We start from the raw sequence: 50,269 nt of genomic DNA, 5'->3' as shown, positions 1-50,269 counted from the left end.
CCCCCTTGATGTCGGGTTACAAGGCAAGCCAAGCTTGTGAGCGACAGCGAGCTAGCGCAACTCGGAGGGGGGGCGTCGCACGCGCCGCGCCCAAGCCCCTTGACCCCAAGCCGCAAACTTCCGACTCATTCAGCCATGCTTGAGTCGCTCTTCGACACACCGCCTCGCGACCCCGCCGAAATCCTGCGCACCGTCTTCGGGCACCAGAGTTTTCGCGGCCAGCAGGAGGATGTTGTCCGCCACGTCACCGGTGGCGGCGACGCAGTGGTGCTGTTCCCGACCGGCGCCGGCAAATCGATGTGCTTCCAGGTTCCCGCGTTGGCGCGGAAGGGCGTCGGCATCGTCGTTTCGCCGCTCATCGCCCTGATGCGCGATCAGGTCGAGGCGCTGAAGCAGGCGGGTGTCAACGCCGCGACCCTCAACTCCTCGGTCAGCTCCGAAGACTCCTCGCGCACTTTCCGCGACCTCAAATCCGGCAAGCTCGACCTGCTCTACGTTGCTCCCGAGCGCCTGGTGCTCCCCGGCTTCAAGTCGATGATGCAGGGCGTCGAGATCTCGCTTATCGCCATCGATGAGGCGCATTGCGTCAGCCAATGGGGCCATGATTTCCGCCCCGAGTATCGTGAGCTCGCCTCGATCGCCGCCGATTATCCCGGCGTGCCGCGCATCGCGCTCACCGCCACGGCCGACCCCACCACCCGCGACGATATCGTCGAGCGGCTCGGCCTCAGCGACGCGCGCATCTTCACCACCAGCTTCGACCGGCCCAATATCAGCTACGCGATCGTCGAGCGCGACAATGCACGGGCCCAGCTGAAGAGCTTCCTCGCCCGCCATACCGGCAATTCCGGCATCGTCTATTGCCTCAGCCGCGCCAAGGTCGACTCGACCACCGAGTGGCTGAACAAGCAGGGGGTTCGCGCGCTCGCCTATCATGCCGGCATGAACGCCCGCGACCGCGCCGCCAACCAGGATGCCTTCCTCAAGGAAGAGTCGCTCTGCCTCGTTGCCACCGTCGCCTTCGGCATGGGTATCGACAAGCCCGACGTGCGCTATGTCGCTCACATGGATCTGCCCTCGTCCATCGAGGCCTATTACCAGGAGACCGGCCGTGCCGGCCGCGACGGCCTGCCGGCTGAAGCCTGGATGTGTTACGGCATGGCCGACGTGGCGCAGCGCCGCCGCATGATCGATGAGGGCAACGCCCCCGATGAGGTGAAGCGGGTCGAGCGGCTGAAGCTCACGGCGCTGCTCGCCGTCTGCGAAACTCCGGAATGCCGCCGCCGGGCCATCCTCGCGCATTTCGGCGAGGCGCATCCCGGCAGCTGCAACAACTGCGACACCTGCCTCGTGCCGGTCGAAACCTGGGACGGGTCCGATGCCGCGATCAAGGCGCTGGCCTGCGTCTACCGCACCGGCCAGCGCTTCGGCGCCGGGCACATCGTCGACGTGCTGCTCGGCAAGGTCACCGACAAGGTCACCCAGTTCAGCCACCAGGACCAGCCGGTGTTCGGCCAGGGCAAGGACATGGACCAGCGCTCCTGGCAATCGGTGATCCGCCAGCTCACCGCCATGGGTCTGATCACTGTCGACCACTCGTTCGGCGCCCTGCACCTCGGCGAAGGCTCGCGAGAAGTGTTCCGCGGCGAGCGCAAGATCACCCTCCGCCGCGACCGGCCGCGCAAAGCCACCGAGACCCGCCGTGCCCTACAGAACGCCGTGCAGTTGCCCCCGGCTGCGCAATCGCTGTTCGAAGCGCTGCGCTCCGAACGCGCCGCCCTCGCCAAATCCCAGGGCGTGCCGCCCTATGTGGTCTTCCACGACACGACGCTCCGCGCCATGGCGCTGGAACGACCACAGACCATGGCCGAACTCGGCACCATCAATGGCATCGGGGAGAGCAAACTGAAGCGCTACGGGGCGGAGTTTTTGGCTGTGCTGCGGGCGGCCGGGCCGGTTTAGCCATACTGATAGGGACGGCCCCCTCCCATCCTCCCCGATGAAGGGGGAGGTGCCCCGCCGGTGTATTTGGCACGATCGAAGACCGATACTCGACTCTTCACCTCCCCCTTCATGGGGGAGGCCGGGAGGGGGCCGTCTCTAACAGTGATCGCTCACGTCCCCCTTGGCTTCGCCCTTGCGGTCGCCGCCGCCTCCAGCGGGTTCTCCGGCCAATAGTGCCGCGGGTAGCGGCCTTTCAAATCCTTGGCCACGTCCTTCCAGCTGCCGCGCCAGAAGCCGGGCAGGTCGCGTGTCGTCTGGATCGGTCGATGCGCCGGCGAAAGCAGCACCAGCAGCAGCGGCACCTTGCCACCGGCGACGCTCGGATGCTTGTCGAGCCCGAACAGCTCCTGCACCCGCACCTCCAGCGCCGGCCCGTTCTCCGCCCCATAGTCGATCGGCAGGTGCGAGCCCGAGGGTGCGTCGAAATGGCTAGGCAGCAGGCGTTCGATCTCCTGCCGTCGCGCCCAGGGCAACAGCCCCTCGAGCGCCCCGCCCAGATCGTCGGCCCCGATCTCGCTCAGCGCGGTCTTGCCGGTGATGGCCGGCACCAGCCAGGCGATGTCCGCCGCGAGGCCGGCATCGGAGAGATCCGGCCACGCCTCGCCCAGCGTCGCTCGCAGGTAGCTCGTCCGCGCCCGCAGCGCCTGCTGCTCTTTGCTCCACGGCAGCACGCCAACCCCGAGCCCGGCGATACCTTCTGCCAGCGCCTGTGCCGCGCTCGCGGCATCGGCAATCGCCACCGGCGCTTCGTCGAGCCGCAATGCCCCGAGCCGTCGCACCCGCCGGGCCCGCACGCTGCGCGAACCGCGGTCGAACGCCATCGTCGCCTCGTCGACGATTTCGCCGGCGAACAGCTCTTCGATCGTTGCCCGCTCGATTGCCGCTGCGGCTCGGATCCGCCCGGTCGCCGCCGCGCCGGTGATATCGGTCACCACCAGGTAGGGCGCATTCGCCAGCCCGTCGCTGTCCTCGAGGCTCGCCTGCCGCCCGTTGGCCAGCCGGAACCGGCCGCGTGCTCCCGCCTGCTGCGCCACGCGGTCCGGATAGGCCCGCGCCAGGTGGCGTCCGACCTCGCCGCCTGAACCCGTATTGCCGACCATCCCGGCCCAGCGCCGTGCCAGCCCACGTGCTTCATCGGCCCGCTTGCCGCGCTCCCGCCCGAAGCGTTCGAGCCGGTGCACGAGGTCAGTGCCGTCGCCTCCGAGCCCGCGTTCGCCCAGCAGCACCGCCAGCTGCGCCGCCGTCAGCGCATCATCTTCCTCCGCCGCACGGTGGATCATGTGCCCCAGCCGCGGGTGCAGCGGCAGCCGCGCCAGCGCCTTGCCCTCGACGGTGATCCGCCCGCTGTCGTCCAGTGCCTCGAGCCCCTTGAGCAGGCCCACTGCCTCATTCCACGCCGGCGCCGGCGGTGGATCGAGGAATTGGAGCTGGCTCGGATCGCTCACCCCCCAGCCGGCGAGATCGAGCGCCAGTCCCGAAAGGTCCGCCTCCAGCATCTCCGGCGCGTCGAACGCCAGCAGCGCCGCGTTCTGGCCTTCGCCCCACAGCCGGTAACACACCCCCGGCTCGACACGCCCGGCGCGTCCGCGCCGCTGGTCTGCGGAGGCCCGCGACACTTTTCGTGTTTCGAGCACCGACAGGCCGGTCGCCGGCTCGTAGGCGGGCGCGCGCCTGAGGCCACTATCGACGACGATCCGCACCCCCTCGATGGTCAGCGAAGTCTCGGCGATCGAGGTTGCCAGCACCACCTTGCGCCGCCCGGGCCGTGCCGGCTGCACCGCACGATCCTGCTCCTCCGGTGTCAGCTGCCCGTAGAGCGGCGCGATATCGACATCGGCGGGGACGCGTCCCGCCAGCCGCTCCGCCACCCGTCCGATCTCCGCCTGTCCCGGCAGGAACACCAGCGCCGAGCCCGGTTGCTCGCGCAGCGCTTCGAGCACTACGCTCGTCACCTGGTCCTCGATTTTCACCAGCGGATCGCGGTCGCGCCAGATCGTCTCCACCGGAAACGCCCGCCCTTCGGAGACCACCACCGGCGCCCCATCGAGCAGCTCTGCTACCCGGGCTCCGTCGATCGTCGCCGACATCACCAGCACACGCAGGTCGTCGCGCAGCGCCGCCGCATCGAGCGCCAGCGCCAGCCCGAGATCGGCATCGAGGCTGCGCTCATGGAACTCGTCGAACAGCACTGCGGCGATGCCGGTGAGCTCCGGATCGTCGAGGATCATCCGGGTAAACACCCCTTCGGTCACCACCTCGATGCGCGTCCGCTTGCTGACCTTGGCGTCGAGCCGTACCCGATAGCCGACCACGCCGCCGACCTCGTCGTCGAGCGATTGCGCCATCCGCCTTGCTGCGGCCCGCGCTGCCAGCCGCCGCGGCTCCAGCATGACGATCTTGCCGTCGCCCCGCCATTTCGCCTCGAGCAATGCCAGCGGCACGCGCGTCGTCTTGCCCGCCCCGGGCGGCGCCACCAGCACCGCATAGGGGCCAGAAGCCAGCGCGGCCAGCAGCCGGGGCAGGGCTTCGTCGATCGGAAGGGGCGGCAGGTTCATGCCGCTTCAATCGGAGAAAAGCGCAGTGGATGCAAGCCAGCCCGGCTAGCTGACGTTCTTCAGCATGTCGAGCAGCGAGCCGTCGAAATCCTCGACTGGCGTTGGCGCCGGCGCTGCGCGTTTAGTGGTGGCGATTTCCGACCAGCCGACCACCACGGTGATGCCGCCCACCTTGCGGTCCGCGACATACCAGGGCGTCAGCACCGTCGCGAACTGGGTCGCCGCGCCGCTGGTCGGGCTGGCGAAGCTGCGGCGCGTCTTCACCGTCTGGCCCCGCAGCGCCGCCTCGTACTCGGCGATCTGCTCGGATGGCGTCTCAGGAAACAGCTGGCCGATGGTCTTGCCGATCACTTCGCGCCGCTCGACGAACCGGTGCGCCTTGAGCCAGTACAGCGAGCAGTCGAGCACGCGGAGCTTGTCGTCCAGCACCGCAATCGGCGCCGGCATGTCGCCGACCAGATCCTGTACCAGCTTCAGCCGGCCCTGCACCTGCAACTCGCGCTCCATCTCCGCGGTTACATCGCGGCTGGCGCCGAACAGTTCGATCACCCGCCCGTCGCGTACCCTGAGATCGGCGATCGACTCGATCATCCGCACACCGCCATCGCGCCGCTCGATCCGCAGCCGGCAGCGAAAGCCACGCCGGTCCTGCAGCGCCTGGGCGATCAGCGTCAGCAGCTTGCCGCGATCCTCGGCGACATAAAGCTTCACCAGGTCCTGCAGCGGCACCGGACTATCCGGTCCGAGGCCGTAGATTTCCGCGACGCGCGCCGACAGCACCACGGTGCCCGGAAAGATCACCTTCCATTGGCCATAGCCCTCGTGCAGTTCGTAGAGCTGCAGGGCACGGTCGGCATCGGTAAGCGCCGGAGTCGGCTCCACCTGGGCCAGGGATTCCGACGGCGTGGCGATCAACTGCTTGTCGAACATCGGGGTCCGTGACGGGGCAGGAGGCGGGGTTGTGGCGAACGCTAACCGCCGCCCAGTTAAGTATTGGTGTGTATCAGCCGTGTCGCTGCCGGCGGTCATTCGCCGAGCGTGAGGCGACCAGCCCCGCCTTGGCGAAGGCGCGCGCTTCTGCCCGCGGCAGCGGCGGGCTGAACAGGTAGCCCTGCGCCTCGTTGCAGCCTTCGGCCCTGAGCATCAGCAACTGCTCCCAGCTCTCGACGCCTTCGGCCGTCACGCGCGTCTTCAGCGAGCGGCCGAGCCCGATGATGGCGCGGACGATCGCTGCGGAGTCCTCGGCCCCAGGCAGGTCGGCGACGAACGAGCGGTCGATCTTGATCTTGTCGAAGGCGAAGCGCCTGAGATAGCTCAGCGACGAGTAGCCGGTGCCGAAATCGTCGAGCGCCACCCTTATGCCCATCCGGTGCAGTTCCTCGAGCGAGGCCAACGCCTCGGCGCTCTCGTCGAACAGCACCGACTCGGTGATCTCGAGCTCCAGCCGCGCCGGCGCAAAGCCGGTCTCCGCCAGTGCATCGGTGACGGTGCGCACCACGGCGCGGTTGCGGAACTGCGCCGGCGACAGGTTCACCGCCAGCGACAGCGTCTCGGGCCAATGCGTCGCCTCCGCGCAAGCCTCGCGTAAGACAAACGCGCCGATCGCGTCGATCAGCCCGCTCTCTTCGGCCAGCGGAATGAATACCATCGGCGACACCGCGCCATGCGCCGCGCACTCCCAGCGCAGCAGCGCCTCGAAGCCGACCAACTGGTTGCTGCCGATATCGATCTGCGGCTGGTACACCACGCTCAGCTCGCCCCGGCCCAGTGCCAGCGACAGGTCGCGCTTCATCTCGCGCCGCTCGCGCAGAGCCTGGTCCATCGCCGGCTCGAAGAAGCGGAAATCGCGGCCCTTGTCGCTCTTCACCCGATAGAGCGCCACATCGGCATATTGCAGCAGGCTCTCGGTGGTCAGCCCGTCGCGCGGCGCGATGGCGATGCCGATGCTGGCGCCGATACTCACCGTTTCGCCGTCGATTTCGAAGGGAATGGCCAGCGCTGCGAGGATCGCCTGCGCCGTCGTCGCGGCATCCTCGGGGCGCTCCACCGGCATCAGCAGTGCGAACTCGTCGCCCCCGAGCCGGGCCACCAGGTCGCGCTTGCTGGTGCAGCCATTGAGCCGACCCGCCACCTCGCGCAACAGCATGTCGCCGGCGAGGTGCCCGAGCGTGTCATTCACCAGCTTGAAGTCGTCGAGATCGATCGACAGTACGGCCAGCGTCCTCGTGGCGTTCAGCCCCAGCAATGCCGCGTCCATGCCCTCCTGGAACTGCATCCGGTTGGGCAGGCCCGTCAGCGTGTCGTGCCGCGCCAGGTATTCGAGCCGTTTCGCTCCGGCCACCACCTCGGCCTCGTTCTGCTTGGCCTCGGTCACATCGCGCGACAGCGCCAGGAGCCGCTCCACCTCGCCGTTAGCGCCGAGGATCGGCGACAGGCTGATATCCCACCAGCGCGCCTTGCCCTTGGCCGTCGGCCCGAACAGCGTATGGCGCACCGTCTGGCCCTGCTGCGCCGCAGCGATCGCCGCGCGGATCACCGCGCGCTGGTCTTGTGGCCAGAACTGCTCGAACGGCAGCCCCCGGATCGCCTCGAAGCTCTCGACCTCCATGATGCGGATACCGGGCCCGTTCATGAAGATCAGCCGGCCGGCGCCATCCAGCACTTCGATCGCCATGGTGCTGGCCTCGAGGATCGAACGGGCGAACGCCTCGCTTTCGCGCAAAGCCGCTTCCGCCACCCGCCGGTCATGGATATCCTCGAGCGTGCCGTACCAGCGGACGATCTGTCCGAGCTTGTCGCGCCGCGCCGCCGCCCGCGCCCGCATCCAGCGATAGTCGCCGTTCTTGAGCCGGATGCGATAGGTGATGTCGAGCGGCTCGCCGCTGTTGAGCGAGCTCGTCCAGTCGGCAATGGTCGGCTCGAGGTCGTCGGGGTGCACGACGCTCGCCCAGCCCTGGCCCAGCGTCTCCTCGGTGTTGAGTTCGACCATTTCGAGCCAGCGCGGCCCGAACTCGATGATGTTGCCCTCGGGGTCGGCGAGCCACATCACCTCGGGGTTGAGGTCGACGGCGGTGCGGTAATGGTCTTCGCTCTCGCGCAGCGCCCGCTCGGCCAGCGTGGTGCGCGTCACGTCCTGCACGATCACCTGCACTTCGTTCGGCCCGAGCGGGAAATGTGCCGCGCTGTATTCCCGGACCGTCCCGCCGGTTGGCAGGCTGCGGAAACGGAAGGCGCCGGATTTGCCGCTGCGCACTGCTGCATGCATCCGGCGGCGGACACGCGCCCGATCCGAGGCATGGAGCTTGGCCAGCATCGCAGCGAGCGGCACGCCCTGGTCGAGCGCTTCGCCGCGAATGGTGGTGGCCGAATGGTAGACCCGGTCGGTCAGCGCGTGCCAGGTCCACACCGAAATGCCGGTGGCGCTGCCGATCTGCCGCAGCGTCTCTGCGGCAGCCTCGGCCGGCGGTGTGCCCCTCGACACGGTGCCTGTGTTGCGCATGCGATCCTCAACCTCACGAGGATGCTACGCAGCCGAACGCGCCAAAACATTAATCGCATGTGTGAGACGGCGGCGAATGCTCGCCGCCGTGATGACAACTGTGCCGGTGGTTAAGGTTCGCTGAACGCGGAGCAGCGATCCCTCTCGATCAGGCCCACTCGCCCTTGCGCATCACCGGCACCTTCGAACCGTCAGCCTTGAGGCCGTCGATATCGATCTTGTCCGAACCGATCATCCAGTCGATGTGGATCAGGCTCTTGTTGCCGCCGCGCTTGGCGATCTCGTCCTGGCTCATCTTGGTGCCGTTGATGAAGCAGTCGGCGTAGCACTGGCCGAGCGCGATGTGGCTCGCGGCATTTTCATCGAACAGCGTATTGTAGAACAGCACACCGCTCTTCGAAATCGGCGACGAGTGCGGTACCAGCGCCACTTCGCCCAGCCGGCGCGAGCCCTCGTCGGTGTCGAGCACCTTCTGCAGCACGGCCTCGCCCTTCGAGGCCTTGGCCTCGACGATCCGCCCAGCCTCGAACTTCACCTCGATATCGGCGATCAGCGTGCCGTTATGGCTGAGCGGCTTGGTCGAGCGGACATAGCCCTCCACGCGCTGGCTATGCGGGGTGGTGAACACTTCTTCGGTCGGAATGTTCGGGTTGCAGGTGATGCCGTTCTTGGCCTCCGACGCGCCGCCCTTCCAGCGGTGCTCATCGGCAAGCCCAATCGTCAGGTCGGTGCCCGGCCCGGTATAGTGGAGCGAAGCGAATTGCTGGCCGTTGAGCCAGGTCCAGCGCTCCTTGAGCTTGGCGTTGTGTGCCTTCCAGGCGCCGATCGGATCCTCGACATCGACCCGGCTCGCCGCAAAGATCGCGTCGGCGAGCTTCTTGACGGCCACCTCTTCCGGATCGTTGGGGAACACCAGCCGGGCCCAGCTGGCATTGGGGTAGGAGACGATGTTCCAGTTGATGTCGAAGCCGGTGATCTTCTCCAGCGCCGGCTTATAGGCCATCGAGGTGGCGCGGTTGGCGCGCGCCACTTTGGCCGGGTCTTCGCCTGCCAGCATCATCGGGTTGTCGCCTGAAATGGCGAGCCGCGCCGCGTTGCCGTCGAAGGCCTTGGCCATGCCCTCGAACAGCCAGCCCGGCGCCTTGTCGAAGCTCGCGTCTGCCGCGTGGCGATAGCGGTTGAGGGTGATCTCCTCGTCCGAAAAGATCGGCTGCACGATGCCGGCGCCGGCTTTGTAGGCATGCTCGGTGATCTTGCGCACCAGCGGCAGCGCCGCCATCGGCGCGGTCAGGACCAGGTCCTGCCCGGGCTGGAGCTGGAGCCCCACCTTGATCGCGACTTCCGCGAGCTTGTCGAGTTTGACCGGATCGATAGGGGTGTTGCCCTGAGCCATTGGAAAACCTTCGCAAAAACGGGAACGAGAGGCATACCCCTGGTGCCCGCCTGCTTCAAGGCGGCGAGATGCCGTAACTCGTCATCGCCGCGCTCGATCCTCGTCCCGACCCCGAGCAGCCAGGCCCGCTTCGCCGCCAGCCGTTCCACCGACTCCTCGCTGCTCCAATCCACGCCCATCCGTGTCCAGTCCATTTCCATCTCCTGTGGTTGTCACAGGGATGGTCGAGCTGGTTTTGGGGGATTCGACATTTCAACGCGTCGAGCGCTTGGCTACCCCTCACCCCGACCCTCTCCCCAAAGGGGCGAGGGGGCGATGTGGCACGGCCGGTGCAAAGTGCGTCCCCTACCGGCGAGGGCTCTGCCCTCGTCCGGGGCCCCTCTGGGGAGAGGGCCAGGGTGAGGGGCGCCAAGTTCACTGCAGTTAGGACGTCACGGCAACCGGCGACATCCGGTTGAAGGCATCGAGCGCCGCGATCTTGTAGGCCTCGGCGAGGGTCGGGTAGTTGAAGGTGTTCTCGACGAAATAGTCGACCGTACCGCCGAGGTTCAGCACCGCCTGGCCGATATGCACCAGCTCGGTCGCCCCTTCGCCGATGATATGGCAGCCCATGAGCTTCCGGTCGTCGAGCGAGAATAGCAGCTTCATCATCCCCGATTGCAGGCCCATGATGTGGCCGCGCGAGGTCTCGCGAAACCGCGCTATGCCGCACTCGTACGGAATGCCCTTAGCCTTGAGCTGCTGCTCGGTCAGCCCGACCGTCGAGATTTCCGGCACCGCATAGATGCCGTAGGGAAAATATTCGGGAGCAGGGGGCATCGGCGCGCCGAACGCATGGCAGGCAGCGATCCGCCCCTGTTCCATCGAGGTCGAGGCGAGCGAGGGAAAACCGATCACATCGCCTGCGGCATAGATATGCGGCACTGCGGTCTGGAAGGTCCGCGGGTCCACCGTCAGCCGCCCACGATCGTCCGAAGTCAGCCCGCAGGCGTCGAGCTCCAGCGCCGCCGTCGCGCCGACCCGGCCGGCGCAGTAGAGCAGTGCTTCGGTGCGGATCTGCCGTCCGTCGCTCAGCGCGCTCACCGCAAAGCCGGCGGCGTCGACCTCGACCTTTTCCACCTTCACCCCGAGCCGCAGCTGCATGCCGCGCTTTCTGAGCTCGTGCACGAACTCGTCGATGATCTCGCGGTCGATGAACTCGAGGAAGTTCTCGCGCGGTTCCACCAGCGTCACCGGCACGTCGAGCGCCGAAAAGATCGTCGCATACTCGATGTCGATCACCCCGGCGCCCACCACTGTCAGGCTCCTGGGCACCCTGGGATCCGACGCGACGTCGTCGCTGTCGAACACATTGGTCTGGTTGAACGGGATATGGCTGGGCCGATAGGGCGCGGTGCCGACCGCGATGACGAAGCGTTCGGCCTCGTATTCGCTTTCCCCCTCGCTGCCGTTCTTGATGGCGATCCGGTGCGGGCTGACGAAGCGGGCCCGCCCGGCCACCGTCCGCACCCCGTTGCGGGCGAACTGGTGCTCCAGTACGTCGATCTCGTGGTCGAGCGTCATGCGCAGCCGCGCCCCGAGATCCTTGCCTTCGATCTCCTTTTTCACCCGATAGGCGAGCCCGTAAAAGCCGCGTTCACGCCAGCCCGAAAGGTTGAGCACCGTCTCGCGCAGCGTCTTGGACGGGATCGTGCCGGTATGCACCGATACCCCGCCCACCCGCAGCCGGTTCTCCACCACCAGCACCGACTTGCCGAGCTTGGCCGCCTGAATGGCCGCCCGCCGCCCTGCCCCCCCCGAGCCGATGACGATCAGATCGAAAGTGTCCATGGCGGACTCATGCACGGCGTAGATGAAGCTCAGATGGCAGTCGGCAGTAGGCAGTCGGCAGTAGCAGATTGGCGGTAGACGATCGGGATTTCGTCGGGAACATTCCGACTGCCGACTGCCGACTGCCGACTGCCGACTGCCGACTGCCGACTGCCCCTCAATAAACCTCCGGCACATAGAGCTCCGGCTTCACTGCGTGCCGCACGTAGTCGGCATGGCGCACGCGGGCCGGCAGTTCTACCTCCTGCTTGGGCACATCCTCGTAGTTCACCTGGCTCAACAGGTGGGAGATCATGTTCAGTCGCGCCCGCTTCTTGTCCACCGCCTGCACCACCCACCACGGGGCTTCGTCGGTATGGGTGCGGTCGAACATCTCTTCCTTGGCGCGGGTGTAGTCTTCCCAGTGCACCCGGCTCTCGAGGTCCATGGGGCTGAGCTTCCACTGCTTCAGCGGGTCGTGGATGCGCATCTTGAAGCGGAATTCCTGCTCCTCGTCGGTGATCGAGAACCAGTACTTGACGAGGATGATGCCCGAGCGGACCAGCATGCGCTCGAAGTCCGGCACGGTCTGGAAGAATTCTTCCAGCTGTTCGGGGTTGCAGAAGCCCATCACCCGCTCGACGCCAGCACGGTTGTACCAGGAGCGATCGAACAGCACCATTTCACCGGCCGACGGCAAATGCGGCACATAGCGCTGGAAGTACCACTGGCCCTGTTCCTTGTTGGTGGGAGCCGGTAACGCCACCACCCGGCAGGTGCGCGGGTTGAGCCGCTGCGTCACCCGCTTGATCGCGCCGCCCTTGCCGGCGGAATCGCGACCTTCGAAGATCACCAGCATCTTCAGCTTCTTGTACTGCACCCAGTCCTGCAGCTTCACCAGCTCGTGCTGCAGCCGGAACAGCTCGCGGAAATACGCCTTGCGGTCGATCGTCTCGTCCGCCGGGCCGGACATGCCCTCGGCGACCAGCTCATCGAGCCGGTCGTCTTCCAACTGCATTTCCAGCTCTTCGTCGAAATCGTCGGCGATCGCCTGCTTGATCCGCTCGAGTTCGGCCGGGGTCTTGGCTTCGTGATCGTTCATTGGTGCACCCATGGATAGCTGGTGGGGAGGGGTGCCCGTTCCATATGAACCTATTGTGACCGTTTGCCGGGCCGCGGCGATGCCGCCGCACGAGACCCATGTGCGCCACGTTGGGATCGTGCCCACCCACCGGGTCATTCCCGCGAAAGCGGGAACCTCTGTTTTCTTGGCCTGCGGCACGATCGCAAACGGAGTTCCCCGCTTTCGCGGGGATGACATCGCGTTGGGGGAGCGACTGGTGCAGACCGCTCGTGAAACGATCCCGCCCGATGCGATTACTGCTCGGCGACGCCCGCGAGCCGCAGCCCATCGAGGATCGCCTGCGTCCGCGAGGCATCCTTCTGCGGCTGTGCCGCCCAGACCTGGGCGATGGTGACGCCCGGCGACAGCCGCTTCAGCGTCACGAGGTGGCGCCTCGCTTCGTCCATCCGCCCCAGATGCGCATTTGCCGCGACCAGCATCCAGTAGGTGCATACGAAGCTCGGGTTGGCCGAGACCGAACGCTTGGCCCAGACCAGCGCCTCTTCGTAGTTTTCCTTGATCATCTGGGCATGCGAGATGGCCGTCAGCGGCCAATGCGCGCCGTCGAGGCTGGGGCTGAGCCGGATCGCGTGCTCGCTGAAGGCGATCGCATCATCGACATTGCCGATATGGAGGTGGGTGATGCCGGCAAAGATCATCACCGTCAGGTTGTTGGGGTTGGCCTCCACCGCCCGCTGCGTCAGCATCAAGCCGCGGTCGTAATCGCGGAGGTTATGGATCAGCATCATCGAGCTGAGCGACAGCGCCACCGCGTCATCGCGGGCATTGGCCAGCGCCCGCTCCACCAGCTCGATGCCATGCGCCGTGTCGTCAGTACCGATCGCCGGCCAGCCCATGGTCGAGCGGTGCAGCATGGCATTGCCGGCATAGACGAGGAAGGTCGGGTTGTTCGGCTCGAGCTCTATGGCCTTGAGCAGCAGGGCGATCGCCTCGGCATTGGCGTCGCGCGTCTGCGACAGGTGCATCGGCAGGGCGCGGAGGTAAAGGTCATAGGCTTCGACGCTGTCCGGCCGCTCGCGCCGCGAACGTTCGATCTCGGCCCAGCGGATCGTCGGCTCGGCCACCGAGGCGACCTTGAGCGTGATCTGGTCCTGGAACTCGAACACGTCGTCGAGCTTGCCGTCGAACTTGTCGGCCCACAGGTGGGCGCCGGTCATTGCGTCCACCAGCTGCGCGGTGATGCGCAGCCGGTCGCGGGCCCGCCGCACGCTGCCCTCGAGCACGTAGCGCACCCCCAATTCGCGCCCCACCTGCCGCACGTCGACGGCGCGGCCCTTGTAGACGAAGCTCGAATTGCGGGCGACCACCGCGAAATCGCGGAACCGGCTCAGCGCGGTGATGATGTCCTCCACCACCCCGTCGGCGAAATATTCCTGCTCGCTGTCGCCGCCCATATTGTCGAACGGCAGCACGGCGACCGTCGGCCGCCGCGGCGTCACCGGACCGAACTCCGGCGATCTGGTACTTCGGCCGACCCCGGTCACCACTTCGAACACCCGCACCGGCCGGGCGATGTTCTTCAGCTCGCGCTCGCCCAGGTCGCGGAACCCGGTCTTCATCCGGTCGCGGACTTCCTCGAACACCTTGCCCGAAACATAGACGCCGCCGGGCTCGCCGATCTGCTGCAGCCGGGCCGCGACATTGATGCCGTCGCCATAGATGTGGGAATCATCATGCACCACATCGCCCTGGTTGACGCCGACGCGGAACACCAGCCGCTTGTTGACCGGCACATCGGCATTGCGCTCGGCCATCAGCGCCTGCATGGCGACAGCGGCTTCAACGGCTGAGACCGTGCTGGAGAATTCCGCCACGATGCCGTCGCCGGCAAGGTCGACCACCCGCCCGCCATGCCGCTGCAGCAGCTGGAGCACGGCGGTCTGGTGTCCCTTCAGGGCAGCGACGGTGCCGGATTCGTCAGCGCCCACCAGGGCGCTGTATCCCGCTACGTCCGCACACAACACCGCCGCCAGGCGGCGCGACAAAACATGTTCCATTTCCGCTTCCTAGGCGGAGTCACCGCGCCCTGTCTCAGGGTAAAGCGTGGCGTTGTTACTTGGAAGTGGAAACGTAAGCTCACTCTGCTTTCGGGATGAGCCGAAAATCCGGCAGATCCCGCAATCCGAGCTCTGGTCCGGCGGGCGAATAGACCACGAACAGCTGCATCGGGCCGCTCCCGGTATTGAGCGTCGAGTGGAATCGGTCCTCCGGCACGAACACCGTGCAGCCCGGGCCGACCTTCTGCACCACCGGCACGCCCTCAGGCGTTTCGACCATCTGTTCGCCTTCGCCCGAGATGACGAAAATGATCTCCTCGGCGCCCGGGTGGTTGTGGCGACTATGGCCCTGGCCCGGCGGCAGATCCACCACTCCACCCGAAAACCGCTTCGCCCCATTCAGCTCCGGCGCCACCGTCAGCGCCAGCTGTCCCCAGTCGAACCCGAACGCACTGACATCGCGCGGATAGACGAAATTGTTCTCGGCCATTGTTTCTCCTCCTTATCGGCAGTCGGCAGTCGGCAATCGGCAGTCGGAGTAGGAAGCAGGTACTCGGCATTCGTCTGACACCTTGCGACTGCCGATTGCCGACTGCCTACTGCCGACCTACCCCCTCGTCCGCAACCCCTTGAAACTCTCAACCTGGTGCTTGATCGCCACCTCCACCGGCAGCCGCTCCATCGAGCTCGCCCCGTAAAAGCCGTGGCAGCCATTCACCCGGTTGAGGATGAACTTCGCATCGTCAGGCATCGAGATCGGTCCGCCATGGCAGAGGACGATGACGTCATCACGCACGCCGCGCGCCGCTGCGGCAATCGCCTCGATCTCGGTGGCACACTGCACCAGCGATTTCGCTGCCGTCGCGCCGATGGCGCCGCCGGTCGTCACCCCCATATGCGCGACGATGATGTCAGCGCCGGCCCTGGTCATCGCCACCGCTTCATCCGGGTTGAACACATAGGGTGTGGTGAGGAGGTCCAGCTTGTGCGCCTCGGCGATCATCTCGACCTCGAGGCCATAACCCATGCCGGTCTCCTCGAAGCTGACCCGCATCACCCCGTCGAACAGCCCGATGGTGGGGAAGTTCTGCACTCCCGAGAACCCCATGGCTTTGAGTTCGGCAAGGAACTGCGGCATCAGCACGAACGGATCGGTGCCATTCACTCCGGCCAGCACCGGGGTGCGCTTCACCACCGGCAGCACCTCGCGCGCCATGTCCTTGACGATCTCGTTGGCGTTGCCATAGGCGAGCAGCCCCGCGGCCGAGCCGCGTCCGGCCATGCGATAGCGCCCCGAATTGTAGATGATGATCAGGTCGATGCCGCCGGCTTCCTCGGCCTTGGCCGAGATGCCGGTACCGGCCCCGCCGCCGACGATCGGCTGTCCGCGGGCCACCATGTCGTGGAATTTTCTGAGGATGTCGGCGCGCGCGATGGCAGCCATGCTGTCTCCCAAAGGGTTATTATGAGGTGATTTCGTGAAAGGCGCGCATCGCCGCCTCGGCAAAACTGGGGTCGTTGATGTGGCAGTCGAGCCGGATCAGCTGCCGGTCGCCGGTCCATTGCACCGTCCGCTCGATCGCCTCAAACAGTTCGGCATCGGCCTCGGCGTCGCGAAACGCCCCGCCCTCGATATCGAGCGCCGAGACGCCGCGGAGCGGCAAGAGGAAGCGCACCGGGCCGGTTGCGGCATTGAGCTTGCCGCCGATCCATTCGCCGATCGCTCGGCACTCGTCGGCGCTGGTGCGCATCAGCGTCACATTGGCATTGTGCGCGTAGAACAGGCGGTCGGCGTAATGCGGCGGCACCGTCTCGGGCGCCCAGAAGTTGACCATGTCGCAGGCCCCGACCGAGCCGACATATGGCACCGGCCGTCGCGACAGGCAGTCGAGCCGCTCCGGCCCCGCCGGCAGCACGCCGCCCAGCAGGTAGTCGCAGACCTCGGTGGTGGTGACGTCGATCAACGCCCCGACCAGCCCGGAATCGACCAGCATTTCCATGGTCTTGCCGCCGGTGCCGGTGGCATGGAAAACCAGCGGCTCGACGGCTCCGGTGAGGAGTTCGACGATCTGCGTTACCGCTGGCGTGGTGACCCCGAACATGGTCAGACCCACGGCCAGCTTGGTGGCCGGTTCCACCATTGTCGGGTTGGCGCTCATCGCCACCACGGCCAGCGCGGCATTCGAGAGGATAACACGTGATATCCGGTTGAGCCCGGCGAGGTCGGTGACCGACGGCATCATCACGATATCGCTGACCCCGACATAGGGCCCGACATCGCCCGAGGCGAGCGTGGAGACCATGACTTTGGGCAGGCCGATCGGCAGTTTCCGCATCCCTGATGTGACGATCGAGGTGCCGCCACCGCCGCCGATGCCGACCATTCCGGCGATATCATCACGTGTTATGACAAACTGCGCGAAGGCCTCTGCCATGCCGGCCACGGCGACGCCACGGTCGGTGCCCTCGAGCAACCCCGGTGGACCGAACTTCGCTACGTCCGCCGCTCCGACTTCCGGCGGAATGGTCGGTGCGCGGATCCCCACATCGACCAGCAGCGGATCGGCGCCGAGCGCCCGGATTTTCTCGGCGAGGAAGGCCAGTTCCTCGCCTTTGGTGTCGGCAGTGCCGACCACGTAGATGCGCTTCATCGCACCCCTCCCGACACCGTTCGGGTGACCCCCGCCGGTGCTCTCGCCGCCATGTCATGGCAGAGGCCCGCCGCCATTGCAAAGCATTTTGAGATGTGCGTATCATTTCGATATGGACGTCTCACAACCCGATGAGCAGCAGGTTTCCGAGCCGAAAGGCGCCAGGGCGCGCACCCGCAAGCTCATGCTCGAAACCGCCATCGCGCTGATGCAGCAGGGCCAGACGCCCTCGGTCAGCGATGTGGCTGAAGCCGCTCAGGTGTCGCGCGCCACCGCCTACCGCTACTTCCCGAGCCAGGCGGCCCTGGTCCACGCCGTGGTTGATGAGGGCCTGGGGCCAATCCTCAACTGGCAGAGCGCCAGCGAGGATCCCGAGACCCGCGTCCTCGACCTCCTGTCGCTCACCATGCCCCGCGTTGCCGAGTTCGAGGCGACCTTCAAGGCGGCGCTGAAGCTGTCGCTCGAGCAATGGGCGCAGCGTCGCGCCGGCACGCTCGGGGCCGAGCCGCCCTTCAAGCGCGGCCATCGCGTCGAGCTGCTGCAAATGGCGATAGCGCCACTCAAGAATAAATTGCCCGAGGTTAAGTTCCAGCGCCTGGCCAAAGCTCTGTCGCTGGTCTACGGCCTGGAAGTTCTCATTGTTCTCAAAGACTTGTGGGGGCTTGAGTTCGAAGAGACTACCGAGATCGCGACCTGGGCGGCCACCGCGCTAGTCCGCGCGGCGGTAGCGGAGTCCGCTGCCTGATCCGGCATGGGAAACTATTTTCCTAAACTGGGTCACGACTTGCATAAATGCTAGCATGTTAGCTTGACGAGGCTGACAAAACGTTGAAATTGTAGAGTTGACGCACGTCGATCAAGGAGGAGATCAAGTGCGACGGGCGCTGAGGGGCGCCGCAGCTAGTCACCGCGCGAGGCCTTGGGAGAGGCTGCCGTTGTGGGGCTGGCGATGAGGGACATTTCCCGCACGTCGCGAGAGAACGACCGGCCGCCGAAGCTTGGGAGAGCTTTTGGCCGGTTCGCTGCTGTGAAGGCCCCCGGCAATGAGGAGGGGCTTCGGTCGGTGCCGCAAAACTGCCGGCCGTCGGAAGCGCTAGAGGGAGGACCATAATGCGCACTGCTACCAAGGGCATGCTGGCCGGTTTGGGCCTGATGCTTGCGTCGAGCACATCTGTGCTGGCGCAGGAACTGACGATCTTCTGGGCCGAATGGGATCCGGCCAACTACCTGCAGGAACTGGCCAACCAGTACGAAGCCGAGACCGGCGTGAAGGTCACGGTGGAAACCACGCCATGGGGCGATTTCCAGACCAAGGCGTTCACCGAGTTCAACGCCCAGGGTTCCGCCTACGATATGATCGTCGGCGACAGCCAGTGGCTCGGTGCTGCGTCGGAAGCCGGCCATTACGTCGACCTGACCGATTTCGTGAAAGAGAACGGCGTCCTCGACAAGATGGCTCCGGCCACCATGAAGTTCTACGCCGAGTACCCCGGCAACTCCGGCAAGTACTGGTCGATCCCGGCCGAAGGCGACGCCGTGGGCTGGGCCTATCGCAAGGACTGGTTCGAAGATCCGACCGAAATGGCCAACTTCAAGGCCAAGTACGGCTATGATCTGGCCGTTCCCAAGGACTGGAAGCAGCTCACCGACATCGCCGAGTTCTTCCATCGTCCGGACCAGAACCGCTACGGCGTGGCGATCTATACCGACAACTCCTATGACGCCATGGCCATGGGCTTCGAGAACGCGCTGTTCTCCTATGGTGGCGAGCTGGGCGACATGTCGACCTACAAGGTCGATGGCTTCATCAATGGCCCCAAGGCCGTTGCCGCCCTCGATGCCTACAAGAAGCTCTACAGCTTCACCCCTCCGGGCTGGGCCAAGACCTTCTTCGTCGAGAACAACCAGGCCATCACCGAAAATCTCGCGGCGATGTCCATGAACTACTTCGCCTTCTTCCCGGCGCTGATCAACGAAGCGTCCAATCCGAACGCCGCGAACACCGGCTTCTTTGCCAACCCGGCCGGTCCGGATGGCGATCAGTTCGCTGCCCTTGGCGGGCAGGGCATCTCGATCGTCAACTACAGCCAGAACAAGGACGAAGCCTTCAAGTTCCTGAAGTGGTTCATCCAGGACGACACGCAGCAGAAGTGGGCTGACCTCGGCGGCTATACCTGCTCGGCCGCCGTGCTCGAGAGCGAAGCCTTCCGCAACGCCACCCCGTATAACGAAGCCTTCTACCAGACCATGTTCAAGGTGAAGGACTTCTGGGCGGTGCCGGAATATGCGGAACTGCTGACCCAGCTGAACCAGCGCGTCTATCCGGCAATCGTCGGTGGCGAAGGCACCTCGCAGGAGACCCTCGACGCCCTGGCTGCCGACTGGAAGGCGACCTTCGCCAAGTACGGCCGCGGTTCGTAAATCGCGATTGCCCCGGGGAGCTTCGGCTCCCCGGGGGACCCGCAGTCAGAACGCGATGGAGCCTTCACCACCGGGTCATTCCCGCGCAAGCGGGAACCTCCGTTTCGGGACGATCAGCGCCCACCAGAACAGAGCGTCCCGCTTTTACGGGAATGACCCGGCGGAGATGGCGGCAAACGAGCCGGTGGCAGAGCACACCGTCAGGGGAATATCGCCTTGAACAACATGATCACTACGCTCGATCCGCATTCGCGGGCCGCCTACCGCGGCTGGAGCGACATCACGATACGCAACCTGTTCGTGATCCCGACGATCCTGTTCCTGATCGTCTTCAACATTTTTCCGCTGCTCTATTCGCTCGGCTACTCGTTCACCGACTTCCGCGCGTCGACGAAGGACCCGGTCAATTTCGTCGGCCTCAGGAACTACATGGAGCTGCTCAGTGATCCCAACATCTGGTCCAATTTCACCATCACCGCGCAATATGTGATCGTCTCGGTGTCGGGCCAGGTGATCGTCGGGTTCGGCCTGGCGCTGCTGCTGAACCGCAGCTTTCCGCTCAAGGGTCTCATCACCACGTTGCTGCTGCTGCCGATGATGCTTTCGATGGCGGTGGTCGGGCTGTTCTGGAAGCTGCTCTACGACCCCAACTTCGGCATCATCAACTATTCGCTGGGCCTGGGTAAGCTCGAGTGGCTCGGCGACCCCAACATCGCCCTCTATGCGGTGGCCCTCACCGATATCTGGATGTGGTCGCCCTTCGTCATGCTGCTGTCGCTGGCCGGGCTCTCGGCCGTGCCCAAGCACCTCTACGAGGCGGCATCGATCGATCGCGCCAGCCGGCTCTACACCTTCTTCCGCATCACCCTGCCGCTGGTCGCGCCGATCCTGCTGATCGCCATCATCTTCCGCACCATGGAGGCCTTCAAGACTTTCGACCTCGCCTATGTGATGTCGGGTCAGCCGACCACCGAGGTGGTGTCGATCCGGCTCTACAAGATGGCGTTCCAGGAGTGGCAGACCGGCAAGAGCTGTGCTCTCGCCTACATCGTGCTGATCATGGTGCTCTGCATCACCAACGTCTACGTCAAGTATCTCAACAAGGCGAAGGAGCGCTAGCCATGGCCGTCGTTTCATCACGCGGTCAGCGCATCGGCAACCTGCTCGCCATTGCAGCGGTGATCGTCGTCACCTTCATCATGCTGGCGCCGATCTACTGGATCGTGTCGACGTCGTTCAAGCCGCGCAACCTCGCCACCACCAACCCGCCGACCATTCTGTTCGAGCCCGAGGTGTCGCCCTTCGTGAAGCTGTTCACCAAGCGCGTGCAGCTCAAGCCCAAGGAAGTCGTCGATTATGAGAACGCGCCGTGGTTCGAGCGGCTGGTCTTCGATGGCGGCGAGCGCATCACCCGTTCGGGCAAGGGCGAGATTCAGCTCTCGGGTTACCCGGATCGTTTCATCAACTCGCTGATCGTCGCCATCACCTCGACGCTGCTGGCGGTGTCGATGGGCACTATCACCGCCTATGGCTTCTCGCGTTTCAAGGTGAAGGGCGAGGCGGACCTGCTGTTCTTCGTGCTCTCGACCCGAATGTTGCCACCCATCGTCGTCGCTATTCCGATGTTCCTGATGTACCGGGCGGCCGGGCTCAACGATTCACATCTGGGCCTGATCATTCTCTACACCGCCTTCAACGTCTCGTTCGCGGTGTGGCTGATGAAGGGGTTCATCGACGAAATTCCGAAGGAATACGAGGAGGCCGCGCTGGTCGACGGCTATACCCGTATCCAGGCCTTCTTCAAGATCGTGCTGCCCGAAGCGGCGACCGGCATCGCCGCCACTGCCGTGTTCTGCTTCATCACGGCGTGGAACGAGTATGCCTTCGCGCTGATCATGACCAACCGGCGCGCCCAGACCGCGCCGCCGTTCATTCCGAGCCAGATCGGCTCCGGCCTGCCCGACTGGACGGTGATCGCCGCAGGTACGTTCCTGTTCCTCCTGCCGGTCGCCATTTTCACCTTCCTTCTGCGCAACCATCTGTTGCGCGGCATGAGCTTCGGAGCGATCCGCAAATGAACCTGCGCGTCTTCAACCAGAAGTTCCTCGAGCCCGGTTCGATGATCCTGATGATCCTCGGCATCATCTTCCTCTGTCAGCCGTGGATCGAGGTTCTGCACCAGTACTCGGTCACCGTCATGTTGATCGGGCTCGTCGGCTTCAACGTCGCCGTCCATATCCCGGCGCCGGAAAAGCAGGTGATCGACGAGGACGATGCCGGCCCGGTCTCCGCCACGATGCACGGGGGCACCCATGGCTGAGATCGAACTGAGGCACATCGAAAAGCATTTCGGCCCCGTCCACGTCATCAAGGACGTGAACCTGACCGTCAAGGACAAGGAGTTCGTGGTTTTCCTCGGCCCCTCCGGCTGCGGCAAGACCACGACGCTGCGCGCCATTGCCGGCCTCGAGGAAATCGACTCGGGCGATATCCTCCTCGACGGCAAGCCGATCCAGGGCCTCCGCGCCGCCGACCGCGACATCGCCTTCGTGTTCCAGAACTACGCGCTCTACCCGCACTTCACCGTCTTCGAGAACCTGGCCTTTCCGCTGCGCGCCGTCGGCACCGCCAAGGATGTGGTCGATCGCACCGTGCGCTCGGTCGGCAAGTCGCTCGGCATCCTGCACCTCTTGAACGCCCGCCCGTCGGCACTGTCCGGCGGCGACATGCAGCGCGTCGCCATCGGCCGCGCCCTGGTGCGCCGCCCCAAGGCGCTGCTGCTCGACGAGCCGATCGGCTCGCTCGATGCCAAGCTCCGCGAAACCATGCGCATCGAGCTGAAACGCCTGCACTACGAGAACGGCTCGACCTCGATCTATGTCACCCACGACCAGGTCGAGGCCATGTCGCTGGCCGACCGCATCGTGGTGATGAACGATGGCGTGCTGCAGCAGGTCGGCACCCCCACCGAGGTCTACCTCTATCCGGCCAACCTGTTCGTCGCCCAGTTCATCGGCTCGCCGGTGATGAACATCGCCGCCACCAAGGTCAGCGAGGCCGACGGCAACGCCCGCATTGCGCTGGATGACGCGAGCTTCGACCTGCCGCGCGAACTGCTCGGCATGTTGGAGCAGAAGCAGGCCGCTCCCGATCTCTCGCTCGGCGTCCGCCCGGAAGGGGTCATCGTCAGCCGCGACGACAAACCGGGCTATCGTCCGGCCGAAGCCCATATCATCCAGCCCTTCGGCGGTTTCGACATCGTCGATCTGAAGTTCGGCGAAAAGACCCTGCGCGCCCGCACCAGCTCCGGCTACGTCGACAAGCCCGGCGCCACCGTGTTCGCCCGCATCGATCCCGCTCAGGCGCATTTCTTCGATACCCGCTCGGGCGCCTCGCTCGGCATCCGGCTAGGCAACTGACATGGCCCGCATCCGCCTCGAAAACATCACCAAGTCCTTCGGCCCGCACGTCGCGGTCGATAAGCTCGATCTCGACGTCGCCGATGGCGAGTTCTTCGTCCTGCTCGGGCCCACCGGCGCCGGCAAGACCACGACGCTGAGGATGATCGCCGGGCTCGAAAAGCCGACCGAAGGCGTCATCCACATCAATCAGGTCAACGTCAACGACTGGGGGCCGGCAGAGCGCGACGTGGCTTTGGTGCTGCAGCAATATTCGCTCTATCCGCGCCTTACCGTGCGCGACAACCTGGCCTTCCCGCTGCGTTCCCGCATTCGCAAGCTGAGCGAAGCCGATATCGACAAGCGCATTGACTATGCCAGTAAGACCCTGCGCATCACCCACCTGCTCGATCGCAAGACCGATCGCCTTTCCGGTGGCGAAATGCAGCGTGTTTCCATCGGGCGGGCCATCGTGCGCGAGCCGCAGGTCTTCCTGATGGACGAGCCGCTTTCCGCCCTCGACGCCAAACTGCGCGAGTCGCTACGCTCCGAGCTCAAGGACCTGCAGATGCGGCTCGGCGCCACCTTCATCTTCGTCACCCACGACCAGGTGGAGGCGATGACCATGGGCGACCGTATCGCGGTGCTCAACAAAGGCAGGATCGTCCAAGTCGGCACCCCGCGCGATGTCTACACCAACCCGCGCGACACGTTCGTCGCGAGTTTTGTCGGCTCGCCCGCCATCAACCTGCTGCCGGGCAGCCTTGCCGGCGATGTGGCAAGTGTCGCGCAGGCGTTTCAGATGCCGATCACCCGCAGTGCCGCGGTCGAAGGGCCGGTCACCTTCGGCATCCGTCCGGAAGATGTCGAGGTCGCCGCCGGCGCCCCGAACGAGGCGCGCATCCACGACGTCGAGAACCACGGCATCGAAAAGATCGTCACCCTGCGCGTCGGCGACAACCTGATGCGCGCTGCCGTGCCGGCCCGTGTCGAGGTCAAGGTCGAGGAAGCCGTGCGCTTCAGCTGGAACCCCGACAAGGTGATGCTGTTCGACGCCAAAACCGGCCTGAACCTCAGGGGGCAGGCGGCCTAGTTTTGTTTTGAGACTTTAGACCCCAGGGGAGGGGGATCATGGCATCCAATAACTACCCGAAACTCCACAACGCCACCTGGCCCGGCGTGGTCGGCAAGGGCGCTCCCGGCGCCGAGCCGATCATCCCCCTCGATACGCTGCTGAAGCTTACGGCCAATGCCGAGGTCGACGGGCAGAAGTTCGACGGCGTCGACCTGTGGCTCGCCGATCCGCACATCTCGATCGATTCATCGAAGGACGATGTGAAGCGGATGGCCGACCATATCGGCAGCTTCGGCCTCAAAGTCGGTAGCTTCGTCGCGCCGATCTGGGGCGGCGCCGGCGGCGGCTCCGCCATGGGCGACGCCGATGACGTCAAGCGCTTCCTTACCCAGGTCGAGAAGGCCTGCAAGATCGGCCAGCAGATGCGTGAGATCGGTATCCGTCCCACCGGCGGCGTCCGTGTCGACAGCTCCACCGGCGTCGAAGCCTGGGATACCGACCCCGTAGGGAACACCAACAAGATCGCCGACACCTTCCGCGAGGCCGGCCGCATTGCCCAGCACTATGGCGAGTACATCGTTGCCGAGGGCGAGATCTGCTGGGGCGGCATGCACTCCTGGCGCGAGAACGTGAAACTGCTCGAGCTGGTCAACATGCCGGGCGTCGTCGGCTACCAGGCCGACATGGCGCACTCGATGCTGTTCGTTCTCGGCGCCAATGCCGAAAAGGACCGCATCCTCGCCAAGGATTTCCAATGGAGCGACAAAGCAGCGCTCGATGCCGCCTATCACCAGGTGGCTGACGCGCTCCGCCCCTGGACGTTGGATTTCCACGTCGCCCAGAATGACGGCACCACCTTCGGTTCCGGCGACCACGAAAAGACCGGGCGCCACTGTCAGATCGACGACCCCAATGGCCGGCTCGATGTCGTGAAGCACGCCGGCTACTGGCTGCGCGACGACAGGGGCGAGCTGACCAGGAAGATGCGCCACATCTGCTGGGACGGCTGCATGTTCCCCAACGCCGTAATGGAGCAGCAGGAAACCTGGAACAAGGTCCTCGGCGCCATGCTCAAAGTCCGCGACGCGCACGGCTGGCGGGAATAGGCGGTCCAGCTTTGCGCCACACCCGCCTCCACCACGATGTCATCCCGGCGAAGGCCGGGACCCATCCTGAGATGTCACGGGTGGCTTTCATGTATCCTCCCGCACGGAGTCATTCCCGCGAAAGCGGGAACCTCCGTTTGGGATATCTCGGCGCACACCAAAACAGAGGTTCCCGCTTTCGCGGGAATGACTGCGGTGGTTGTGGCCATCTTGCGTCAGGAACACTCCAATGACCAAACAACTCAATATCGGCATGGTCGGCTACGGCTTCATGGCCCGCTGCCATTCGCACGCCTGGGCTTCCGTCAGCCATTTCTTCGATACCGGCTACCACCCGGTGCTGAAGGCCGTCGCAGCACGCAATGACAGCAAGGTGCGCCGTTTTGCCGAGCAGTGGGGCTATGAGAGCGTCGAGCATGATTGGCGCGCCCTGATCGAGCGCCGCGATATCGACGCCATCGATATCTGCGTGCCCAACGACCTCCACGCCGAGATCGCTATCGCCGCAGCTCAGGCCGGCAAGATGGTACTGACCGAAAAGCCTTTGGCCCGCACCGCCGCCGAGGGCCAGCCGATGGTCGATGCGGTCGAAAAGGCCGGCGTCCCCAACCTCGTCTGGTACAATTATCGTCGCGTCCCCGCCGTCACGCTGATCAAGCAACTGGTCGACGAGGGCAAGCTCGGTCGCATCTTCCACTACCGTGCCAAGTTCCTGCAGGATTGGACCATTTCGCCCGATGTGCCGCAGGGCGGGCAGGGCACCTGGCGGGTCGATGTCGACGCCGCCGGCTCCGGTGTCACCGGCGACCTCCTGGCGCATTGCCTCGACAGCGCGCTGTGGATCAACGGCGACATTTCCTCGCTCACCGCCATGACCGAGACCTTCGTCAAGGAGCGCACCCACGCCGACACCGGCAAGAAGCAGACCGTCGGCATTGATGACGCCGCCGCGGTGCTGACCCGCTTCAGCAATGGCGCGCTCGGCACCTTCGAATCGACCCGCTATGCCCGCGGCCACAAGGCCGCCTATACGCTGGAGATCAACGGCGAGAAGGGCTCACTCGCCTGGGACCTGCACGACATGAACCGCGTGCAGTGGTTCGACCACTCCACCGAAGGGCGGCTGCGCGGCTGGACCAACATCCTCGTCACCGACGGCGACCACCCCTATCTCGGCAAATGGTGGGTCCCCGGCCTGGTCATCGGCTTCGAGCACAGTTTTACCCACACTGCCGCCGATTTCCTCGAGGGCCTGAAGACTGGCAAACCGGCAGCGCCAACATTCAGGGATGCGTTGGCGACCAACAAGCTCTGCGACGCCATCATCAGCTCGGGTAAGTCGGGCAGCTGGGTGAACTTGTAGCCGGGTGCGCTTGGCGCCCCTCACCCCGGCCCTCTCCCCAGAGGGGCGAGGGGGCGATGGAGCCGCCAATCAGAGGTTTGTTGGAACAACCGGCTGCGCCACCCCGCCCCCTCGCCCCTCTGGGGAGAGGGTTGGGGTGAGGGGTAGCCAAGCAAACGGAACTATCGAATGAAACTCGGCTTCAACCTGCTGCTCTGGACCACCCACGTCACCGACGAACATTGGCCGATCATCGAGCGCCTCAAGGCCGTGGGCTATGATGGTGTCGAGGTCCCGATGTTCGAGGGCACACCCGATCACTACGAAAAGCTCGGCCGTCGCCTGCGCGATCTCGGGTTGGGCGCCACCGGCATCGGCGTGATGCCCGGCGGTGGCAAATCCGCCGTCTCACCCGATCTCGGCGAACGCGCCGGCGCCCTCAGCCACCTCAACTGGTTGACCGATTGCACCGCGGCGCTGGGCGGCACCCTCGCCGCCGGCCCGTTCCATCAGCCGCTCGGCGAGTTCAGCGGCCGCGGCGCCACCGCGGACGAAAAGTCCCGAGTCCGCGATATCCACAAACAGGCGGCGCAATACGCCGCGAAGCACGGCGTCGCCCTCTCGGTCGAGCCGCTCAACCGCTTCGAGTGCTACTTCCTCAATTCGGCCGCCCAGGCCGCTGAGCTGGTGCGGGCCGTCGACGAGCCGAACTACGGCTATCTCTACGATACCTTCCACTTCAACATCGAAGAGAACTCGATCACCGAGGTGATCCCGGCGACGATCAAAGAGATCAACCACGTCCACATTTCCGAGAATAACCGCGGCGTCCCCGGCGCCGGCCACATCGATTTCCAGTCGGTGTTCAATGCCCTGAAGCGGGCCGGCTACGACGGCTGGATGACCATTGAAGCTTTCGGCTCTGCGCTGCCCGACCTTGCAGCGGCCACCAAGATCTGGCGCCCGCTGTTCGCCAGTGAGGCGGAGGTCTACGAGAAGGGGTTCAGGCTGATGCGCGAGGGCTGGGACCGGGCACACTGACTGATAGAGACGGCCCCCTCCCATCCTCCCCCATAAAGGGGGAGGTGCCGCATCGAGTGATTGGCACGATCGAAGACAGCGCCTCGACTCTTCACCTCCCCCTTTATGGGGAGGCCGGGAGGGGGCCGTCTCTGTCAGTCAGCACCTAGCCATAACCCCGTGACTCCCCTAACACTTCCGCCCGGCTTACCGAGGAGGAATTGCGTATGTCCAAGCTCAACCTGCTGTCCGGCTCCTATACCGGCCCCAATGGCGAAGGCCTGAAGCTCTTGAGCTTCGACACCGCCAGCGGCGATATCGAGCTCACTCGCAGCTTCCCTGGCACACCCGACGTCTCGTGGATCGCCTTTGCGCCTTCGTCCCGCACCGTCTATGTCACCAACGAGATGGCCGAGCAGGCCGGCGCCTTCAGCCTCGCCACCGATAACAGCACCGCCACCCCGCTCGGCTACCAGTCGACCGGCGCGAAATATCCCTGCTACCTGCGCATCAGCCCCAAGGGCACCAAGCTCGCCGTCGCCAACTACGGCGACGACTCGACCCCGGTGTTCTCGATCGATGCGGCGACCGGTGCGCTCAAGGCCGACCCCACGGTGCTGCGCAGCGCACACGCCCATGACAAGGGCCACGCCCACTGGACCCAGTGGTCACCGGAAGCCGATCGGCTCTACGTGGTCGATCTCGGCCACGATGAAGTGCGCAGCGTCCGCTACGAAGCCGGCAATTTCGTCGGCGGTCCCGAGACGGCGTTCGCCACCCCCAAGGGCGCCGGCCCGCGTCACCTGGCCTTCCACCCCAACGGCAAGTTCGCCTACCTGTTCACCGAATATGCTGAGACGGTCACCGCGCTGGCCCGCGAAGCGGGCGGCAAGCTCACCGAGCTCGACACCCTTTCGGCCCTTCCCGCCGACTTCAAGGGCGAGTCCACCGGCGCCCATATCCAGATCAACGCCACGGGCACCGTGCTCTATGTTTCGAACCGCGGCCACAACTCGATCACTGCCTTCGCCATCGCGACCGACGGCAAGATCAGCCTCAAGCAGAACATTTCGTGCGGCGGCAACTGGCCCCGCTTCTTCCTGCTGCTGGAAAAGCACCTGATCGTCGCCAACCAGGAGAGTGAGGATCTGGTGGTGTTCGACGTGGCGGCCGATGGCACGCTCAGTGCGACCGGCAAGGTGTTCAAGCTGCAGAAACCGGTGGCGCTGCTACAGATCTGACTGAGAGAGACGGCCCCCTCCCGGCCTCCCCCATGAAGGGGGAGGTGAAGAGTCGAGGCTGTCTGCGATCGTGCCAAGCACACCGGCGGAGCACCTCCCCCTTCATGGGGGAGGATGGGAGGGGGCCGTCTGCCGCAGCAGTCCACCCCCTCACCGCACCTTGTGCTGCATCTCGGGCAAGAACACCGTCAGTAGCCCGGCCAGTGGCATGAACGAGCAGAGCCAGAACACGTACTGGATGCCGGCGACGTCCGCCAATGCGCCGAGCGCCGCGGCGGCGATGCCGCCGGCGCCGAAGGCGAAGCCGAAGAAGATGCCGGCGATCATCCCGACCCGGCCCGGCAGCAGCTCCTGCGCGAACACCACGATGGCCGAGAACGCCGACGAAAAGATCAGCCCGATCAGCACCGTCAGGATCACCGTCCAGGTGAGGTCGGCATAGGGCAGGGCCAAGGTGAACGGCAGCACCCCGAGGATCGAGAACCAGATCACGAACTTGGCGCCGAAACGGTCGCCGATCGGCCCGCCCAGGAACACCCCGACCGCCGAAGCGCCGAGATAGACGAACAGCAACAGCTGCGCGTCCTGCACGCCGACCTGGAACTTGTCGATCAGGAAGAACGTGTAATAGCTCGAAAGCCCCGCCATGTAGGCGTTCTTGGTCAGCGTCAGCACCGTCAGCACGGTGAGCGCAATGGCGGTGGTACGCTTGTCGAACAAGAGCGCGGTGCTCACCGGTGCCTTGCCGGCATTGGCTTTACGATGCGCCGCGTACCACATGCCGACCCGCGTCAGGATGAAGATGCCGACCAGCGAGCCCACCGCGAACCAGGCAACGCTTGCTTGCCCGCGCGGCAGGACGATGAACGCCGCCAGCAGCGGCCCGATGGCCGAGCCGACATTGCCGCCCACCTGGAACAGCGATTGCGCGAGGCCATGCCGGCCGCCCGACGCCAGCCGCGCCACGCGCGAACTCTCAGGATGGAAGATCGCCGAGCCCAGCCCGACAAAGGCCGAGCCGACCAGCAGCAGCCAGTAGCTCTGCGCAAAGCCCAGGATCAGCAGCCCAATCAGGCTCGAGGCCATGCCGACCGGCAGCGAGAAGGGCAGGGGGCGCTTGTCGGTATACATGCCGATCGCCGGCTGCAGCAGCGAGGCCGTGCACTGGAAGGTCAGCGTCAACAGCCCGATCTGCACATAGTCGAGCCCGTAGCTCTCCTTGAGGATCGGGTAGATCGCCGACAGCAGCGATTGCATGGTGTCGTTGATCAGGTGGCAGACCGACACTGCGATGATGATCGAGAGCGTGGTCTTGCTGGCGATGGAGGTCGCCGGTGCCGAAGCTGTGGCCGTCAATTTGGGAATCCGGGAATGCTCAAGGGATCGGCGGGTGCCGATCAGAAACGAATACTTGTCCCTAACATGTCAGATGCCCCGAGTCGTTAGCACTCAAGCGATTTTCCGTTCGGTTGGATCAACGGAAGCGGACGGCCCCCTCCCATCCTCCCCCATGAAGGGGGAGGTGCCCCGCCGGTACGTGAGGCACGATCGAAGACACAGTCTCGACTCTTCACCTCCCCCTTCATGGGGGAGGCCGGGAGGGGGCCGTCTCTATCAGTCAGGCCGCCACCCCCCGAACCAATCGCAGAACGCCCGCACCCCGTCCTCCACCTCGGTCTGCGGCACCTCGCCCACCAGCGCCCGCAGCAGCGTCACGTCTGCCGCCGTCTCGGCCACGTCGCCCGGTTGCATCGGCAACAGCTCTTTCGTCGCCGCGCGCCCGATCGCCGTCTCGATCGCGGTGACGAACCGCATCAGTTCGACCGGCCGGCCGCCGGCAATGTTCACCACCCGCCAGGGCGCCACCGGCGACAGGGAGTCCGCCGGCGACACCGGCTTCCCCAGCACTGGCGGCTTGCCGATCAGCCGGTCGATCGCCGCCACCACATCGTCGACATAGGTGAAATCCCGCCGCATCCGGCCTTCGCCGAAAATGCTGATCGGCTCGCCTGCCGCGATCGCTTCGGCAAACCTGAACAGCGCCATGTCCGGGCGGCCCCACGGCCCGTAGACGGTGAAGAACCTGAGGCAGGTGATCGGCACGCCGAACAGGTGGGCGTAGGAATGGCTCATCGCCTCGGTGGCCTTCTTGGTCGCCGCATAGAGCGACACCGGCCGGTCGGTCATGTCCGTCTCGCGCGACGGCTGCCCCGCTGCCATGCCGTAGACCGAGCTCGACGAGGCAACCAGCAGGTGCTTGGGCGGGGTACGGCGCGCCGCTTCGAGGATGGCCAGCGTTCCCGTCACATTGCTGTCGGTGTAGCTGAACGGCGCCTCGAGGCTGTAGCGCACCCCGGCCTGCGCCGCGAGATGCACCACTACCTCCGGTGCGTCCGAGAACGCCGCATCGACCGCCGCCTCGTCCTCCAGCCGCCCGCTCACCCCCAGGAACCGCGCGTTGGCCTCGAGCATCGCCTGCCGCTGCTGCTTGAGTCGCACGTCGTAATAAGGGGTCAGCGCATCGAGCCCGATGACCTCGTGCCCCTCGGCGAGCAGCCGCAGGCTCAGGTGATAGCCGATAAATCCGGCACTGCCGGTAACCAGAACGCGCACCCCATCCCTCCCAAACCGCCTGTAGCACAATGCTTTTTTGTCGCCGCGCTGTCGAATCTACCCGCCGGCGTTCGACAATGCCAAGGACCGACCGACGATCTCGAATGCCCCCTCTTGAAGATTTCGCTTGTCACGCCGATTTGGTGTGCTACATAACTAGCACACTACCAAGGCATCACGCATGAGCCAGTTCAACGACAGCCAGCCGATCTTCGTACAGATTGGCGAAAGGATTGCCGACATGATCCTGAGCAAGACCACTCGGGAGGGCGAGGCGCTTCCTTCGGTGCGCCAGATCTCCGCCGACCTCGCGGTCAATCCCTTGACCGTCACCCGTGCCTACCAGTCGCTCGTCGATATCGGTGTCGTCGAGTCACGCCGTGGCATGGGCATGTTCGTGGCCGAAGGCGGCCACCAGCGGCTGCTCGCCCACGAGCGCCAGAAATTTCTGACCGAGGAGTGGCCGCGCGTCATGGCGCGCCTCGCCGCCCTCGATCTCGATCCCACACAGTTGTTGAAGCAAGGCGGTAAAGATGAATGATCTGGCTCAAACCACAGTTGCTCCGATCGTCTCGGCGCGTGGCCTCAAGAAGCACTTCGGTCGCTCCGAGATCCTCCACGGGCTCGACTTCGACATCCCCGCCGGCCGCATCTACGGCCTCGTCGGCCACAATGGTGCTGGCAAGACCACCACGCTGAATGCGCTGCTCGGCCTCACCTCCTACGAGGGCACCGTGCGTGTCCTCGGCGAGGACCCGTACCAGAAGCGCGCCTCGCTGATGAAGAACGTCGCCTTCATCTCCGATGTCGCGAGCCTGCCGCGATTCCTCAGGGTTCGTGAGTTGTTTGCGCTGCTCACCAATATCCACCCCAACTTCGATCAGGCGAAGGCCCGCGGCTTCCTCGAGGGCACCGACGTCAAGATGGATGCCCGGATCAAGAACCTGAGCAAGGGCATGATCGCCCAGCTCCACCTCGCGGTGGTGATGGCGATCGATGCCAAGCTGCTGGTTCTCGACGAGCCGACCCTCGGCCTCGACATCACCTATCGCAAGCGCTTCTACCGGCGCCTGCTCGAGGACTACATGACCGAGGAGCGGACCCTGCTGATCACCACCCACCAGGTGGATGAGATCGAGTTCATGCTCTCTGACATCATGTTCATCCGTGATGGCGAGCTGATCCTCCACATGCAGATGGAGACGGTGAGCTCGAAGTTCAGCCAGGTGCTGGTCCGCCCCGATCAGGTCGCCGCCGCCACGGCGCTCGGCCCGATCTACAGCGAAACCCGCTTCGGCCAGACCGCCATGGTCTTCGATGGCGTCGATCGCGATCGCCTCGCCCCGTTCGGCGAGGTCACCACTCCCACTCTCAGCGACCTGTTTGTCGCCCTCATGCAGCGCGGTCCGGCCAAATGAAGTCTCTCGTTGCCCTTATCAAGCGCGAGTATCTCGAGCATCGGGGTGCGTTCGTCTACGCCCCCGGCGTGATCCTCGGCATCATGACGCTGGTGCTGGTGTTCGGCATCGCCTCGAACCGTTTCCAGATGCACCAGGAAATCGGCGTCCCCTCGGCGCTGAAATTCTTCGAGTTCGGCTTCCTCGCGGTGGCGGCGCTCTGGAGCATGTACCTGCTGGCGGCGCTGTTCTTCTACTACGCCGACGCCTTCAGCGCCGATCGCCGGAACAACGCCATGCTGTTCTGGAAGTCGATGCCGGTCACCGATTTCAAGGTGCTGGCCTCGAAGTCGCTCGCCGGCATGACCATCTTCCCGGCCCTGATCTTCGGCGCCTACCTCATCACGGGCGTCCTCATCTACGTGGTCACCATGATCACCGCGATGATCCTGCCGCGGCTCGGCGTCCCCGGGATCTTCGAGTTCCTCGCCTCCGGCTTCCAGATCGCCGGCTTTGCGCTGGTCAGCCTGGTGGTGGCGCTGCTCTGGTATGCGCCGTTCTTCGCCTGGGTCGGGGCGCTCTCGACGGTGTTCCGCCGCTGGTCGATCCCGCTCGCCTTCCTTATCCCGGGACTGATCGGGCTCGCTGAGAACCTGATCTTCAACGATACGGGCCCGCGCGCCGGCTACTTCCTCAGCTACCTGAACGAGCGGCTGAAGTTCGGCTCCGACGACATGCAGATCGAAAAGGCCATCTTCACCGATGCCGCTTTCAATGCCTCGGTGATGATCCCGCGCTTCCTCGCCACCGTCGACTGGGCGCAGCTGGTGGGCGGCCTGATCGTCGCGGCCCTACTCGTCTACGCCGCCAGCGAATACCGCCGCCGCATCGTCGCCACCTGACCTCGGCGCCGTCGGCCGCGATACGGCCACCACTCCCTCCCCACCATCCATCCCCAAGCGGGGGTGGGGGTGGTGGTCGTTTTTCGGCGCTGGCCAAGCAGTCAGGCCTTCTCCCCTTGTGGGAGAAGGTGCCCGAAGGGCGGATGAGGGGTCTCTCTCCGCGCACTCGGTCGCTCGTCGCTTCGCTCCGATCGGGCAACCCAAAGGTTGCGATACCCCTCATCCGGCCTGTCGGCCACCTTCTCCCACAAGGGGAGAAGGCGACCTCCTCGAAAATGGTAGCAATCCGTCTCCATAGCCAGTCATTCACGCATATTCGTATCGACTGTCCGCCGCCACGACAGCATTGGCTTGCCCGTCGGCCTCCGCCATATCAGGGTCAACCCAACCCCGTTGCGAGGCCCATCATGATCACTGTCGAATCCCAGGCCGCGGTCCGCTCCACCCCGACGCTGCCGCTCACCACCCATCTCGGCGCTGTCCGCATCGGCGTCACCGACCGCGACAAGGCGCTGGCCGTCTGGCGCGATGTCGTCGGCCTCGAACTGATCTCCGAGGATGCCGAAGCGCTGCATCTTGGCGCCGGTGGACGCGAGCTGATCACCCTGGAACTCGGGGCGACAAGCCCGTTTCCCGACCGCTCACTCGGCCTCTACCACGTCGCCGTGCATGTCCCGACCCGCAAGGCGCTGGCCGAAATGGTGGTGCGCGCCCTGATGCGCCGCGTCCGCATTTCGCCCACCGATCACCTTGTCTCCGAGGCGATCTACCTGTGGGACTACGACAATAACGGCATCGAGATCACCTTCGAGACCCCCTGGCGCGGCACCGTCGGCGATGGCGAGGACGGCTTCTACGTCAAGACCGTCGACGGCTCGCCCCATTCAGGCCGCGAGGCCATCGATGTCGATGACCTGCTGGCCGAACTCGACGACGTCAACGCCGTCCCGGCGCTGATGCCCGAGGGCACCCGTATCGGCCACATCCACCTGCATGTGAACGATCTCGAACAGGCCATGCGCTACTACCGCGACGGCCTGGGCTTCGGCGGCCTGTTCATCATGCGCCGCTTCGGCATGGGCGACCTCGGCCTCGACTACCCGCCGCACACCATCGCCTTCAACATCTGGTCCGGCCCCAACGCCGCCCAGCCGCCGAAGGGCTCGGCGGGCCTGCGCTGGTTCCACGTCGCCGTGCCGGATCAGGCGGCGCTGGACGCGGTGAAGGGCCGGTTGGCGGCAATTGGTGCTGGGTATGCGGAGACCAATGAGGGGGTCGAGAGCAGGGATCCGGCTGGCAATCTGGTGAAGGTTGTCATCGACTAACTGCCGGCAGACGGCCCCCTCCCATCCTCCCCCATGAAGGGGGAGGTGCCGCATCGAGTGTTTGGCACGATCGAAGACAGAGCCTCGACTCTTCACCTCCCCCCTTGTGGGGGACTTCGAGCCGTCCCGCAGGGCAAATCGCTCCAGCGGAGCGATTTGAGGCGAGAAGGCCATGAGAGCTACGCTCGAATGGCGAGGGAGGGGGCCGTCTGCTTCGGTTCTTTCGCCCTAAAGCACCCCCAAAAACCCGTCCACATCGGCCTCGGTGGTCGCCCAACTCGTCACCAGCCGCACCAGCGTCTCATCCGCCGCGAGCCCATCACTCGGCCATTCATGCGCCGCGCCGCCGGCCGCCCGCAGCCGCGCCAGTGCCGCCTTGGAGATCACCGCGAATACCTCGTTCGCCGTGTTCTCCCAGCCGAGCCGCGCTACGCTGCTGGCGCGGATCCCGGCGCGCAACCGCTCCGACATGGCGTTGGCGTGCCCGGCCCGACGCAGCCAGTTGTCCTGCTCGAGATAGCCCTCGAACTGCGCTGCGACGAACCGCGCCTTGGAGAAGGTGTGTCCGGCCCGCTGCCGCCGCGGCTCGAAATCCCCCAGCAGCCCCGGCGTGAACACCACGATCGCCTCGGCGGCCCAACAGCCGTTCTTGGTGGCCCCGAACGACAGGAAATCTACCCCGGCCTTCCAGGTCAGCTCGGCCGGCGTCACGCCCAGCGCCGCCACCGCGTTGCCGAACCGCGCGCCATCCATATGCACTTTGAGCCCGCCGGCGCGCGCCATCGCTGAGAGCTCAGCCACCTGCGCAACGCCATAGACCGTGCCCCATTCCGTCGCGTTGGTGAGGCTCAGCGCGACCGGGATGCTGCGCCCACCCACCGGATGCTTGCCGAGCGCTGTCGCCAACGCCCCTGCATCGATCAGCCCGAGCGGGCTCCGCAGCGGCACCAGCTTCATGCCGCCCGACTGGAACTCGGTCGCGCCGCTTTCGTCGGTGTGGACATGCGCATCCTCGCCGCAGAACACCACGCCGCCCGGCCGGCTCAGCGCCGCCAGGCCCAGCGAGTTCGAGGCCGTCCCGGTCGCGGTGAACCACACCTCCACCCCGCGCTCGAACAGTTCTGAGAACCGCTGCGCTACGCTGAGGCTCAGCGGATCGCCGCCATAGGCCGGCGAGTACCCGTCATTGTGCCGCGCCAGCGCCGCCATCACTTCAGGTGTCGCCCCGGCCCAGTTGTCGCTCGCAAAATTCACGCTGAATACCCCACTAAAGACGCGGGGGTTTGTAGCCTGCCGGGTGCTTGTGGTGAAGCCACGCCCCGCTATGATCCTCCGCAAGAGGAGACCCTATGCGAGCCATATCCTGCACCGCGCCCGAGCAGCTGGCGCTGATCGAGATCGACCGTCCCGAACTGCAGCCCGGCTGGGTCCGCGTCGCCATTCGCCATATCGGCATCTGCGGCACCGACTACCACATCTTCGAAGGCAATTTTCCCTACTTCGAATACCCGCGGGTCATCGGCCACGAACTGAGCGGCACCGTCATCGATCCCAATGGTGAAGCCTTCGCCGCCGGCGACCCGGTGGTGATCAATCCCTATCTCAACTGCGGCCACTGCCCGGCCTGCCGCGAAGGCCGTGCCAATTGCTGCGAGACCCTCAAGGTGATCGGCGTCCATGCGCCCGGCGGCATGGCCGAAGAGATCGTCATGCCCGCGGGCAATCTCTACAGGGCCGACGGCCTGAGCTTGCGTGATGCCGCCATGGTCGAGTTCCTCGCCATCGGCGCCCACGCCATCCGCCGCACCGCCGAGCTGAAGCCCGGCTCACGCGCCCTGGTGGTTGGCTCCGGCCCGATCGGGCTGGGGGTCGCGTTCTTTGCCAGAATCGCCGGCGCCGATGTCACCGTCATCGATGCGGCGCCTGACAAGATCGCCGCCACCCGTGCGCTCGGCTTCGCCACCTTCTCGCCCGCCGAGCTCGAGGGCAGCGCGTTCACCAAAATCAAATCGACGGGCTTCGACGCGGTGTTCGATTCTACCGGCTCGATCAGGGCGATGAACGCCTCGCTGTTCCATGCCCGCAATGGCGGCAGCTACACCCTGGTCGGCGTGATCAAGGGCGACCTGGTGTTCCCCGATGCAGAAGTGCACCGGCGCGAGCTCACCATCCGCGCCTCTCGCAATGCCATTCGCGCTGATTTCGAGCATGTCATGGAGTCCATCCGCGAAGGCAAGGTCCCGACCGACAAGCTCGCCACCCACGCCACGACGATGGACCGCGTCCCGCAGGACATGCCGATCTGGGCCCACGACCGCACCGGCGTCATCAAGGCGATCGTGACGGTCTGATCCTCCCCCGGGGTCGCGGATGAGCGCCGCAGGCGCTCACCGCTGGGGAACCAGCGAAGCTGGTGGAGTGAGCGCTCTTCGTGCGGGGAACCTAAGCCTTCCAGCCCACTGCCTTCGGCGTCACATCGAGCTCGATTTCTTCCATGCCGAGCAGCCGCGCCACCACTTCTGGCGAGTCTTTCACCACATGCACGCCCGACACCGTGTCGACCTTGGTGTCGCGCAGGCCCTTGACTACCGCCACCACATGCTCGGGGTTGATGTAGATGATGCCATCGGGTGTATCGAGCTTCACGAGCCGCATGGAAATCTCCTCAATGCTGCCCCACATACCCTGTGCCGTGCGGCCGGGTGACACCATGCCCGCCCGATGGACAATGAACCGTGAAGGGCGCCCGCCCAACGCGCCCCACCACCAGGACCGCTGCCATGACTTCTCCCGATGACATCCTGAACTTCTGGTTCGTCGAGCATGGGGAGGCCGACTGGTTCGGTGGCAAGCCCGAGTTCGATGCCGTGCTCGCCGAGCGCTTCAGCGCCACCTATGCCGCCGTCGCTCGCGGCGAGGCGGCCTGGTGGCGAGCCACCCCGTCGGGGCGGCTCGCCGAGATCATCGTGCTCGATCAGTTCTGCCGCCAGCTGCATCGCCAGCGCCCCGAGGCCTTCGCCTCCGATGCCATGGCGCTGCGCCTCGCGCAGCAGGCGGTGGCGGCCGGCGACGACCTGCGGGTCGAGCCGCGGCGCCGGACGTTCTTCTACATGCCCTACATGCACTCTGAGGATCTTGCGGTGCACGACGATGCCATCCGGCTGTTCACCGCGCTCGGCGACGAGGACACCCTCAAATACGAGATCCTGCACCGCGATTGCATTGCCCGCTTCGGCCGCTACCCGCGCCGTAACGCCGCTTTGGGCCGTGTCTCCACCGCAGAGGAGATCGCGTACATCAACTCCGGCGACGGCATGTTCTGACCGCAACGTGATCCAAAAAAATCATAATACGACTTATGAATGTCAGGTGAACTTCCGGCTCTGCATCGGTTCAGCCGAACCCCGTTAGTCCTCTCTCACCCGCAGGCAATCGGTGCCTGCCCCAAATGGAGTGGACAACATGTTCGCACGTCTCAATAGCTTCGCCCGCCCGACCTTCGCCGCTCTCGCTCTCTCCCTGGTTGCCGTCTCCGGCGCGCCCGCCGTCATGGCCGGCGAACTGAAACCGGTGTACGAGGAGAAGCACTACGACGAATACGATTGCCACAGCGTCAAGCAGGCGATCCGCTACCTCAAGAAGCGCAACTACAAGATGATCGAAAAGCTCGAGAAGGAAGCCGAGGAAGGCATCTACCTGTTCTCCGCCAAGAAGAAGAACTACGAGCACGAGTTCGTCGCCTACTACATCACCTACGACGCCTGCGATCATGAGATTGTCAGCCGCACCCCGATCAAGGAAGAGAAGATGTAAGGGCCACTGGCCCAGACATACGGCCCTCGACGCCGACCTCTCAACCGGCGACCCCTCGAGCGTGGGGGCAATTCGGTGATCACCGATAACCCCAATCCCCCAGCCCCTCCCTTCACCGGGAGGGGCGCCGCCCGGTTGAACTCTGCCATCGAAGCGCGCTAGCCTCCCGCCGATCCGGAGGCTCTCATGGACCATTTCCTGCCCCTCTTCGCCATTCTCGGCGCGCTGATGCTCGGCGCCATCAGCCCCGGCCCGAGCTTCGTCTTCGTAGTCCGCACCGCCGTCGCCCAGTCTCGCACCGAAGGGCTCGCCGCGGCGCTCGGCATGGGGGTAGGGGCGATGCTCTACGGCGCGCTCGCCGTGCTCGGCCTCCGCACCCTGATGCAGGATGGCGGCCTGTTGTTCACCGCGCTGAAAGTCGCCGGCGGGCTCTATCTCGTTTATCTCGCCTGGAAGATCTGGAGCCACGCCGCCGACCCGATCACCGTCGAGGCCGGCGCCGCGCCCGCCGCCAATCCGCGCAAGGCCTTTACCTTCGGCCTCCTCACCCAGCTCTCTAACCCCAAGATCGTCGCCGTGTTCGGCGCCGTCTTTGCCGCGCTCTTGCCCGCCAATCCTGAGCCCTGGCTTTACTGGGCCCTGCCGCCGCTGATCTTCCTGCAGGAAACCCTGTGGTACGCCATCGTCGCCATCGCCTTCTCGGCGGCAAAGCCACGCGCCATCTACCTGAGCGCCAAGCTCTGGGTCGACCGTGCCGCCGCCGCCTTCATCGGCATTCTCGGCATCCGCCTGATCATCGACGCGCGTTAAGGGGACCAGCATGCGGGCGACGACAGAGAAAGTCAGAGACCGGGTCTACGCCTACAACATCGCCAAGGTTTATCCGCTCTACGTCGCCAAGGCGGAGAACAAGGGGCGCAGCAAGGCCGAGGTCGATGAGATCCTCCGCTGGCTGACCGGTCACACCCAGCAGACGCTGGACGATCAGCTGACCAACGGCGCCACCCTCGAAAGCTTCTTCACCTCGGCGCCGGCGCTCAACCCCGCCCGCTCGTTGATCACCGGCGTCGTCTGCGGCGTCCGCGTCGAGGCCATCGAAGAGCCGATGATGCGCGAGATCCGCTACCTGGACAAACTCATCGACGAACTCGCCAAGGGCAAGGCGATGGCGAAAATCCTGAGGACGCCGACGCCCGGCTGACCAGGGAGGTGACGGACATGGTTGCGGACCGGAATGCGATTGCCGAGCTCGAAGCGGCGCTCGAGTGGCTCCGCTTCACCCACCCGATCAGCGCGCATTTCGGCGCCGAGGTGCGCCGCGCCGACCTCTCGCGCAAGCGGCTCGCTTGCTGGATGCACCTCCTCCCCGACACCATCCTGACCCTGATGCCGTTCGTCGAGGCCGGCGTGTCGGTCCGCGTTGGTGGCTGCAACCCCGATAGTACCGACCCCCGCGTGGTCGCGTATCTCGCCAGCCACGGTGTCGAGGTGTTCGATGGCCGCCGCGAGCCGCGTGTGCTCTACGACGAAACGCTTCGCCGCTTCGCCACCGGTCCGCTCGATGCCATCTGCGACATGGGCGGCGAACTCATCGAGGCCGCCACGCTCGCCGGCACGCCGATCGCTGGCGCACTCGAGGCGACGACGACGGGGCTCCATCGGATCCGGCCGTTGACCCTCGCCTTTCCGGTGTTCGACTGGAACGGCATCGCCCTCAAGGACGCCATTCACAATCGCTTCCACGTCGGCGAAGAAACCTGGCCGGCCTTCGGCAGCATCACCGGCTTGTCCCTGTTCGGTTGCCGGGTGCTGGTCGTCGGCTTCGGGCCGGTCGGGCGTGGCGTTGCCGAGCGGGCCCGCGCCCTCGGGGCGGTCGTCACCGTTGCCGAGCGCGATCCCGTCCGTCAGCTCGAAGCGTTGCATTTTGGCTGCCGCACCCTGCCGCTCGCCGAGGCGGTGGCTGAGGCAGCCGTCATCGTCACCGCCACCGGCCGCGACGGCGTGCTTGGCGAAGCCGAGCTGAGCCTTTGCCGCGATGGCGCGGTGCTCTTCAATGTCGGCCACTCCAATCGCGAGATCGATGTCGATTGGCTCGATCTCCATGAACATCGGACCATGCGGGCCCATATCGAGCGCTATGCTGTCGGCGGCCGCTCGCTGTTCCTGCTCAACCGCGGCAGCCTGATCAATATTGCCTTCACCGGCAACCTGGCGGGTTCGGCAAGTTTCGACCCGTTCTCCAGCGTCATGATCCGTGGCCTGCTCTGGCTGCTCAGCGATGGCGCTGCCGGTATCCCGCCCGGCTTGCACAACTACCCGCCGGCACTGGAGCGGGAGGTCGCGACCGCAGCGCTTGCGGTCCGCGCCCGCGCCTGACCACGTCCGGGCCAGCCATGCCGTCGCCGCATCGGCCCCTTCCGGAATTCGCCACTTGCCCCTCCGCCGTGTCGGGCGTATCTCGCAGATGTCGCGAAAAGCGACCGCCTCCCTTGATCCGCTCAGTGGCGGAGTAAACAGGTGGACGAATAGTCGTCCAGGTGGTCAAGCACACGCCAGCTCATGCCTCGCGCAGGACCTGGTCAGCGTCTCCCAGAACCCCAGTCGCCCGCCTTGTCGGGCATGATCGCGAAGCCGTCGTCGCCTGTGTAGCGCACGGCTGCTCCGCGTGGAGCAAGCTTGCCATGCAAAGATCACTCACTGTCATCTACACCGCCATTGTCCTCGATGCCGTCGGCATCGGCCTCATCTTCCCAATCCTGCCTTCGCTGCTCGCCGAGGTGACCGGCGCTGCGAACGTCGCCGCCTATATCGGCATCATGACCGCGCTTTACGCCGTCATGCAGTTCGTCTTCGCCCCGATCCTCGGCGCCCTCAGCGACCGGCTCGGCCGCCGTCCGGTGCTGCTGATCTCGCTCGCCGGAGCGGCGATCAACTACCTCTTCCTCGCCTTCGCGCCCAGCCTCTGGCTTTTGCTGCTCGGTCGCGCCATTGCCGGGCTGACCAGCGCCAATGTCTCGGTCGCCACCGCCTATGTCACCGATATCTCACCTGAGGCGACCCGGGCCCGCCGCTTCGGCCTGCTGAACGCCATGTTCGGTATCGGTTTCATCATCGGCCCGGTGCTGGGTGGCGCGCTGGGCGACCACTGGCTGCGGCTCCCCTTCATCGCCGCCGCGGTGTTGAACGCCGGCAACCTGCTCCTCGCCTTGCTGGTGCTGCCCGAGTCGCGCACCCCGAGCCGCGAAAAGCTCGACCTCCGCGCGCTCAATCCGCTCCGCTCGCTGCGCTGGGCCCTCTCGATCAAAAGCCTGCGGCCGATGATCTTCATCTTCTTTGCCTTCGCTGCCACCGGCGAGGTCTACGGTACCTGCTGGGCCCTGTGGGGTGGTGACACCTTCCAGTGGAACGGCCTGTGGATCGGCCTATCGCTCGGCGCCTTCGGTGTCTGCCAGACCCTCGCGCAGGCCTTTCTGCCCGGTCCCGCGGTAAAGCTGCTCGGCGAGCGTGGCGCCGTCCTCACCGGCATTGCCGGGGCCTGCGTCGCCCTCGTCGTCATGGCCTTCGCCACCCAGAGCTGGCTGATCTTCGCCATCATGCCCGTCTTCGCCCTCGGCGGCATCGGCGCCCCGGCGCTGCAATCACTCGCCACCCGCCAGGTCGATGAGAGCCAGCAGGGGCAGTTCCAGGGCGTCCTCGCCTCGGCGGTCAGCCTCGCCTCGATCGCCGCGCCGCTGCTGTTCTCGAGCCTCTATTTCGTCTTCCGCGACCACTGGCCGGGCGCCATCTGGCTCTCGGTCGTTGCGCTCTATGCCTTGCTGGTCCCCCTTGTCCTCAGCCTTCGCCTCGGGGGACTAGCCGCTTCTCCAGAGCTCAGATGAGCCGCTGCCCGCCATCGATGTGGATCGTCTCGCCGGTCATGAACTCGCTTTCCATGGCGTAGAGATAGGCGGGCGCCACGTCGCTCGGTGCGGCGATCCGGCCGACAGGCAGGCGGGCGGCCATTTCCGCGAAGTAGCCCGCCTTGGCTTCGCCTACCAGTTCATCGAACATCGGCGTGTCGACCCACCCGGGCGAGACGATATTCACCCGGCTGGGCGCCAGCTCCAACGCCAGCGCCCGGGCGAAGTAGCTGAACGCGCCGGCGATTGCCGAGACCACGGCGCCGCCCGGCACCGGCGGCCGGTCCTTGTTGATGCCGGAGGTGAAGGTCATCGACCCGCCGGCCGTGAGCGTCCGTACGGCGTACTTGGCCACCAAAACGGCGCCGATCAGCTTGTCGTCGACAAACCGCCGCACCATCTCGGCGTCGGTCTCGCCGATCGGGTCACCCGGCGGCGGCGTACCGGCGGTCGAGACCAGGTGGTCGAAGGTGCCGATGCCGGCAAAAGCCGCGGCAATCTCGGCTTGCCGCGTCATGTCGGCGGTCACCGTCTTCACCCGGCCATTGCCGCCGAGGCTCCGCTGCGCCTGGAGCAGCTTATCCTGCGAGCGGCCGACCAGAACCAGTTCTGCTCCACGCTCCAGCGCCGCCGCAGCGACACCGAGGCCAATGCCGGAGCTGCCTCCGACGACGACGATTTTCTTGCCCATAAGCTGTGCCATGGGAGTTCTCCGTGTGTTGATGTTGGAAGGGGAGGAGCGCGACGCGGCTCAGCCGCGATAGGCGCGCTCGAGGTCAGCGATGACGATCTTCTTCATCTGATACATGGCCTGCAGCACGCGGCCGGCCTTTTCACGGTCCGGGTCCGCCAGCAGTTGCGATAGCCGGGTCGGCGATACCTGCCAGTAGACCCCGAACTTGTCGGTGAGCCAGCCGCAGGGCTGCTCCTTGCCGCCATCGGCGATCAGCGCGTTCCAATAATAGTCGGTCTCCTCCTGGTCTTCGGTCTCGATCAGGAACGAGAAGGATTCGTTGTAGTGCGCCGGCGAGTTGGCATTGAGCGCCACCACCGGCTGGCCGGCGAGTTCGAAGCGCACCACCGACAGTTCCGGATCGGGCATCACGCTGCGCCCGAGCACTTTGGCGTCCTTGAAGATCGACGCGTAGAACGCCATCGCAGCTTCGGCCTGGTCCTGGAACCAGAGGTGAGGAAAGAGTTTTGCCATGGTTCTTCTCCCTCAGGCGTTGTCACGGCCGACCGGGTGGATCGCACCATCCCAGTCGCGCTCGTAACCGAGGTCGCGCAGCAAATGGTCGGGGAAATCCGCGACCCGTTGCTCGGTGGCGCGGCGCAGCATGGCGTTGTGGAGCGGCGCGATTGCCGTGCGGAAGCCGCTCCGCAACGCGGCGGCGAGGTCGGCTGCGGCTTGCCAGCCGGACACGGTGGCGGCCTGGCAGTCGTCGGCATAGGCGTGATAGTTGCTCACAGGATGTTCCTTTCGCTTGTTATGAGATCGTCGGTGATCTGCTGGAAACCGCTGCTTCCATGGCGGTAACCTGCGCGTCTCCGGCATGGACAACAAACGAGAATTGCTGCACGATCTGTGAGAATTACTCACAGGCGGCATATGCCTCGAAAACTTCCGCCGTTGTCCGCACTGCCCGCCTTCGATGCGGCGGCCCGGCACCTGAGCTTCACCAACGCCGCCGCCGAACTGAACCTCACGCACGGCGCCATCAGCCGCGCCGTCCGCAACATCGAGGACCGGCTGGGCGTACAGTTGTTCGAGCGCGGCACCCGCTCGGTCAGCCTGACCCCCGAGGGAGCTGCCTACGCCGCCGAGGTCGCCGCGGCGCTCGACCAGATCAGCACGGCCACCATGGCGGTGGCGGCGCCGCGTCCGGCCGGCGTGCTGAATGTCAGCACCTCAGACGGCTTTGCCGGCCGCTGGCTGGTGCCGCGGCTCTACCGCTTCCACCGCGCCCACCGCGATATCGACGTGCGCATCTCGACCTCGGGCCTGCTCGCCGATTTCGTCCGCGACGGCGTCGATATCGCCATCCGCTACGGCGCTGGCGATTACGAGGGCGCAGTGTCGGAGTTGCTTTCCGAGGTGGATGTATTTCCGGTCTGCAGCCCCGAACTTCTGGGCGGCGAGCATCCGCTCCGCGCGCCGGCGGACCTGAGGCACCACACGCTGATCCATGACGGTTTTCCGATCGACTGGAAGACCTGGCTGGAGCGCGCCGGTGTCACCGACATCAACCCCGATAGTGGCGTTCGCTTCGATTCCGCTACCTATGCCACCGAGGCCGCCGTGCATGGCGAGGGCGTGCTGCTCGGCCGCAGCACCCTGGTCTCCGCCGACCTCGCCGCCGGGCGCCTCGTCCGCCCCTTCGGCCTCGAGCTCAAGGCGAGCTCAAAATACTATGTCGTCTACCTGCAGAGCGCCCTGCGCCAGCGCCGGGTCCGAGCCTTCCGCGACTGGCTGCTGGCCGAGAGCGCCCTCGACAATCAATCAAAGGCCTCCTGATGCCAGAGGGGACTGGCGCCGCGTGGCTAACCCAGCCACCGCTGCGCCGCCTCCGCTGTATCCGTTGGGCTTGAGTTGAACGCAATTGTGGCTCTCGGCGCGAGGCGGTGCACGAGGTTCAGCACTTTCTCGAACAACAGCAGCAGCTCCTGCGGCTCGCGCAACCCGGCGCCGATCACGACGCAGTCGAACCGCCGTGCCCGCAATGCCGCTTCAACAACCTGCTCGGCCGTTTCGCCGGTGTCGATGAGGCAACTCTGCACCTCGTGGCCGAGCTCACTGATCCGGTTGATCTGGCTCTCCAGGTAGGCCCGCACCATCGCTGCGGTGAACCCGGGCATCGCGCTCAGGTCGACAAATGCGGGATCAAGGCCAATGGCTAATACGGATTTGGCTGGCTGCTCATCAGACATCGTATCTGGCTTCCGCTGGAGAGATAGATTGAATCAGCATGAGCGCCTGATGTGGCAATGGTTCGGCCTGCCGGTGCGCCGCAATGCGTCGAGGCGCGAGGAGCCTCGGTCTCCCCGCCGTCTAGACCTCGCGCACCAACTCGGGATCCACCAGCGCACCCTTGTGGCCAATCACCACCCCGGCCACCCGGTGGGCGCGCTCGGCGGCTTCGACCGGCGACAGGCCGCGGGCCCGGCCGCTGAGATAGCCGCCGTTGAACGAGTCGCCGGCTCCGGTGGCATCGACGACCTTTTCGGCCTGTGGTGCCGGCACGTACTGGCGCACCCCGTCGGCGGTGGCGACGAAAGCCGGTTTCGAGCCGTCTTTGGCCACCACTTCCTGAGCTCCGAGCTTCAGGTAACGCTCTGCCGTCGCCTCGGGCGAGGCGTCGCCGAACAGCGGCGCTTCGTCAGTGTGGGTCGGCAGCACGATATCGGCGATCGCCGCCGCTGCCGTGAGGGTCGAGGCCATGATCCGCGGGCTGGTCCACAGCGCGGGCCTGAGGTTGGTATCGAACACCACCGTCGCGCCGGCATCACGCGCCTTGACGATGGTGCGCATCAGCTTGCCGCGGGCTCGCGGTGCGAGGATCGCCATCGAAATGCCCGAGAAATACACCGTATCGGCGCCCACCACCGCCGCCTCCAGCGCCTCGACATCGTCGGCAAGGAGCTTTGCCGCCGATTGCCCGCGCCAATAGGTGAAATGCCGGTCGCCCTTTTCCTGGTGGATCATGTAGAGCCCGGGCCGGCGGTTGGCGATGGTCTGGATCCGCTCGGTGCCGATCCCGGCCTTCTTGATGAAGGCCCGCATTTCGCCCGAGTACATGTCGTCGCCGAGCGCCGTCACATAGTCGACGTCCCAGCCCTCCGGCAGCAGGGCCCGCGCGTACCAGGCAGTGTTCAGCGTATCGCCGGCATAACCGAGGCGGTACATGCCGCCTTCGCCGCCAGACATTTCGATCATGGCTTCGCCGATACTCACGAACCGTTTGGTCACGCCGTCTTTCCCCTCAACTGCCCAATGCTTATGCCGGGGATATTTTGCCCACGCAACCGCCTGGTATGGCAGTCCCCGAGATGCTCCGATATTGATGCACGTGCGTCTCACGATCCCGCGCCGCGCGGCGGGGGAGGGGATCACCCGAGGGGTGGTGGAGAGGCACTTCGTCTATCAGAGGGAACACCGAAATATGCCACGTCTGTCCATGTCCGAAATCCACTCAGGCACCCTTCGCGCACGTGGCATTCACGCCATGGATTACGACCGGTCGACCATCACCCCTGGTATCGTCCACCTCGGCATCGGCGCCTTTCATCGCGCCCATATGGCTGCCTATGTCGACAGCCTGCTGGCCAAAAACCCCAGCTGGGGCATTATCGGCGCCTCGCTCCGCCGGCCCGATACCCGCGACGCATTACAGCCGCAGGATTTCCTTTACACCCTCGCCATCCGCGACGCCTCGGGCACCAAGCCGCGTATTATCGGCTCGATCCTCGATGTGCTCGATGCCAACACTCAGCGCGCCCAGCTGATTGAAACCATGGCGGACCCGTCGATCCGCATCGTCTCGCTGACCGTCACCGAGAAGGGTTATTGCCACGACCCTTCGACCGGGGAACTCGACGAGAAGCACCCCGATATCGTCCACGATCTGGCGCATCCGGAGACGCCGATCAGCGCCCCCGGTATCATCGTCGCCGCTCTCGAACGCCGCCGGCAGCGCGGACTGGCCCCCTTCACGGTGATGAGCTGCGACAATCTCCCCTCGAACGGCAAAACCGCCGGCCGCATCGTGCGCCGCTTCGCCGAGCTGGGCGGGGCAGGGACCGACCTTGCGGACTATGTTCAGTCCGTGAGCTTCCCCTCGACCATGATCGACCGGATCGTACCCGCCACCACCGACGCCGACCGGAGCATCGTCGCCGACATCACCGGTTTCGACGACGCCTGGCCGATCATGACCGAGCCCTTCACCCAGTGGGTGATCGAGGACGATTTTCCCGCCGGCCGCCCGCCATTCGAGAGTGTCGGCGCTGAACTGGTCGAAGATGTCGAGCCGTTCGAGCTGATGAAGCTGAGGATGCTCAATGGCAGCCACTCCACCATGGCCTATCTCGGCTATCTCTCGGGCTACCAATACGTCAACGAAGCCATCGCCGACGCCGGCATCGCGAAGCTGGTTCACGGGCTGATGACCGAGGAGGCGATGCCGACCCTGCCGATGGCACGCGCGACGCTCGAGGCCTATCGCGACCAGTTGCTGGCCCGCTTCGCCAACCCCGCCCTCAAGCACCGCACCTGGCAGATCGCCATGGATGGCACGCAGAAACTGCCGCAACGCCTGCTCGGCACCATCCGCGACCGCCTCAAGGCGGCGCAGCCATTCCCGCGCCTGGCGCTGGGTGTCGCCGCCTGGATGCGCTACGTCACCGGCATCGACGAAGCCGGTCAGCCGATCGAGGTCAAGGACCCGTTGGCGGCGCGGCTACGGCAGATTGCCGACGAGGCTGGGCGCGATCCCGAGAAACTGGCGAACGGCCTCCTCGCCGTGACGGAAGTCTTCGGCACTGACCTGCCGCAGGTCGCGGTGTTCCGCGATACCGTCACCAACCACCTGAAATCGCTGCTGGAAAACGGGGCGAAGGAAGCGGTGCGGCGCCTCGGCTGACCTGCCCCTCACCCGTCTCGGCTTCGCCGAGCCACCCTCTCCCTCAGGGGGAGAGGGGCGTTGTGGCACGATATTGTCCCACGCATCCCTCTCCCCTTGAGGGAGAGGGTGCCCGCGCAGCGGGCGGGTGAGGGGCAGTTCGCCAGTCTACAGGTAGACGGCCAAAAGCCCTCGTCGCGTAACGCCGGATGAGAGGTACCGCGTCGCAAGCGGCTACAGCCGCCCCTCCATCGCCCGGTCGAAGATTTCCAGCGCCAGCTTCTTGGTCAGCTCCACCGGGTTGCCGCCCGCCGTCGGGTCGACGATCGCCATGTCGCCGATCAGCTCTCGCTTCTCGCCGCTCACCTTGAAGTCCTTCAACGTGTTGGGAACGTTGAGCCGGGCGCGCAACCCGTTGATGGCGCGCAGGAACGAATCGAAGTTGGGCGAGAGCCCGCAATAGGCAGCGAGCCGGGCGATCTTGGCTTCGATCGCATCGCGGTTGGCGACCAGCACATAGGGCATGAACACCGCATTGGTCATGCCGTGATGCGTGTCGTAGAGCGAGCCCACCGGGTGGCTCAGCGAGTGGATGGCGCCCAGCCCCTTCTGGAATGCCGCGGCGCCCATCGCTGCCGCACTCATCAGGTGGCCGCGCGCTTCGATATCGTTGGGGTCCTCCACCACCTTGGGCAGGTTCTCGAGCGCCAGCCGCACGCCTTCCACCGCGATGCCGTCGGCCAGCGGATGATAGCCTTTGGCACAATAGGCCTCGAGGCAATGCGCCAGCGCATCGAACCCGGTGCCGACGGTGATGAAGGTCGGCATGCCGACGGTCAGTTCGGGGTCGGCGATCACCACCCTGGGCATCATCAGCGGGTGGAAGATCACCTTCTTGGTATGCGTCGTCTCGTCGGTGATCACCCCGGCGCGGCCGACTTCCGACCCGGTCCCGGCGGTGGTCGGCACCGCGACGATCGGGAAAATCCCCTTGGGGTCGGCGCGGGTCCACCAGTCGCCGATATCCTCGAAATCCCACATCGGCCGGGTCTGCCCTGCCATGAAGGCGATCACCTTGCCGGTATCGAGCCCCGAGCCGCCGCCGAAGGCGATCACCCCGTCATGCCCTCCCTGGCGCAGCACCTCGATGCCGGCATTGACGTTGGCCGAGATCGGGTTGGGCTTGACGTCGGCGAACACGCCAACCTCGATCCCGGCATCGCGCAGCAGCTTCAGCGTGTTCTGCGTCACCGGCAAATTCACCAGCCCGGCATCGGTCACCAGCAAAGGCCGGGCAATCCCCGCCGTCTTCAGCGCCTCCGGCAGCTCCGCAATGCGGCCGGCGCCGAACTTCACGGCGGTGGGGTAATTCCAGTTGGCCTTGGTCGTCATTCCCGCTCTCCCGATAGCCCAGTTCTCCACCGGGTCATTCCCGCGAAAGCGGGGATCTCTGTTTTACGTCTCACCACCCCAAACGGAGTTTCCCGCTTTCGCGGGAATGACCCGGCGAGGGTGGCACCAACCGTGCCCCAACGAGGCGGTGCCCTAAACCTTCTTCAGATGATAGCTCTTCGCCTGCGTCAGGTTGGCATAGCCGATCTCGCTCAGCGCGCCGCCCTTGCCGGTTTCCTTGACCCCGGTCCACACCAGCGCCGGGTCGAGATAGTCGCAGCGATTGGCGAACACCGTGCCGGTCTCGACTTTCGATCCAAGCTTGGCTGCCGCCTCGAGGTCCTCGGTCCAGATCGAGGCGGTGAGTCCATACGGGCTGTCGTTCATCAGCTCGATCGCCTCGGCGTCGTCGCGCACCTTCATGATGCCGACCACCGGCCCGAAGCTTTCCTCGCGCATCACCGCCATCTGGTGGTTGACGTTGGTCAGCACTTCGGGTGCGAGGTAAGGCGAGCTCTCCTCGTCGAGGTCGTGCTTGGTGTTGAGATGCGCCTTGGCGCCTTTGCGCAGCGCTTCCAGCGTCTGCCCGCGCACCAGGTCGGCGAAACGCGGCGTCGCCATCGGACCGACCATGGTGTCGGCGTCGAGCGGGTTA

46 protein-coding genes (1 of these 46 running past the window's edge) are annotated in these 50,269 nt (G+C 65.4%); 25 read left to right on the top strand and 21 right to left on the bottom strand.

The window, feature by feature from the left end; genetic code table 11:
* The first annotated feature begins 135 nt into the window (after positions 1 to 135).
* Positions 136 to 1,962 carry a DNA helicase RecQ gene (gene recQ, locus VW23_RS02210; protein WP_069907954.1) on the top strand — a complete coding sequence of 609 codons (1,827 nt, stop codon included), beginning with the start codon at positions 136 to 138 and terminating at the stop codon, positions 1,960 to 1,962.
* Between the two features lie 152 nt (positions 1,963 to 2,114).
* On the opposite strand, the gene hrpB is transcribed toward recQ, so the two are convergent.
* From hrpB to VW23_RS02160, 10 genes are all read right to left on the bottom strand, one after another.
* Positions 2,115 to 4,559 (bottom strand): ATP-dependent helicase HrpB, encoded by a 2,445-nt coding sequence (gene hrpB / locus VW23_RS02205; RefSeq protein ID WP_069907953.1) that lies wholly within the window; start codon positions 4,557 to 4,559, stop codon positions 2,115 to 2,117.
* A 45-nt stretch (positions 4,560 to 4,604) separates the two neighbouring features.
* Positions 4,605 to 5,489 carry a PAS domain-containing protein gene (locus tag VW23_RS02200; protein ID WP_069907952.1) on the bottom strand — a complete coding sequence of 295 codons (885 nt, stop codon included), beginning with the start codon at positions 5,487 to 5,489 and terminating at the stop codon, positions 4,605 to 4,607.
* A 73-nt stretch (positions 5,490 to 5,562) separates the two neighbouring features.
* Positions 5,563 to 8,058 carry a putative bifunctional diguanylate cyclase/phosphodiesterase gene (locus VW23_RS02195; protein ID WP_069907951.1) on the bottom strand — a complete coding sequence of 832 codons (2,496 nt, stop codon included), beginning with the start codon at positions 8,056 to 8,058 and terminating at the stop codon, positions 5,563 to 5,565.
* Positions 8,059 to 8,206: 148 nt separating this feature from the next.
* Complete coding sequence (locus VW23_RS02190; RefSeq protein ID WP_069907950.1) at positions 8,207 to 9,451, bottom strand: aminopeptidase; 1,245 nt, start codon at positions 9,449 to 9,451, stop codon at positions 8,207 to 8,209.
* Between the two features lie 423 nt (positions 9,452 to 9,874).
* Positions 9,875 to 11,281 (bottom strand): Si-specific NAD(P)(+) transhydrogenase, encoded by a 1,407-nt coding sequence (gene sthA, locus VW23_RS02185; protein ID WP_069907949.1) that lies wholly within the window; start codon positions 11,279 to 11,281, stop codon positions 9,875 to 9,877.
* A gap of 157 nt (positions 11,282 to 11,438) precedes the next feature.
* Positions 11,439 to 12,362, bottom strand: a complete 924-nt coding sequence (ppk2, locus tag VW23_RS02180) for a polyphosphate kinase 2 (RefSeq protein WP_069907948.1) — start codon at positions 12,360 to 12,362, stop codon at positions 11,439 to 11,441.
* Positions 12,363 to 12,637: 275 nt separating this feature from the next.
* Positions 12,638 to 14,401: an adenylate/guanylate cyclase domain-containing protein gene (locus tag VW23_RS02175; protein ID WP_069907947.1), complete on the bottom strand. Its 1,764-nt coding sequence runs from the start codon at positions 14,399 to 14,401 to the stop codon at positions 12,638 to 12,640.
* Positions 14,402 to 14,480: 79 nt separating this feature from the next.
* Positions 14,481 to 14,891, bottom strand: a complete 411-nt coding sequence (locus tag VW23_RS02170) for a cupin domain-containing protein (RefSeq protein ID WP_069907946.1) — start codon at positions 14,889 to 14,891, stop codon at positions 14,481 to 14,483.
* 117 nt (positions 14,892 to 15,008) lie between these two features.
* Complete coding sequence (locus tag VW23_RS02165) at positions 15,009 to 15,845, bottom strand: phosphoenolpyruvate hydrolase family protein (protein WP_069907945.1); 837 nt, start codon at positions 15,843 to 15,845, stop codon at positions 15,009 to 15,011.
* A 19-nt stretch (positions 15,846 to 15,864) separates the two neighbouring features.
* Positions 15,865 to 17,052 carry a Tm-1-like ATP-binding domain-containing protein gene (locus VW23_RS02160; RefSeq protein WP_069907944.1) on the bottom strand — a complete coding sequence of 396 codons (1,188 nt, stop codon included), beginning with the start codon at positions 17,050 to 17,052 and terminating at the stop codon, positions 15,865 to 15,867.
* A gap of 112 nt (positions 17,053 to 17,164) precedes the next feature.
* Here VW23_RS02160 and VW23_RS02155 point away from each other — a divergent pair, with 112 nt between their 5' ends.
* The 11 genes from VW23_RS02155 (at position 17,165) to VW23_RS02105 (ending at position 28,655) form a co-directional block, all read left to right on the top strand.
* Entirely contained in the window at positions 17,165 to 17,797 is a 633-nt protein-coding gene (locus tag VW23_RS02155; protein ID WP_069907943.1) for a TetR/AcrR family transcriptional regulator, read from the top strand.
* A gap of 365 nt (positions 17,798 to 18,162) precedes the next feature.
* Positions 18,163 to 19,473, top strand: coding sequence for an ABC transporter substrate-binding protein (locus tag VW23_RS02150; RefSeq protein WP_069907942.1), 1,311 nt, complete (start codon positions 18,163 to 18,165; stop codon positions 19,471 to 19,473).
* A gap of 225 nt (positions 19,474 to 19,698) precedes the next feature.
* Positions 19,699 to 20,592 carry a carbohydrate ABC transporter permease gene (locus tag VW23_RS02145; RefSeq protein WP_069907960.1) on the top strand — a complete coding sequence of 298 codons (894 nt, stop codon included), beginning with the start codon at positions 19,699 to 19,701 and terminating at the stop codon, positions 20,590 to 20,592.
* Positions 20,593 to 20,594: 2 nt separating this feature from the next.
* Positions 20,595 to 21,551 carry a carbohydrate ABC transporter permease gene (locus VW23_RS02140; RefSeq protein WP_069907941.1) on the top strand — a complete coding sequence of 319 codons (957 nt, stop codon included), beginning with the start codon at positions 20,595 to 20,597 and terminating at the stop codon, positions 21,549 to 21,551.
* Positions 21,548 to 21,793: a hypothetical protein gene (locus VW23_RS02135; protein ID WP_069907940.1), complete on the top strand. Its 246-nt coding sequence runs from the start codon at positions 21,548 to 21,550 to the stop codon at positions 21,791 to 21,793. Before VW23_RS02140 ends, VW23_RS02135 begins: the two co-directional genes overlap by 4 nt.
* On the top strand, positions 21,786 to 22,892 hold the full coding sequence (locus VW23_RS02130) for an ABC transporter ATP-binding protein (protein WP_069907939.1): 1,107 nt from the start codon (positions 21,786 to 21,788) through the stop codon (positions 22,890 to 22,892). Before VW23_RS02135 ends, VW23_RS02130 begins: the two co-directional genes overlap by 8 nt.
* A 1-nt stretch (position 22,893) precedes the next feature.
* On the top strand, positions 22,894 to 23,964 hold the full coding sequence (locus VW23_RS02125; protein ID WP_069907938.1) for an ABC transporter ATP-binding protein: 1,071 nt from the start codon (positions 22,894 to 22,896) through the stop codon (positions 23,962 to 23,964).
* A gap of 38 nt (positions 23,965 to 24,002) precedes the next feature.
* Positions 24,003 to 25,052, top strand: coding sequence for a TIM barrel protein (locus VW23_RS02120; RefSeq protein WP_069907937.1), 1,050 nt, complete (start codon positions 24,003 to 24,005; stop codon positions 25,050 to 25,052).
* 229 nt (positions 25,053 to 25,281) lie between these two features.
* On the top strand, positions 25,282 to 26,415 hold the full coding sequence (locus tag VW23_RS02115) for a Gfo/Idh/MocA family protein (protein WP_069907936.1): 1,134 nt from the start codon (positions 25,282 to 25,284) through the stop codon (positions 26,413 to 26,415).
* 168 nt (positions 26,416 to 26,583) lie between these two features.
* Positions 26,584 to 27,435, top strand: a complete 852-nt coding sequence (locus VW23_RS02110) for a sugar phosphate isomerase/epimerase family protein (RefSeq protein ID WP_069907935.1) — start codon at positions 26,584 to 26,586, stop codon at positions 27,433 to 27,435.
* 206 nt (positions 27,436 to 27,641) lie between these two features.
* A complete protein-coding gene (locus VW23_RS02105) occupies positions 27,642 to 28,655 on the top strand; it encodes a lactonase family protein (RefSeq protein WP_069907934.1) in 1,014 nt (337 codons plus the stop codon).
* A 150-nt stretch (positions 28,656 to 28,805) separates the two neighbouring features.
* Here VW23_RS02105 and VW23_RS02100 read toward each other — a convergent pair whose 3' ends face one another.
* Both VW23_RS02100 and VW23_RS02095 read right to left on the bottom strand, forming a co-directional pair.
* On the bottom strand, positions 28,806 to 30,011 hold the full coding sequence (locus VW23_RS02100; protein WP_069907933.1) for an MFS transporter: 1,206 nt from the start codon (positions 30,009 to 30,011) through the stop codon (positions 28,806 to 28,808).
* 258 nt (positions 30,012 to 30,269) lie between these two features.
* Positions 30,270 to 31,268 carry an NAD-dependent epimerase/dehydratase family protein gene (locus tag VW23_RS02095; protein ID WP_069907932.1) on the bottom strand — a complete coding sequence of 333 codons (999 nt, stop codon included), beginning with the start codon at positions 31,266 to 31,268 and terminating at the stop codon, positions 30,270 to 30,272.
* Positions 31,269 to 31,449: 181 nt separating this feature from the next.
* On the opposite strand from VW23_RS02095, the gene VW23_RS02090 reads away from it, so the two are divergent.
* The 4 genes from VW23_RS02090 to VW23_RS02075 all read left to right on the top strand — a co-directional run bounded on the left by VW23_RS02090 (position 31,450) and on the right by VW23_RS02075 (position 34,892).
* A complete protein-coding gene (locus VW23_RS02090; protein ID WP_069907931.1) occupies positions 31,450 to 31,809 on the top strand; it encodes a GntR family transcriptional regulator in 360 nt (119 codons plus the stop codon).
* The gene (locus tag VW23_RS02085; protein ID WP_069907930.1) at positions 31,802 to 32,686 is read left to right on the top strand and encodes an ABC transporter ATP-binding protein; all 885 of its coding nucleotides are present in this window, start codon (positions 31,802 to 31,804) and stop codon (positions 32,684 to 32,686) included. Before VW23_RS02090 ends, VW23_RS02085 begins: the two co-directional genes overlap by 8 nt.
* The gene (locus VW23_RS02080) at positions 32,683 to 33,567 is read left to right on the top strand and encodes a hypothetical protein (RefSeq protein WP_069907929.1); all 885 of its coding nucleotides are present in this window, start codon (positions 32,683 to 32,685) and stop codon (positions 33,565 to 33,567) included. The genes VW23_RS02085 and VW23_RS02080 overlap by 4 nt, the downstream gene beginning before the upstream one ends.
* Positions 33,568 to 33,974: 407 nt before the next feature.
* Complete coding sequence (locus VW23_RS02075; protein WP_069907928.1) at positions 33,975 to 34,892, top strand: VOC family protein; 918 nt, start codon at positions 33,975 to 33,977, stop codon at positions 34,890 to 34,892.
* Between the two features lie 228 nt (positions 34,893 to 35,120).
* On the opposite strand, the gene VW23_RS02070 is transcribed toward VW23_RS02075, so the two are convergent.
* Positions 35,121 to 36,146, bottom strand: a complete 1,026-nt coding sequence (locus VW23_RS02070) for a threonine aldolase family protein (RefSeq protein WP_069907927.1) — start codon at positions 36,144 to 36,146, stop codon at positions 35,121 to 35,123.
* A 95-nt stretch (positions 36,147 to 36,241) separates the two neighbouring features.
* On the opposite strand from VW23_RS02070, the gene VW23_RS02065 reads away from it, so the two are divergent.
* The gene (locus VW23_RS02065) at positions 36,242 to 37,243 is read left to right on the top strand and encodes a zinc-binding alcohol dehydrogenase family protein (RefSeq protein WP_069907926.1); all 1,002 of its coding nucleotides are present in this window, start codon (positions 36,242 to 36,244) and stop codon (positions 37,241 to 37,243) included.
* Between the two features lie 91 nt (positions 37,244 to 37,334).
* Here VW23_RS02065 and VW23_RS02060 read toward each other — a convergent pair whose 3' ends face one another.
* Positions 37,335 to 37,547, bottom strand: a complete 213-nt coding sequence (locus VW23_RS02060; protein ID WP_069907925.1) for a hypothetical protein — start codon at positions 37,545 to 37,547, stop codon at positions 37,335 to 37,337.
* A 125-nt stretch (positions 37,548 to 37,672) separates the two neighbouring features.
* Between VW23_RS02060 and VW23_RS02055 the strand changes: the two genes are divergently transcribed.
* From VW23_RS02055 to VW23_RS02030, 6 genes are all read left to right on the top strand, one after another.
* Entirely contained in the window at positions 37,673 to 38,215 is a 543-nt protein-coding gene (locus VW23_RS02055) for a DUF924 family protein (RefSeq protein ID WP_069907924.1), read from the top strand.
* Positions 38,216 to 38,354: 139 nt separating this feature from the next.
* Positions 38,355 to 38,705 (top strand): hypothetical protein, encoded by a 351-nt coding sequence (locus VW23_RS02050; RefSeq protein WP_069907923.1) that lies wholly within the window; start codon positions 38,355 to 38,357, stop codon positions 38,703 to 38,705.
* 186 nt (positions 38,706 to 38,891) lie between these two features.
* Complete coding sequence (locus tag VW23_RS02045) at positions 38,892 to 39,515, top strand: LysE family translocator (protein WP_069907922.1); 624 nt, start codon at positions 38,892 to 38,894, stop codon at positions 39,513 to 39,515.
* A gap of 10 nt (positions 39,516 to 39,525) precedes the next feature.
* The gene (locus tag VW23_RS02040; RefSeq protein ID WP_069907921.1) at positions 39,526 to 39,906 is read left to right on the top strand and encodes a DUF2200 domain-containing protein; all 381 of its coding nucleotides are present in this window, start codon (positions 39,526 to 39,528) and stop codon (positions 39,904 to 39,906) included.
* Positions 39,907 to 39,923: 17 nt separating this feature from the next.
* Complete coding sequence (locus VW23_RS02035; protein WP_141728187.1) at positions 39,924 to 41,081, top strand: NAD(P)-dependent oxidoreductase; 1,158 nt, start codon at positions 39,924 to 39,926, stop codon at positions 41,079 to 41,081.
* Positions 41,082 to 41,242: 161 nt separating this feature from the next.
* Positions 41,243 to 42,583, top strand: a complete 1,341-nt coding sequence (locus VW23_RS02030) for a TCR/Tet family MFS transporter (RefSeq protein ID WP_280138955.1) — start codon at positions 41,243 to 41,245, stop codon at positions 42,581 to 42,583.
* Here the strand turns inward: VW23_RS02030 and VW23_RS02025 are convergent.
* The 3 genes from VW23_RS02025 to VW23_RS02015 are packed head-to-tail and all read right to left on the bottom strand — an operon-like array spanning position 42,576 to position 44,072.
* Entirely contained in the window at positions 42,576 to 43,307 is a 732-nt protein-coding gene (locus tag VW23_RS02025; RefSeq protein ID WP_069907918.1) for an SDR family oxidoreductase, read from the bottom strand. The two genes, VW23_RS02030 and VW23_RS02025, sit on opposite strands and share 8 nt — an antisense overlap.
* 48 nt (positions 43,308 to 43,355) lie before the next feature.
* A complete protein-coding gene (locus VW23_RS02020) occupies positions 43,356 to 43,811 on the bottom strand; it encodes a VOC family protein (protein ID WP_069907917.1) in 456 nt (151 codons plus the stop codon).
* Between the two features lie 12 nt (positions 43,812 to 43,823).
* Entirely contained in the window at positions 43,824 to 44,072 is a 249-nt protein-coding gene (locus VW23_RS02015; protein ID WP_069907916.1) for a hypothetical protein, read from the bottom strand.
* A gap of 141 nt (positions 44,073 to 44,213) precedes the next feature.
* Here VW23_RS02015 and gcvA point away from each other — a divergent pair, with 141 nt between their 5' ends.
* Positions 44,214 to 45,119 carry a transcriptional regulator GcvA gene (gcvA, locus tag VW23_RS02010; RefSeq protein WP_069907915.1) on the top strand — a complete coding sequence of 302 codons (906 nt, stop codon included), beginning with the start codon at positions 44,214 to 44,216 and terminating at the stop codon, positions 45,117 to 45,119.
* 26 nt (positions 45,120 to 45,145) lie between these two features.
* Here gcvA and VW23_RS02005 read toward each other — a convergent pair whose 3' ends face one another.
* Positions 45,146 to 45,532 carry a hypothetical protein gene (locus VW23_RS02005; RefSeq protein WP_069907914.1) on the bottom strand — a complete coding sequence of 129 codons (387 nt, stop codon included), beginning with the start codon at positions 45,530 to 45,532 and terminating at the stop codon, positions 45,146 to 45,148.
* Between the two features lie 121 nt (positions 45,533 to 45,653).
* Complete coding sequence (locus tag VW23_RS02000; protein ID WP_084645432.1) at positions 45,654 to 46,571, bottom strand: sugar kinase; 918 nt, start codon at positions 46,569 to 46,571, stop codon at positions 45,654 to 45,656.
* A 256-nt stretch (positions 46,572 to 46,827) separates the two neighbouring features.
* Between VW23_RS02000 and VW23_RS01995 the strand changes: the two genes are divergently transcribed.
* Positions 46,828 to 48,243 (top strand): mannitol dehydrogenase family protein, encoded by a 1,416-nt coding sequence (locus VW23_RS01995; RefSeq protein ID WP_244513349.1) that lies wholly within the window; start codon positions 46,828 to 46,830, stop codon positions 48,241 to 48,243.
* A 213-nt stretch (positions 48,244 to 48,456) separates the two neighbouring features.
* Here the strand turns inward: VW23_RS01995 and VW23_RS01990 are convergent, their stop codons facing one another.
* Together VW23_RS01990 and VW23_RS01985 are read right to left on the bottom strand one after the other, a co-directional pair.
* On the bottom strand, positions 48,457 to 49,614 hold the full coding sequence (locus tag VW23_RS01990; protein ID WP_069907912.1) for an iron-containing alcohol dehydrogenase: 1,158 nt from the start codon (positions 49,612 to 49,614) through the stop codon (positions 48,457 to 48,459).
* A gap of 153 nt (positions 49,615 to 49,767) precedes the next feature.
* On the bottom strand, positions 49,768 to 50,269 hold the 3' portion of the coding sequence (locus tag VW23_RS01985; protein ID WP_069907911.1) for an aldehyde dehydrogenase family protein. It continues 881 nt past the right edge of the window; the window shows 502 of its 1,383 coding nt (coding positions 882-1,383); its start codon lies beyond the right edge, outside the window; the stop codon is at positions 49,768 to 49,770.

This window comes from Devosia insulae DS-56, assembly GCF_000970465.2.
GTDB classification, from domain to species: Bacteria; Pseudomonadota; Alphaproteobacteria; order Rhizobiales; family Devosiaceae; genus Devosia_A; species Devosia_A insulae.
Note: the sequence above shows the minus strand (reverse complement) of the source record. Positions and strands in the feature narration are given on the sequence as shown.

Coding starts and splice junctions, on each gene's coding strand:
- VW23_RS02125 (WP_069907938.1), top strand. CDS start 22,894: ATGGCCCGCATCCGCCTCGAAAACATCACCAAGTCCTTCGGCCCGCAC.
- VW23_RS02040 (WP_069907921.1), top strand. CDS start 39,526: ATGCGGGCGACGACAGAGAAAGTCAGAGACCGGGTCTACGCCTACAAC.
- VW23_RS02135 (WP_069907940.1), top strand. CDS start 21,548: ATGAACCTGCGCGTCTTCAACCAGAAGTTCCTCGAGCCCGGTTCGATG.
- VW23_RS02140 (WP_069907941.1), top strand. CDS start 20,595: ATGGCCGTCGTTTCATCACGCGGTCAGCGCATCGGCAACCTGCTCGCC.
- VW23_RS02175 (WP_069907947.1), bottom strand. CDS start 14,401: ATGGAACATGTTTTGTCGCGCCGCCTGGCGGCGGTGTTGTGTGCGGAC.
- VW23_RS02170 (WP_069907946.1), bottom strand. CDS start 14,891: ATGGCCGAGAACAATTTCGTCTATCCGCGCGATGTCAGTGCGTTCGGG.
- VW23_RS02025 (WP_069907918.1), bottom strand. CDS start 43,307: ATGGCACAGCTTATGGGCAAGAAAATCGTCGTCGTCGGAGGCAGCTCC.
- VW23_RS02200 (WP_069907952.1), bottom strand. CDS start 5,489: ATGTTCGACAAGCAGTTGATCGCCACGCCGTCGGAATCCCTGGCCCAG.
- recQ (WP_069907954.1), top strand. CDS start 136: ATGCTTGAGTCGCTCTTCGACACACCGCCTCGCGACCCCGCCGAAATC.
- VW23_RS02165 (WP_069907945.1), bottom strand. CDS start 15,845: ATGGCTGCCATCGCGCGCGCCGACATCCTCAGAAAATTCCACGACATG.
- VW23_RS02150 (WP_069907942.1), top strand. CDS start 18,163: ATGCGCACTGCTACCAAGGGCATGCTGGCCGGTTTGGGCCTGATGCTT.
- VW23_RS02160 (WP_069907944.1), bottom strand. CDS start 17,052: ATGAAGCGCATCTACGTGGTCGGCACTGCCGACACCAAAGGCGAGGAA.
- VW23_RS02115 (WP_069907936.1), top strand. CDS start 25,282: ATGACCAAACAACTCAATATCGGCATGGTCGGCTACGGCTTCATGGCC.
- VW23_RS02080 (WP_069907929.1), top strand. CDS start 32,683: ATGAAGTCTCTCGTTGCCCTTATCAAGCGCGAGTATCTCGAGCATCGG.
- sthA (WP_069907949.1), bottom strand. CDS start 11,281: ATGGACACTTTCGATCTGATCGTCATCGGCTCGGGGGGGGCAGGGCGG.
- VW23_RS01990 (WP_069907912.1), bottom strand. CDS start 49,614: ATGACGACCAAGGCCAACTGGAATTACCCCACCGCCGTGAAGTTCGGC.
- VW23_RS02130 (WP_069907939.1), top strand. CDS start 21,786: ATGGCTGAGATCGAACTGAGGCACATCGAAAAGCATTTCGGCCCCGTC.
- VW23_RS02065 (WP_069907926.1), top strand. CDS start 36,242: ATGCGAGCCATATCCTGCACCGCGCCCGAGCAGCTGGCGCTGATCGAG.
- VW23_RS02105 (WP_069907934.1), top strand. CDS start 27,642: ATGTCCAAGCTCAACCTGCTGTCCGGCTCCTATACCGGCCCCAATGGC.
- VW23_RS02055 (WP_069907924.1), top strand. CDS start 37,673: ATGACTTCTCCCGATGACATCCTGAACTTCTGGTTCGTCGAGCATGGG.
- VW23_RS02035 (WP_141728187.1), top strand. CDS start 39,924: ATGGTTGCGGACCGGAATGCGATTGCCGAGCTCGAAGCGGCGCTCGAG.
- VW23_RS01995 (WP_244513349.1), top strand. CDS start 46,828: ATGGATTACGACCGGTCGACCATCACCCCTGGTATCGTCCACCTCGGC.
- VW23_RS02155 (WP_069907943.1), top strand. CDS start 17,165: ATGGACGTCTCACAACCCGATGAGCAGCAGGTTTCCGAGCCGAAAGGC.
- VW23_RS02075 (WP_069907928.1), top strand. CDS start 33,975: ATGATCACTGTCGAATCCCAGGCCGCGGTCCGCTCCACCCCGACGCTG.
- VW23_RS02195 (WP_069907951.1), bottom strand. CDS start 8,058: ATGCGCAACACAGGCACCGTGTCGAGGGGCACACCGCCGGCCGAGGCT.
- VW23_RS02090 (WP_069907931.1), top strand. CDS start 31,450: ATGAGCCAGTTCAACGACAGCCAGCCGATCTTCGTACAGATTGGCGAA.
- VW23_RS02005 (WP_069907914.1), bottom strand. CDS start 45,532: ATGTCTGATGAGCAGCCAGCCAAATCCGTATTAGCCATTGGCCTTGAT.
- VW23_RS02145 (WP_069907960.1), top strand. CDS start 19,699: ATGATCACTACGCTCGATCCGCATTCGCGGGCCGCCTACCGCGGCTGG.
- VW23_RS02190 (WP_069907950.1), bottom strand. CDS start 9,451: ATGGCTCAGGGCAACACCCCTATCGATCCGGTCAAACTCGACAAGCTC.
- ppk2 (WP_069907948.1), bottom strand. CDS start 12,362: ATGAACGATCACGAAGCCAAGACCCCGGCCGAACTCGAGCGGATCAAG.
- VW23_RS02020 (WP_069907917.1), bottom strand. CDS start 43,811: ATGGCAAAACTCTTTCCTCACCTCTGGTTCCAGGACCAGGCCGAAGCT.
- VW23_RS02120 (WP_069907937.1), top strand. CDS start 24,003: ATGGCATCCAATAACTACCCGAAACTCCACAACGCCACCTGGCCCGGC.
- hrpB (WP_069907953.1), bottom strand. CDS start 4,559: ATGAACCTGCCGCCCCTTCCGATCGACGAAGCCCTGCCCCGGCTGCTG.
- VW23_RS02050 (WP_069907923.1), top strand. CDS start 38,355: ATGTTCGCACGTCTCAATAGCTTCGCCCGCCCGACCTTCGCCGCTCTC.
- VW23_RS02045 (WP_069907922.1), top strand. CDS start 38,892: ATGGACCATTTCCTGCCCCTCTTCGCCATTCTCGGCGCGCTGATGCTC.
- VW23_RS02110 (WP_069907935.1), top strand. CDS start 26,584: ATGAAACTCGGCTTCAACCTGCTGCTCTGGACCACCCACGTCACCGAC.
- gcvA (WP_069907915.1), top strand. CDS start 44,214: ATGCCTCGAAAACTTCCGCCGTTGTCCGCACTGCCCGCCTTCGATGCG.
- VW23_RS02085 (WP_069907930.1), top strand. CDS start 31,802: ATGAATGATCTGGCTCAAACCACAGTTGCTCCGATCGTCTCGGCGCGT.
- VW23_RS02060 (WP_069907925.1), bottom strand. CDS start 37,547: ATGCGGCTCGTGAAGCTCGATACACCCGATGGCATCATCTACATCAAC.